54 protein-coding genes and 1 riboswitch (1 of these 55 only partly in view) are annotated in these 55,479 nt (G+C 70.8%); of the genes, 28 read left to right on the forward strand and 26 right to left on the reverse strand.

From position 1 onward, the window contains the following. The first annotated feature begins 171 nt into the window (after positions 1-171). The 3 genes from ACX28W_RS08985 to ACX28W_RS08995 are packed head-to-tail and all read left to right on the forward strand — an operon-like array spanning position 172 to position 2,251. A complete protein-coding gene (locus ACX28W_RS08985; protein WP_458998541.1) occupies positions 172-306 on the forward strand; it encodes a rhomboid-like protein in 135 nt (44 codons plus the stop codon). Between the two features lie 10 nt (positions 307-316). After that, on the forward strand, positions 317-1,726 hold the full coding sequence (locus tag ACX28W_RS08990) for an NAD(P)/FAD-dependent oxidoreductase (protein ID WP_458998232.1): 1,410 nt from the start codon (positions 317-319) through the stop codon (positions 1,724-1,726). Positions 1,727-1,777: 51 nt separating this feature from the next. Continuing rightward, complete coding sequence (locus tag ACX28W_RS08995; RefSeq protein ID WP_458998233.1) at positions 1,778-2,251, forward strand: GNAT family N-acetyltransferase; 474 nt, start codon at positions 1,778-1,780, stop codon at positions 2,249-2,251. Between the two features lie 7 nt (positions 2,252-2,258). On the opposite strand, the gene ACX28W_RS09000 is transcribed toward ACX28W_RS08995, so the two are convergent. The 3 genes from ACX28W_RS09000 to ACX28W_RS09010 form a co-directional block, all read right to left on the reverse strand. Continuing rightward, complete coding sequence (locus ACX28W_RS09000; RefSeq protein WP_458998234.1) at positions 2,259-3,827, reverse strand: MFS transporter; 1,569 nt, start codon at positions 3,825-3,827, stop codon at positions 2,259-2,261. Between the two features lie 82 nt (positions 3,828-3,909). Continuing rightward, on the reverse strand, positions 3,910-4,890 hold the full coding sequence (locus ACX28W_RS09005; protein ID WP_458998235.1) for a zinc-binding dehydrogenase: 981 nt from the start codon (positions 4,888-4,890) through the stop codon (positions 3,910-3,912). 86 nt (positions 4,891-4,976) lie between these two features. Further along, positions 4,977-6,149: an FAD-dependent oxidoreductase gene (locus ACX28W_RS09010; protein WP_458998236.1), complete on the reverse strand. Its 1,173-nt coding sequence runs from the start codon at positions 6,147-6,149 to the stop codon at positions 4,977-4,979. Positions 6,150-6,276: 127 nt separating this feature from the next. On the opposite strand from ACX28W_RS09010, the gene ACX28W_RS09015 reads away from it, so the two are divergent. After that, positions 6,277-6,984, forward strand: coding sequence for a pentapeptide repeat-containing protein (locus tag ACX28W_RS09015; protein ID WP_458998237.1), 708 nt, complete (start codon positions 6,277-6,279; stop codon positions 6,982-6,984). A 260-nt stretch (positions 6,985-7,244) separates the two neighbouring features. Here ACX28W_RS09015 and ACX28W_RS09020 read toward each other — a convergent pair whose 3' ends face one another. Continuing rightward, positions 7,245-7,745: a hypothetical protein gene (locus ACX28W_RS09020; RefSeq protein ID WP_362067183.1), complete on the reverse strand. Its 501-nt coding sequence runs from the start codon at positions 7,743-7,745 to the stop codon at positions 7,245-7,247. Positions 7,746-7,782: 37 nt separating this feature from the next. Here ACX28W_RS09020 and ACX28W_RS09025 point away from each other — a divergent pair, with 37 nt between their 5' ends. Continuing rightward, a complete protein-coding gene (locus ACX28W_RS09025; RefSeq protein WP_458998238.1) occupies positions 7,783-9,204 on the forward strand; it encodes a M1 family metallopeptidase in 1,422 nt (473 codons plus the stop codon). 21 nt (positions 9,205-9,225) lie between these two features. On the opposite strand, the gene ACX28W_RS09030 is transcribed toward ACX28W_RS09025, so the two are convergent. Beyond that, positions 9,226-10,173, reverse strand: coding sequence for a GNAT family N-acetyltransferase (locus tag ACX28W_RS09030; protein ID WP_458998239.1), 948 nt, complete (start codon positions 10,171-10,173; stop codon positions 9,226-9,228). Between the two features lie 125 nt (positions 10,174-10,298). Between ACX28W_RS09030 and ACX28W_RS09035 the strand changes: the two genes are divergently transcribed. Beyond that, positions 10,299-10,823: a cupin domain-containing protein gene (locus tag ACX28W_RS09035; protein WP_458998240.1), complete on the forward strand. Its 525-nt coding sequence runs from the start codon at positions 10,299-10,301 to the stop codon at positions 10,821-10,823. Between the two features lie 78 nt (positions 10,824-10,901). On the opposite strand, the gene ACX28W_RS09040 is transcribed toward ACX28W_RS09035, so the two are convergent. Continuing rightward, on the reverse strand, positions 10,902-11,477 hold the full coding sequence (locus ACX28W_RS09040) for a TerD family protein (protein WP_458998241.1): 576 nt from the start codon (positions 11,475-11,477) through the stop codon (positions 10,902-10,904). Between the two features lie 219 nt (positions 11,478-11,696). Between ACX28W_RS09040 and arfB the strand changes: the two genes are divergently transcribed. Both arfB and ACX28W_RS09050 read left to right on the forward strand, forming a co-directional pair. Beyond that, positions 11,697-12,125: an alternative ribosome rescue aminoacyl-tRNA hydrolase ArfB gene (arfB, locus tag ACX28W_RS09045; RefSeq protein WP_458998242.1), complete on the forward strand. Its 429-nt coding sequence runs from the start codon at positions 11,697-11,699 to the stop codon at positions 12,123-12,125. Positions 12,126-12,179: 54 nt separating this feature from the next. After that, positions 12,180-12,461 carry a hypothetical protein gene (locus ACX28W_RS09050; RefSeq protein WP_362067173.1) on the forward strand — a complete coding sequence of 94 codons (282 nt, stop codon included), beginning with the start codon at positions 12,180-12,182 and terminating at the stop codon, positions 12,459-12,461. 62 nt (positions 12,462-12,523) lie between these two features. Here ACX28W_RS09050 and ACX28W_RS09055 read toward each other — a convergent pair whose 3' ends face one another. Then, positions 12,524-13,099, reverse strand: coding sequence for a flavin reductase family protein (locus tag ACX28W_RS09055; protein WP_458998243.1), 576 nt, complete (start codon positions 13,097-13,099; stop codon positions 12,524-12,526). A gap of 378 nt (positions 13,100-13,477) precedes the next feature. Between ACX28W_RS09055 and cdgB the strand changes: the two genes are divergently transcribed. Together cdgB and ACX28W_RS09065 are read left to right on the forward strand one after the other, a co-directional pair. Beyond that, complete coding sequence (gene cdgB, locus ACX28W_RS09060) at positions 13,478-15,205, forward strand: diguanylate cyclase CdgB (RefSeq protein WP_458998244.1); 1,728 nt, start codon at positions 13,478-13,480, stop codon at positions 15,203-15,205. A 117-nt stretch (positions 15,206-15,322) separates the two neighbouring features. Continuing rightward, positions 15,323-16,297: a carbohydrate-binding protein gene (locus ACX28W_RS09065; RefSeq protein ID WP_458998245.1), complete on the forward strand. Its 975-nt coding sequence runs from the start codon at positions 15,323-15,325 to the stop codon at positions 16,295-16,297. Positions 16,298-16,313: 16 nt separating this feature from the next. Here ACX28W_RS09065 and ACX28W_RS09070 read toward each other — a convergent pair whose 3' ends face one another. From ACX28W_RS09070 to ACX28W_RS09080, 3 genes are all read right to left on the reverse strand, one after another. Further along, a complete protein-coding gene (locus tag ACX28W_RS09070; RefSeq protein WP_458998246.1) occupies positions 16,314-17,243 on the reverse strand; it encodes a 1-phosphofructokinase family hexose kinase in 930 nt (309 codons plus the stop codon). A 128-nt stretch (positions 17,244-17,371) separates the two neighbouring features. After that, positions 17,372-18,517, reverse strand: coding sequence for an N-acetylglucosamine-6-phosphate deacetylase (gene nagA, locus ACX28W_RS09075; RefSeq protein WP_458998247.1), 1,146 nt, complete (start codon positions 18,515-18,517; stop codon positions 17,372-17,374). Next, positions 18,517-19,464 carry an ROK family protein gene (locus ACX28W_RS09080; RefSeq protein WP_458998248.1) on the reverse strand — a complete coding sequence of 316 codons (948 nt, stop codon included), beginning with the start codon at positions 19,462-19,464 and terminating at the stop codon, positions 18,517-18,519. Before ACX28W_RS09080 ends, nagA begins: the two co-directional genes overlap by 1 nt. 153 nt (positions 19,465-19,617) lie before the next feature. On the opposite strand from ACX28W_RS09080, the gene ACX28W_RS09085 reads away from it, so the two are divergent. The 3 genes from ACX28W_RS09085 (at position 19,618) to otsB (ending at position 22,252) form a co-directional block, all read left to right on the forward strand. Continuing rightward, positions 19,618-20,883, forward strand: coding sequence for an ABC transporter substrate-binding protein (locus ACX28W_RS09085; RefSeq protein ID WP_458998249.1), 1,266 nt, complete (start codon positions 19,618-19,620; stop codon positions 20,881-20,883). A 32-nt stretch (positions 20,884-20,915) separates the two neighbouring features. Then, entirely contained in the window at positions 20,916-21,143 is a 228-nt protein-coding gene (locus tag ACX28W_RS09090; protein ID WP_458998250.1) for a DUF3263 domain-containing protein, read from the forward strand. Positions 21,144-21,427: 284 nt separating this feature from the next. Further along, a complete protein-coding gene (gene otsB, locus ACX28W_RS09095) occupies positions 21,428-22,252 on the forward strand; it encodes a trehalose-phosphatase (protein WP_458998251.1) in 825 nt (274 codons plus the stop codon). Between the two features lie 37 nt (positions 22,253-22,289). Here otsB and ACX28W_RS09100 read toward each other — a convergent pair whose 3' ends face one another. After that, positions 22,290-23,678, reverse strand: coding sequence for an alpha,alpha-trehalose-phosphate synthase (UDP-forming) (locus ACX28W_RS09100; protein WP_458998252.1), 1,389 nt, complete (start codon positions 23,676-23,678; stop codon positions 22,290-22,292). Between the two features lie 86 nt (positions 23,679-23,764). Then, positions 23,765-24,709 carry a glucosyl-3-phosphoglycerate synthase gene (locus ACX28W_RS09105; protein ID WP_458998253.1) on the reverse strand — a complete coding sequence of 315 codons (945 nt, stop codon included), beginning with the start codon at positions 24,707-24,709 and terminating at the stop codon, positions 23,765-23,767. 157 nt (positions 24,710-24,866) lie between these two features. Further along, positions 24,867-25,025, forward strand: a riboswitch (SAM riboswitch). Positions 25,026-25,042: 17 nt separating this feature from the next. Here ACX28W_RS09105 and thrC point away from each other — a divergent pair. From thrC to ACX28W_RS09130, 5 genes are all read left to right on the forward strand, one after another. Then, positions 25,043-26,359, forward strand: coding sequence for a threonine synthase (gene thrC / locus ACX28W_RS09110; RefSeq protein WP_458998254.1), 1,317 nt, complete (start codon positions 25,043-25,045; stop codon positions 26,357-26,359). Between the two features lie 128 nt (positions 26,360-26,487). Further along, entirely contained in the window at positions 26,488-26,763 is a 276-nt protein-coding gene (locus ACX28W_RS09115) for a MoaD/ThiS family protein (protein ID WP_458998255.1), read from the forward strand. A 453-nt stretch (positions 26,764-27,216) separates the two neighbouring features. After that, positions 27,217-27,426 (forward strand): cold-shock protein, encoded by a 210-nt coding sequence (locus ACX28W_RS09120; RefSeq protein WP_362067144.1) that lies wholly within the window; start codon positions 27,217-27,219, stop codon positions 27,424-27,426. A 341-nt stretch (positions 27,427-27,767) separates the two neighbouring features. Next, positions 27,768-29,390, forward strand: coding sequence for a chaperonin GroEL (gene groL, locus ACX28W_RS09125; protein WP_458998256.1), 1,623 nt, complete (start codon positions 27,768-27,770; stop codon positions 29,388-29,390). Between the two features lie 222 nt (positions 29,391-29,612). Beyond that, entirely contained in the window at positions 29,613-30,737 is a 1,125-nt protein-coding gene (locus ACX28W_RS09130; protein WP_458998257.1) for an NADH:flavin oxidoreductase, read from the forward strand. A gap of 49 nt (positions 30,738-30,786) precedes the next feature. Here the strand turns inward: ACX28W_RS09130 and ACX28W_RS09135 are convergent, their stop codons facing one another. The 5 genes from ACX28W_RS09135 to ACX28W_RS09155 all read right to left on the reverse strand — a co-directional run bounded on the left by ACX28W_RS09135 (position 30,787) and on the right by ACX28W_RS09155 (position 34,285). After that, entirely contained in the window at positions 30,787-31,461 is a 675-nt protein-coding gene (locus ACX28W_RS09135) for a Uma2 family endonuclease (protein ID WP_458998258.1), read from the reverse strand. A gap of 105 nt (positions 31,462-31,566) precedes the next feature. Beyond that, a complete protein-coding gene (locus tag ACX28W_RS09140) occupies positions 31,567-32,154 on the reverse strand; it encodes a Uma2 family endonuclease (protein WP_458998259.1) in 588 nt (195 codons plus the stop codon). Further along, positions 32,151-33,029 carry a hypothetical protein gene (locus ACX28W_RS09145; protein ID WP_458998260.1) on the reverse strand — a complete coding sequence of 293 codons (879 nt, stop codon included), beginning with the start codon at positions 33,027-33,029 and terminating at the stop codon, positions 32,151-32,153. Before ACX28W_RS09145 ends, ACX28W_RS09140 begins: the two co-directional genes overlap by 4 nt. A gap of 223 nt (positions 33,030-33,252) precedes the next feature. Next, positions 33,253-33,462 (reverse strand): DUF397 domain-containing protein, encoded by a 210-nt coding sequence (locus ACX28W_RS09150; RefSeq protein WP_458998261.1) that lies wholly within the window; start codon positions 33,460-33,462, stop codon positions 33,253-33,255. Next, positions 33,446-34,285, reverse strand: a complete 840-nt coding sequence (locus ACX28W_RS09155) for a helix-turn-helix domain-containing protein (protein ID WP_458998262.1) — start codon at positions 34,283-34,285, stop codon at positions 33,446-33,448. Before ACX28W_RS09155 ends, ACX28W_RS09150 begins: the two co-directional genes overlap by 17 nt. 121 nt (positions 34,286-34,406) lie before the next feature. On the opposite strand from ACX28W_RS09155, the gene ACX28W_RS09160 reads away from it, so the two are divergent. After that, positions 34,407-34,727 (forward strand): hypothetical protein, encoded by a 321-nt coding sequence (locus ACX28W_RS09160; protein WP_458998263.1) that lies wholly within the window; start codon positions 34,407-34,409, stop codon positions 34,725-34,727. Between the two features lie 303 nt (positions 34,728-35,030). Next, positions 35,031-36,548 carry a subtype B tannase gene (locus ACX28W_RS09165; RefSeq protein ID WP_458998264.1) on the forward strand — a complete coding sequence of 506 codons (1,518 nt, stop codon included), beginning with the start codon at positions 35,031-35,033 and terminating at the stop codon, positions 36,546-36,548. Positions 36,549-36,558: 10 nt separating this feature from the next. On the opposite strand, the gene ACX28W_RS09170 is transcribed toward ACX28W_RS09165, so the two are convergent. Beyond that, positions 36,559-37,146 (reverse strand): hypothetical protein, encoded by a 588-nt coding sequence (locus tag ACX28W_RS09170; RefSeq protein WP_458998265.1) that lies wholly within the window; start codon positions 37,144-37,146, stop codon positions 36,559-36,561. Positions 37,147-37,333: 187 nt separating this feature from the next. On the opposite strand from ACX28W_RS09170, the gene ACX28W_RS09175 reads away from it, so the two are divergent. Next, the gene (locus ACX28W_RS09175; protein WP_458998266.1) at positions 37,334-38,116 is read left to right on the forward strand and encodes a VOC family protein; all 783 of its coding nucleotides are present in this window, start codon (positions 37,334-37,336) and stop codon (positions 38,114-38,116) included. On the opposite strand, the gene ACX28W_RS09180 is transcribed toward ACX28W_RS09175, so the two are convergent. From ACX28W_RS09180 to ACX28W_RS09190, 3 genes are all read right to left on the reverse strand, one after another. Further along, entirely contained in the window at positions 38,104-39,477 is a 1,374-nt protein-coding gene (locus ACX28W_RS09180) for a PTS transporter subunit EIIC (RefSeq protein ID WP_458998267.1), read from the reverse strand. The two genes, ACX28W_RS09175 and ACX28W_RS09180, sit on opposite strands and share 13 nt — an antisense overlap. Positions 39,478-39,493: 16 nt before the next feature. Then, on the reverse strand, positions 39,494-40,429 hold the full coding sequence (murQ, locus tag ACX28W_RS09185; RefSeq protein WP_458998268.1) for an N-acetylmuramic acid 6-phosphate etherase: 936 nt from the start codon (positions 40,427-40,429) through the stop codon (positions 39,494-39,496). Positions 40,430-40,727: 298 nt separating this feature from the next. Next, positions 40,728-41,645: a MurR/RpiR family transcriptional regulator gene (locus ACX28W_RS09190; protein ID WP_458998269.1), complete on the reverse strand. Its 918-nt coding sequence runs from the start codon at positions 41,643-41,645 to the stop codon at positions 40,728-40,730. A 56-nt stretch (positions 41,646-41,701) separates the two neighbouring features. Between ACX28W_RS09190 and ACX28W_RS09195 the strand changes: the two genes are divergently transcribed. Further along, positions 41,702-42,106: a hypothetical protein gene (locus ACX28W_RS09195; protein WP_458998270.1), complete on the forward strand. Its 405-nt coding sequence runs from the start codon at positions 41,702-41,704 to the stop codon at positions 42,104-42,106. Then, entirely contained in the window at positions 42,106-42,372 is a 267-nt protein-coding gene (locus ACX28W_RS09200; RefSeq protein ID WP_458998271.1) for a DUF4031 domain-containing protein, read from the forward strand. Before ACX28W_RS09195 ends, ACX28W_RS09200 begins: the two co-directional genes overlap by 1 nt. A gap of 8 nt (positions 42,373-42,380) precedes the next feature. Here the strand turns inward: ACX28W_RS09200 and ACX28W_RS09205 are convergent, their stop codons facing one another. Next, positions 42,381-43,484: a GNAT family N-acetyltransferase gene (locus ACX28W_RS09205; RefSeq protein WP_458998272.1), complete on the reverse strand. Its 1,104-nt coding sequence runs from the start codon at positions 43,482-43,484 to the stop codon at positions 42,381-42,383. Positions 43,485-43,701: 217 nt separating this feature from the next. Beyond that, positions 43,702-44,370 (reverse strand): HD domain-containing protein, encoded by a 669-nt coding sequence (locus tag ACX28W_RS09210; protein WP_458998273.1) that lies wholly within the window; start codon positions 44,368-44,370, stop codon positions 43,702-43,704. 214 nt (positions 44,371-44,584) lie between these two features. On the opposite strand from ACX28W_RS09210, the gene ACX28W_RS09215 reads away from it, so the two are divergent. Together ACX28W_RS09215 and ACX28W_RS09220 are read left to right on the forward strand one after the other, a co-directional pair. Beyond that, the gene (locus ACX28W_RS09215) at positions 44,585-45,280 is read left to right on the forward strand and encodes a copper homeostasis protein CutC (protein WP_458998274.1); all 696 of its coding nucleotides are present in this window, start codon (positions 44,585-44,587) and stop codon (positions 45,278-45,280) included. 119 nt (positions 45,281-45,399) lie between these two features. Then, on the forward strand, positions 45,400-45,564 hold the full coding sequence (locus ACX28W_RS09220; protein ID WP_458998275.1) for an ArsR family transcriptional regulator: 165 nt from the start codon (positions 45,400-45,402) through the stop codon (positions 45,562-45,564). Here ACX28W_RS09220 and ACX28W_RS09225 read toward each other — a convergent pair. Continuing rightward, positions 45,561-47,609 carry a HelD family protein gene (locus tag ACX28W_RS09225; protein WP_458998276.1) on the reverse strand — a complete coding sequence of 683 codons (2,049 nt, stop codon included), beginning with the start codon at positions 47,607-47,609 and terminating at the stop codon, positions 45,561-45,563. The genes ACX28W_RS09220 and ACX28W_RS09225 overlap by 4 nt on opposite strands. Positions 47,610-48,164: 555 nt before the next feature. Here ACX28W_RS09225 and ACX28W_RS09230 point away from each other — a divergent pair. Next, positions 48,165-48,362, forward strand: a complete 198-nt coding sequence (locus ACX28W_RS09230; protein ID WP_458998277.1) for a hypothetical protein — start codon at positions 48,165-48,167, stop codon at positions 48,360-48,362. A gap of 185 nt (positions 48,363-48,547) precedes the next feature. Beyond that, on the forward strand, positions 48,548-49,636 hold the full coding sequence (locus ACX28W_RS09235) for a glycosyltransferase 87 family protein (RefSeq protein ID WP_458998543.1): 1,089 nt from the start codon (positions 48,548-48,550) through the stop codon (positions 49,634-49,636). On the opposite strand, the gene ACX28W_RS09240 is transcribed toward ACX28W_RS09235, so the two are convergent. Both ACX28W_RS09240 and ACX28W_RS09245 read right to left on the reverse strand, forming a co-directional pair. Continuing rightward, a complete protein-coding gene (locus tag ACX28W_RS09240; protein ID WP_458998278.1) occupies positions 49,602-51,245 on the reverse strand; it encodes a DNA repair helicase XPB in 1,644 nt (547 codons plus the stop codon). The genes ACX28W_RS09235 and ACX28W_RS09240 overlap by 35 nt on opposite strands. A gap of 64 nt (positions 51,246-51,309) precedes the next feature. Continuing rightward, a complete protein-coding gene (locus ACX28W_RS09245) occupies positions 51,310-53,898 on the reverse strand; it encodes a helicase-associated domain-containing protein (protein ID WP_458998279.1) in 2,589 nt (862 codons plus the stop codon). 531 nt (positions 53,899-54,429) lie between these two features. Between ACX28W_RS09245 and ACX28W_RS09250 the strand changes: the two genes are divergently transcribed. Then, positions 54,430-55,479 carry the 5' portion of a hypothetical protein gene (locus ACX28W_RS09250; RefSeq protein ID WP_458998280.1) on the forward strand. 429 nt of this gene lie beyond the right edge of the window, so only the first 1,050 of its 1,479 coding nucleotides appear in the window; its start codon is at positions 54,430-54,432; the stop codon falls past the right edge of the window.

Consider the following 55,479-nt stretch of genomic DNA (forward strand, 5'->3'; position numbering starts at 1 on the left):
GAGCCACCCCGCACCCCCGGATCAACGGTCCCGGAGTGATCCAACCACTTCGAACATCATTTCGTTAGGAGTTCTTACGTGGGGGAATCGGCTCATGCGAATTAGGGCCTGTCCGGCGGATCAGACCCCACGTCTCCGGCATGATCCGCCGGACAGGCCCTAACCCTGCCGCTGCTCACCGGCCGGACCTTCACCGACTTCGGACATTTCATCTCTGTCCTGATCGGGCTGGCCTGCTGTCCGCTGGTCAGGGGCCGCGGAAAAGCATGGAATCCGAAGGAGACACCGGCCGCTCTCAGGGGTTAACGTCCGGGCCATGAGCAGCGGCACGGGCAGTGGCACGGTCAACGGCGGGATCTCGTTCTGGTACGCGGACGACGGCTTCCCCGCGCCGCGCGAGCCCCTGCCCGGTGACGCGAACGCCGACGTCGTCATCGTCGGCGGCGGCTACACGGGCCTGTGGACCGCGTACTACCTCAAGAAGGCGGCTCCCTTCCTCCGCGTCACCGTCCTGGAGCAGAAGTTCTGCGGCTACGGCGCCTCGGGGCGCAACGGCGGCTGGCTCTACAACGGCATCGCGGGCCGTGACTACTACGCCAAGCTGCACGGCCGCGAGGCGGCGGTCCGCCTCCAGCAGGCGATGAACGAGACGGTCGACGAGGTCGTCCGGGTCGCCGCCGAGGAGGGCATCGACGCCGACATCCACCGCGGCGGCGTCCTCGAGGTGGCGTACTCCCCTGCCCAGTTGGCGCGCCTCAAGGCCTTCCACGCGCACGAGCTGTCGTACGGCGAGAAGGACCGCGAGCTGTACGGCGCCCGCGAGACCGCCGAGCGGGTCCGGGTCGCGGACGCGGTCGGCTCGACCTGGACCCCGCACGGGGCCCGGCTGCACCCGGTGAAGCTCCTCAAGGGGCTGGCGGCCGCCGTCGAGGCGCTCGGCGTCACGATCCACGAGAAGACGCCGGTCACCGAGATCCGTCCGAAGCACGCGGTGACGCCGTACGGGACCGTCCGCGCGCCGTACATTCTGCGCTGCACAGAGGGCTTCACCGCGAACCTCAAGGGCCAGAAGCGCACCTGGCTGCCGATGAACTCGTCGATGATCGCGACAGAGCCGCTGACCGGCGAGCAGTGGTCCGCGATCGGCTGGGAGGGCCGCGAGACGCTCGGCGACATGGCGCACGCGTACATGTACGCGCAGCGCACGGCCGACGACCGTATCGCGCTCGGAGGCCGCGGCGTCCCGTACCGCTTCGGCTCCCGCACGGACAACGACGGCCGCACCCAGCAGGCGACCATCGATGCCCTGTACGACATCCTGGTCCGCTTCTTCCCGTCCCTGACCGGGGTGCGGGTGGAGCACGCCTGGTCGGGTGTCCTCGGGGTGCCGCGCGACTGGTGCGCCACGGTCACCCTGGACCGCTCGACGGGCCTCGGCTGGGCCGGCGGGTACGTCGGCTCCGGCGTCGCCACCACCAACCTCGCCGCGCGCACGCTCCGCGACCTCGTCCAGCGGGACTCCGGCCAGGCGGGCCCGACGGACCTGACCGGTCTGCCCTGGGTCGACCACAAGGTCCGCAAGTGGGAGCCGGAGCCGCTGCGTTGGATCGGCGTGCAGGGCATGTACGCGACCTATCGCACGGCGGACCGGCGTGAACTCACCACGCACAGCGCTCGGTCGTCGCGGCTCGCGCGGCTGGCCGACCGGGTGGCCGGGCGGCACTGAACTGTCGGTGCGACGCCGCCCGTGTGGTGCCGCCTGTGTGACACTGCGCCCATGATTCGTACCGCGACCCCCGCCGACGTCCCCGCCATCCACGCGATGGTCCGTGAGCTGGCCGAGTACGAGAAGGCGCCGGACGAGGCCCGGGCGTCCCAGCGGCAGCTGGCCGAGGCGCTGTTCGGGGAGCACCCGGCCGCGTTCGCGCACATCGCCGAGGAGGCGGGGGAACCGGTCGGGTTCGCGCTGTGGTTCCTGAACTTCTCGACCTGGCGCGGGGTGCACGGCATCTACCTGGAGGACCTGTACGTACGGCCGGAGGCGCGCGGCGGCGGGCACGGCAAGGCGCTGCTCACCGAGTTGGCGCGGATCTGCGTCGAGCGGGGGTACGAGCGTCTGGAGTGGTCGGTGCTCGACTGGAACCGGCCCTCCATCGAGTTCTACGAGGCGTTGGGCGCGCGGCCGCAGGACGAGTGGACGGTGTACCGGCTGACGGACGAGGCGTTGGGGAAGCTGGGTTCACGGGTCTGAGTCGAGCTCATGGGTCTGAGTCGGGCGCAGGGGTCCGAGTCGACTTCGTGGAACTGAGGCGAGTTCTCGGGACTGATTCGGGCAGGGGTGTCTGCGCGGGGGCCGTGTGTTTGGGGGCCTTCGCGGTGACCATGAGGCCCGCGACCAGGCCGGCCAGGAGCGTGATGCCGGTGGCCCACCAGATGGCCACCGTGTAGCCGTGCACGATGCCCTCGCGTACCACCTGGGAGCGCTGGACGGGGTCGGTGAGGTGCGCGGTGACGTAGGCCGCGCCGCTGGTGGCGGCGATGGTGTTCAGCAGCGCCGTACCGATGGAACCGCCCACCTGCTGCGCGGTGTTGACGGTCGCGGAGGTGATGCCCGCGTCCTGCGGGGCGACCCCGGCGGTGGCGGTCGCGGAGACCGGCATGAAGGTCAGGCCCATGCCGAGGCCCATCAGGAGCAGGCCGGGCAGCAGTTGGCCCATGTAGTCGGAGTCCACGGTGAGCTGGGTGAAGATCAGCATCGCGGCGGACGCGAGGATCATGCCGGGGACCAGCAGCGCGCGCGGCGCCACGTGCGGCAGCAGCCGCGCCGATATCTGTGTCGAGCCGATGACGATAGCGACGGTCAGGGGCAGGTAGGCCAGGCCCGTCTTCACCGGCGAGTAGCCGAGGACGACCTGGAGGTAGTAGGTCATGAACAGGAACATGCCGAACATGCCGACGACCGCGAGCGACATGGTCAGGAAGCAGCCCGCGCGGTTGCGGTCCTTGACGATGTGGAGCGGGAGGAGCGGGCTGGGGGCCCCGGTCTGCCACCACACGAAGGTCGTGAGCAGCACGATTCCGGCCGCGAGGAGGGCCAGGACCAGTGGGTCCGCCCAGCCGAGCGACTCCGCCTCGCTGACGCCGTAGACGATCGTGACCAGGCCTCCGCAGCCCAGCAGTACACCGGGTACGTCGAGACGGGCGCCCCTGTTGTCCCGGCGGTCGCGCAGCAGCGTGACCGCGCCGAAGACCGTGACGACGGCGATGGGGACGTTGACGTACAGGCACCAGCGCCAGTTCAGGTATTCGGTCAGCAGTCCGCCCGCGATGAAGCCGATCGCCGCTCCGCTGCCCGCGAGGGCGCCGTAGACGCCGAAGGCCTTTCCGCGCTCCTTCGGGTCGGTGAAGGTGGTCGTGAGCAGTGACAGCGCGGAGGGGGCCAGTACGGCGGCGAAGGCGCCCTGGAGCGCACGGGCGCCGAAGAGCATGCCGGAGGAGGTCGCCGCGCCGCCGAATGCGGAGGCGACGGCGAAGCCGATGAGCCCGAAGACGAAGGTGCGTTTTCGGCCGACGAGGTCGGCGATCCGGCCGCCGAGCAGCAGTAGCCCGCCGAAGGCCAGCGTGTACGCGGTGATGACCCACTGGCGGTTGCCGTCGGAGATGGTCAGGTCTTGCTGTGCGGAGGGGAGCGCGATGTTCACGATGGTCGCGTCCAGGACGACCATCAACTGCGCGAGAGCGATGATCACCAGGCCCCACCAGCGGTGGGGGTCGGCACCTTCGGGGGCTCCGGGGGCGCCGGATTCACCTGTTCGGGTGGCGCTCACCTGCTCAGAAGACCATGAATCAGTAGGGGTCGCACCTTGACGATCTTTGCCGTTCCGCCGTCCTTCCGTATGGCGTTCCTGGTCAGGGCTCCAGCACCACCTTCCCGATCGTGCCCCGGGTTTCGAGGGCCCGGTGGGCGGCGGCGGCCAGGGCGAGCGGGAAGCGGGTCACGGCCGGGGTGAGGCGGCCGGCGGCGGCTTCGGCGAGGGCGCGCAGTTCCAGGGTGCGGACGGGGTTCGGGCCGCCCGCCTTCCGCATCATCACGGGGCCGAGGACCTGCTCCGAGACGCCCTCCACGAGCAGCGGTTCCCCGCTCTGGATGCCCTCGCCGGACCAGCCGAAGACGAGGTGCTTGCCGTCGGGGCCGAGGAGGTCGACGGCGGCGCGGGCCGTGGCGCCGCCGACGCCGTCGAGGACGACGGTGGCGTTCCGGCCGTCCAGGTGGGCGCGCACCTGCCGTGGCCAGGTGGTGTCCGTGTAGTCGACGGCCAGGTCGGCGCCGTTCTCCCGTACCCGGGCCACCTTCTCCGGGCCGCCCGCGAGGCCGATCACGGTGGCGCCCGTGTGCCGGGCGTACTGGACGAGGAGGGTGCCGATGCCGCCCGCGGCCGCGGGGATCACGACCACGGAATCGGGGCCCAGCTCGACGAACTGCAGGATCCCCATCGTCGTACGGCCCGTTCCGATCATGGCGACGGACTGGGCGAAGTCCAGGTTCTCCGGGATCTCGTGCAGGCGGTCGGTGTCGGTGACGGCCAGTTCGGCGTAGCCGCCGGGGGCGAAGCCGAGGTGGGCGACGACGCGCTTGCCGAGCCAGCGGCTGTCCGTCCCCTCGCCGAGCGACTCGACGGTACCGGCGACCTCGCGGCCGGGGATCGTGGGGAGCGGGGTGGGGGCGGGGGCCGGGCCCTGGACGCCTTCACGCAGGGCGGCGTCCAGGAGGTGTACGCCGGCCGCGGCCACGGCGATACGGACCTGGCCCGGCCCCGGTTCGGGATCCTCGGTCTTCTCGTAGGTGAGGTTCTCGGCCGGGCCGAAGGTGTGGAGACGGATGGCGTGCATGGCGGGCTCCTCAGCGTGTGGCGCCGTGTGATGCGGCGTGGCGCCGTTGATGCGGCGTGACGCCGTGTGGCGGTGAGCCCCAGCCTTCAACCTCGAGCATGCTTGAGGTCAAGGCGTTTCCGGATCCCGAAGGCCAGGGTGACCGCTTCGAGCGCGCTGTTGAAGGAGACCTCCGCGAGCACGCCGGGGGCGGCGACCTGGTCGCCCGCGAGATAGACGCCGTCGCCGCGGTCGATGGCGGGCCGGTCGCGCCAACTGGTACCCGGCAGGTCCACCGCACCCGTACGCCCCCGCGCCACGGCCTCGCGCCGCCAGGTGACGCGCTCGCGCCAGCCGGTGAAGGCGAGGTCGAGGAGATGCTCGGCGCGGGCGATGCCGTCGGCCCGGGACTCGTGCGGCGCGATGGGGATCTGCCCTTGGACGAGCTGCTCACGGGCCCGGGCGGGGGCGCGGTCTCGCGCACGGAACCACTCCAGTCGGCCCGGCGCGTCCAGGTCGGAGACGGCGAACGCGTCGCCGCGACGGGTGCGCAGGGCCAGATCGAGGAGCGCCGTACGGCCACCGGTCCAGTTCAGCGAGTCGTCCTTGAGGAGGCGACGGGCGGCGTCGAGGGAAGTGGCGACGACGACGGGACCGTGGCCTTCGGGGAGGGCGTCCACCCTGGCCAGGGTCTCCATGCGGACGCCAAGATTCCAGGCGCGGGCCGCCATCCGGTCGATGACATCCGCCCAGCCGCCGAGGGGATGACGCGCTTCCGAGAGCGGGTTGGCGGCACGCCGCAGCCGCTGCTGCACGAAGGCCGCGGAGAGCGAACCGGGGTCGTGGTGGAAGAGCGTGACGGCGGAGTAGTGCGCGGCGGCGCGGGCGCCTTCTTCGCCCGCTTGTGCCGCCGCCCAGGACATGAAATCGGTGTCGACAGGGGCCTGTCGGGAGCTGCGGCGCAGCAGCTTGAGCAGGGCGAAGGGCAGGGTGCGGCGGAGGGCGCCCTTGTGGTGCAGGCGCAGCCGGGCGGGCTCCAGGAGCGGTGCGGGGGCGAGCGGCCCGATCAGGTCCCGCTGCTGGAGCCAGGTCCAGTGCGGGCCGCCGCTGTAGAGGGCGTGCGGACCTTCGTTCGCCCGGTACGGGCCCTCGGCGGTGCGGGCCCGGCCGCCGAGGGTGTGGTGGGCCTCGTACACGGTGACCTTGGCACCTGCCTCGGCGGCGGTGATGGCCGCGGTGAGTCCGGCGAAGCCGCCGCCGATGACGGTGATGCGGTGCATGGTTGGCCTCTCCCTTGCCTCGGGGTCCTCTTGGTGAGTACGACTGATCGAGGGGCCCGGAATGTGACATCGGAGGCGAACTGGCAGGTCAGGGGCGGTTGTCGGTGGTGGGGTGCACTATGGGGGCATGGTGCGGAAAGCGGCGGGCGGGACCGGTAGGGCGGGTACGGGGAAGAAGCTGGTGGCGGGGGCGCGGCGACCGGAGGTGCGGCTGCCGTCGCTGGAGGCGTACGACGGCTTCGGGCTGGAGCCCGACGGGGACTATGACGGGCTGGAGTTCCGGGAGCTGGACTTCGTCGGGCAGGACGGCGGGGGTGCGCGCTTCATGGACTGCGCCCTGACGGGGTGTGCGCTGGACGAGACGCGGCTGCGCCACGCGCGCGTGCTGGACTCCGTCCTGACGGGCATACGGGGGGTGGGCACCGATCTCGCCGAGTCGACGTTGCGTGATGTCGAGCTGGTCGACGCGCGGCTGGGCGGCGTGCAGTTGCACGGTTCCGTCCTGGAGCGTGTCCTGATCCGGGGCGGCAAGATCGACTATCTGAATCTGCGCAAGGCCCGGCTCAAGGACGTCGTCTTCGAGGGATGTGTGCTGGTCGAGCCGGACTTCGGGGGCGCCCGGCTGGAGCGCGTGGAGTTCGTGGACTGCGTCCTGAAGGGGGCGGACCTCACCGCGGCGACCCTGGTGGACGTGGACCTGCGCCGCGCGGCGGAGCTGGACATCGCTCGGGGCGTGGACCGGCTGGCGGGGGCGGTGATCAGCCCGTCTCAGCTGCTCGATCTGGCGCCGGTGCTGGCCGCGCAGATAGGGGTGCGGGTGGAGGCGGCAGGGTAGGGGGCCGTGCGCTTTCCCGGCAGGGTGAGAGCCGTGTGCCTTCCGGCAGGGTAGGGGCCATGCGCTTTCCCGGCAGGGTAAGGGCCGTGTGCCGTCCGGCGGGGCAGGGTAGGGGCGTGCGCTTTCCGGCAGGGCAGGGTAGGGGTCGTGCGCTTTCCGGCGGGGGTAAGGGGGGTGCGCTTTCGGCGCGGACCGGCTGCACTCGGCCTGTCTGGCGTGAGGGGGCCGGGGGCGCAGCCCCAAGCGAAGCCCGCGTCGGCTCAGGGCAGCCGAGGGAAGCGGGCCTCCAGCGTCCAGATCGCCGGGTTCTCGCGGAGCGCCTCGTGCAGGTCGGTGAGGTCGGCGATCAGGTCGTGCAGGAAGTCGCGGGCCTCGCGGCGGAGTGCGGCGTGGGAGAAGGTCAGCGGCTCCTCGTCGCGCGGCATCCAGTCGGCCTCGACGTCCACCCAGCCGAAGCGGCGCTCGAAGAGCATGCGGTCGGTCGACTCGGTGAAGTCGAGTTCGGCGTGCTGGGGGCGCGAGGCCCGGCTGCCGCGCGGGTCCTGGTCGAGCTGCTCCACGATGTCGCACAGCGCCCAGGCGAAGTCGAGCACCGGCACCCATCCCCAGGCTGTGGACAGCTCCCGGTCCGCCTTGGTGTCGGCGAGGTAGACATCGCCGCAGAACAGGTCGTGCCGCAGCGCGTGGACGTCCGCGCGGCGGTAGTCGGTCTGCGGGGGGTCGGGGAAGCGGTTGGAAAGGGCGTAGCCGATGTCGAGCACGTAGCTGATGGTGTCACGCTCTCGTAGTATCAAGAGCGTGCCCCGTTCTTCCGTAACTGTCCCCTTTGTCCTGGCCCTCGCTCTGGCCCTGGCCCTCGGCCTGGCCACGTGCGGAGGAAGCGGCGTGCACGGAAAGCCCGGCGCCTCCGGCGTACGCGACCCGTACTTCCCGAAGATGGGCAACGGTGGCTACGACGTCACCCACTACGACCTGACCCTCGCCTACGACCCCCAGGCGCGCCATCTCACCGGCACGGCGGAGATCACGGCGCGCGCCACCCAGAACCTCAGTGCGTTCAACCTTGACCTCGAGGGATTGGACGTCGGAGGCGTCACGGTCGGCAGCGAGGCCGCCCGCTGGAACCGTGCCGGGCAGGAACTGACCGTGCGCCCGCGCGACGACCTCGACAAGGGCGAGACGTTCCGCACGACGGTCCGCTATTCCGGCACGCCCGAGACGATCATCGACCTGGACACCCCGGCCGAGGGCTGGCTGCCCACCGCCGACGGGGCCCTCGCCCTCGGTCAGCCCATCGGTTCGATGGCGTGGTTCCCCGGCAACCACCACCCCTCCGACAAGGCGTCGTACGACATCACGATCACCGTCCCCAAGGACGTGCGGGCGGTCACCAATGGCGAGCCGAAGAGCGAGAGGACGACCCCCGACGGCCGTACGACGTCCACCTGGCACACCGCCGAACCGATGGCGAGCTACCTCGCGACGGTCGCGATCGGCAGGTACGACATCACGCGCACCGTGATGAAGAGCGGCCTGCCCGTGTACGTCGCCGTGGACCCGACAGAGGCCGAGGCGAGCAAGCAGGTGCTGGCGCGCATCCCCGAGATGATGGACTGGGCGGTGCGCAGGTTCGGCCCGTACCCCTTCTCCTCCACCGGCGCGATCGTCGACCGCTCCGACGACGTGGACTACGCCCTGGAGACCCAGACCCGTTCCGTCTTCCCCGGCGCCCCCGGCATCGAGCTCTTCGTCCACGAGCTGGCCCACCAGTGGTACGGCAACTCCGTCACCCCCAAGTCCTGGCAGGACATGTGGCTGAACGAGGGCTTTGCCACGTACGCGGCGTGGCTCTGGGAGGAGGACCACGGGGGCGCCACGGCTCAGGAGACCTTCGACGCCCTCTACCGGGGCGACCTGGACGATGACTCCGACGCCAGCGACGGGATCTGGGCCTTCCCCCCGGCGAAACCCACCGGCGCCGCCCATGTCTCCGACGACCCCGTCTACGAACGCGGCGCCATGGTCCTCCACAAGATCCGTCAGACCGTCGGCGACGACACCTTCGACGACATCATCCAGGGCTGGGCCGCCACCCACCGCCACGCCAACGCCGACACCGCCGACTTCACGGCGTACGTCGAGAAGATGGCGCCGGGCAAGGACTTCAGCGTGGTCTGGGAGGACTGGTTGTACGGCGAGGGCAAGCCGCCGAAGCCGTGACCATGACCTTGGTCATCCACTTCACGGCGTCCCCTCCATCTCCTTCAGCAAGTCGGACAGTTGGGGCGGCCACAGCGCGTCCGGCGAGGTGGCGAGTTCCTGTCGGGTCCACCAACGCCAGTTCAGAATCCCCTCCTCGGCGTGCGCGGCACGGAGAGGGTCGCCGCCGAGCGGCTCGCGACGCGGCCCGTGCGCCACGTAGATGTGCTCGTGCTGGCGCACGGGAATCCCGGCCCGCGTGAAGTCGTGTTCCCAGGTGCACAGCAGGGGCCCGGGTTCCAGATCGGTCCACCCGGTCTCTTCCCGCAGCTCCCGCAGGGCGCCCTCCCGTGGACTCTCCCCGGGTTCGAGTCCGCCGCCGGGTGTGGCCCAGTGGACGCCCACCTCTTCGTTGTCGTACCGGAAGAGGAAGACGGCCCCACCGGGATCGAGCACGGCGATGCGGGCCGCCTCGTGCGGGGTGCGCAGCGCTTTGTGCAACACGGCGCAGGGCCGACCCAGTTGAAGGTCCTTGCGCCGTCCGATGACCTCGTACCCGAGAGCGCTCCAGAACGCGAGAGCCTCGGGATTGTTGTCGAGCACGGCGAGTCGTACGCCGGCCCGCCCGGCCTTCCGGAACCTCCCCTCGACGACCCCGGCCAACTCCCGTCCGTATTCCTTGCGTTGCTCACCCGAGTCCACGAGAAGCAACCCGAGCCACGGGTCGGGGTCGGCCGGGTCCGGGTGGTGCGCGAGGGTGATCGCGACCCCGACGAGCCGCCCGCCGACGCGGGCGAGCAGCACCTCGACGCCCGGGTGGGCCAACTCCTCGGCCAGCGCGGCGGCGACCTGCTGCGGCCGGATGTCGTCGGGGTCGGGAAAGTCCCCGCTCAGGGAGAAGAACGCGCGGTTGGAGGCGTAGAGCGCGGTGATTTCGGTGATGAGAGAGGCCTGTATGTCATCGCCCGGGGCGAGGGAGTCGAGAATCACGCGCTGCAGACTAGGGCCTGTCCGGCATGATCCGCCGGACAGGCCCTAGCCGCCATTCGTCATCGATTCGCCATCCGATCCGCCGTCCGAGGTCGGTGAAATCGGATGGCCGTGGAGGACCACACATGACCGAGACTCCCGACACCGTGCGCGCGCTGGACCTCGCTCCTCACCCCGAGGGCGGTTGGTACCGGCGCCTCTACACCTCCCCGGTGACGGTCCCGCACCCCGAGCACGGCGAACCCCGCCCGTCGGCGACCCTCATCCACTACCTGCTGGGTCCCGCCGACCGGTCGGCCTGGCACACCGTCGCCTCCGACGAGATCTGGCTCTGGCGCACCGGCGGCCCGCTCCTGCTGCGCACCAGCCCACCGGGCCCCGAACCCACGGCGGTCACCACCCACCTCCTGGGCCCGGACGCATCCGGCGGCCACGCGCTTCAGCACCTCGTCCCCGCGCACCACTGGCAGAGCGCCGTACCGGCGAGCGACGAGGAAGTCCTCGTCAGCTGCCTGGTCACTCCCGGCTTCGACTTCGCGGATTTCACCCTGTTGCACGGCCCCACCGCGAACGACGCGAACGACGCGAACGACGCGAACGACGCGAACGACGCGAACGGCACGGGCGATCCGAAGCCGACGGGACTGTAGCTCCCGTGGCGGTCCGTACACGCGCGGAGCCCTCCCCCCTGGGTGCGGGGGAGGGCTCCGGAACTGCCGCGTACGGGATCAGACGTTGACGCCGAAGTCCTGGGCGATGCCCACCAGGCCCGACGCGTAGCCCTGGCCGACCGCGCGGAACTTCCACTCGGCGCCGTTGCGGTAGAGCTCGCCGAAGACCATGGCGGTCTCGGTGGCGGCGTCCTCGCTCAGGTCGTAGCGGGCGATCTCGGTGCCGCCGGTCTGGTTGAGGATGCGGATGTAGGCGTTGCGGACCTGGCCGAAGTTCTGCGAGCGGTTCTCCGCGTCGTAGATGGAGACCGGGAAGACGATCTTGTCGACGTCGGCGGGGAGGCCCGCCAGGTTCACGTTGATCGCTTCGTCGTCGCCGGCGCCCTCACCCGTGCGGTTGTCGCCGGTGTGGACGATGGTCTGGTCCGGGGTCTGCTTGTTGTTGAAGAAGACGAAGTGGGCGTCCGAGTAGACCTTGCCCGTGGGGTTGACCGCGATGGCCGAGGCGTCGAGGTCGAAGTCGGTGCCCGTGGTGCTGCGGACGTCCCAGCCGAGGCCCACGGTGACGGCGGTCAGGCCCGGAGCCTCCTTGGTGAGCGAGACGTTGCCACCCTTGGACAGGCTTACAGCCATTGTTGGGAGTCCCTTCCCTCGTTTGCGTACGTGCGCTGTGCCCGTACGTTTGGGCTTCGTACGGGCACGAAGCTACAGCTACTCGTAAGAACGCCGATGAGGGCACCAAAGGTTCCTGCCCTCTTTACTTTCTTTACCTTCGTGGCAAGGGAGCGGCCGCGGGCACGGGGCGGCGAAAACAGGGTGACGTGGACGGGACAGACACGCGACCATGGACCCATGTCCGGTCCTTACGTCATCCGCGGCTCCGTCTCCCTTCCCGAGGCCGAGCTCATGTGGCGTTTCTCGCGCTCCAGTGGGCCCGGCGGACAGCACGTCAACACCAGTGACTCCCAGGCCGAGCTGCGGTTCGACCTCGCCAAGACCGAGGCGCTGCCCCCGGTCTGGAAGGAGCGCGCCCTCGCCAAGCTCGCCGGGCGGCTGGTCGACGGGGTCATCAGCGTCCGCGCCTCCGAGCACCGGTCGCAGTGGCGCAACCGGGAGACCGCGGCCGTACGACTCGCTTCCCTGCTCGCCGAGGCGACCGCGCCGCCACCCAAGCCGCGCCGGGCCGGCCGTATCCCCAGAGGGATCAACGAGCGGCGGCTGCGCGAGAAGAAGCAGCGCTCCGACACCAAACGGGGGCGTTCCGGGCGCGACTGGGGCTAGGACAGGTCCTGGATACGACAGGCCTTAGCGATCACTCGTGGCTACTCTCGGGGCATGGACGGATACGAGGACAGGGCGCATCTGGAGTGGTGGGCCAACCGATCGAGCTGCCTGGCGCGGATCCCTGTCCGGCTGGCCGCGGTGCCCGACTCCCGGGCGTGGGACGCCGTCGTCTCCCCGCCGCTGGACAGCGGTGCGAGTGAGGACATGCAGTTCCTGATCGAGGCCAGCCCCTACTTCACCCTTCGCTTCGACGACGACTCCGTGGCGGCGGTCGAGGTGGAGCGTGCCCCGGGGGCGGGCCGACTGCGGCTGAGCGCCGTTCCGGAGACGTGAGCGATAAGCGATGAGTGACGGCGAACTCCATCATCGACCAGTAGCCCCCCTGGGCCCCTGGATCAGCCCAACTGGCGGTACCGGCCCTTGAAGTACGTCAGCGGGCCGCCGTCCGCGCTCGGCACCGACGCCGTCAGTACGCGGCCGATGACGAGGGTGTGGTCGCCGGCGGGCACCCGCTGCTCGGTGCGGCACTCCAGGGTCGCCAGGGAGCCGCCCACCAGGAGCGCCCCGGACGCCTCACCGCGGACGTACGGGATGTCCTCGAAGAGCAGCCGGTCGCTGATGCGGCCCTTCATCGCGAAGCGGCCCGCGATGTGGCGCTGGCTCTCGGAGAGCACGGAGACGGCCCACAGGGGCTGTTCGTCGAGCAGGTCGTCCATACGGGAGCCCTCGCGCAGGCTGACGAGGACCAGCGGCGGGTCCAGGGAGACGGACATGAAGGCCGTCGCCGTCATGCCGACGTCCTCGCCGCCCGGCCCGTCCGGATCCAGCGCGGGCTCGTGCGCGGTCACCAGAACCACGCCTGCGGCCAGCCGGGACATGGCGGCGCGGAACTCGTCGTTGCTCACCCCCTCAGCATGCATGGAGGGGATGGGCACAGCGGCAGAGGAAGCGACAAGGGGAGTGTTCAGCACGCCGAAACGCTAGTCTCCGCCCCTGGCACGCCACATCGGGCCTTGGCCCGAGCCGGGACCTACCTGGGTCCTAGGACCCCAGGGGGCGCAGGACGGACACAACCGCTCACAGCGCCCGCACGGCCTCCAGGCATGCGTTCAGTAAACACACAGGGAAAATGCAGAAACCCCACTCAATTGTTCATCTTCAGCTGTGACTTGAGTCACAGGAGCCATATTTTGTTGACCCTGTGTACCGAGTGGGCAGCGCGCTGTGATTCAGTGGCTGGGAGCTATGGAAGAAGCTACCGGGTAGTACGCGTTAGGGAACCAGGTACAGACAACCAGGTACGCCGAAGACAACCCTGGAGTTGCTGCGAGGTCTCGAGGGGAGGGCGAATGGAGACCGAGTCGGAGCCCTATGTCCGTCTTGCGACCCTGCGGCAGCTGCATCAGGTGATGGCGGACATGAACACCGCGCGGAGCCTGGCGGACACGCTGCAGACCGTTGCCGACGGCGTCGTCACGGGCCTCGGCTACGAGCTGGCATGTGTCAACCTCGTGCGCCCGGACGGCGACCTCGTGGTCGCCGCCCTCGCCGGAAACTCCGCCGCCGAAGCACTCATCACCGGCCGCGTCGGCTCCCGCACCTCCTGGGACCGGCGGCTCAACATGGGCGAGGCCTGGGGCGACCTCAGGTTCATACCGCACACCGAGGGCTGGGTCCTCGACGACGACGACGTACCGCAGTGGTACACCGAGGGGCCCGCACCCCGGTTCGAGGACGAGTGGCACCCCTCCGACCGCCTCTTCGCCCCGATGTACACCCCGGGCGTCGCCGGCGTCGGCACCGGCGAGCTGATCGGCGTCCTGTCCGTGGACCGGCCGCGCAACGGCCGACGGCCGGGCGCGTGGGGGCGCGAGGCGCTCCAGATGTACGCCTTCCAGGCCGCCATCGCGATCAGCAACGCGCGTCTACGTGCGAACATGCAGCGCGCCCTGGTCCGCCTCGAGCGCGAGCAGCAGGCCCTGCGCGCCAGCGAGGAGTCCTTCCGGCAGGCCTTCGAATACGCGCCGAGCGGCATGGCGATCGCGGAGATGGGCGGCGATCAGCACGGCCGCATCCTGCGCACGAACGACGCCCTGTGCCGTCTCCTGGGCCGCCCCGCCTCCGCGATGCGCCGCTACGCCTTCTCCGACCTCGTCCACCCCGAGGACATCGGCACACTGCTGCGGACCTCGGCGGAGGGCGGGCGCGCGGAGCTGAGACTCTGCCGCCGCGACAACACGTACGTCTGGGTGTCGCTGCGCAACTCCGTCGTCGCGGACGCCGCCGACGGCCCGCGCTTCCTGCTCACGCACGTCGAGGACATCGAGGAGCGCAAGCGCCGCGAGCTCCAGCTCGCCCACCGCGCCTCGCACGACTCGCTCACCGGCCTGCCGAACTCCGCCGAGCTGCGCTCCCGTCTCGGTTCCCGCCTCTGCCAGCGCCCGCAGGCGGCGCTTCCCGGCGCGGTCGAGTCGCTGGACGCGGCGTACGGACACGGGCCGTACGCGGACCGGGCGGCCGAGCACGGCGGACAGGTCGGATACGACGGGCATGCCGGCGGGAACGATCACGTCAGCGGGAACGGCCACGGCTTCGGCTTCGGGCCCGGCTCCGAGGCGTACGACGCCTTCGACCACCATGTGCACACGGTCGCGCCCGAGGGGGAGACGGACGACGGCGCCAAGGGGCTCGCGGTGCTCTTCTGCGACCTCGACGGCTTCAAGTCGATCAACGACCGGTTCGGGCACAACGCGGGCGACGCCGTGCTCATCGAGGTCGCCAGGCGCCTGACGAACGGCGTCCGGGACGGCGACACGGTCGCCCGGCTCGGCGGTGACGAGTTCGTGGTGCTCGCCGACGGGCTCGGCAGAGCGGACGCGGCGGACCTCGCCGTACGGCTGCGGAACGCGATCATCCCGCCCATCCGCGTGGACGGCCGGGCCGTCCGGGTGGGCGCCAGCTTCGGCATCGGCTGGGCACAGTGCGGCATGACCGCGGACGAGGTGCTCAAATCCGCCGACGAACGTATGTACGTCGAGAAACGGTCTCGTCCCAAACAGCATCGGCGTGCCGGATAAGTCGCAGGTCAGTGGGTTGGTGTGGTGAAGGCCCCCCGTTTGGCCCCCTCGGAGCGGGTAGGCTCGACATTCATCCATGTACCGCGTTTGAACCGCACCTGTTGAGGAGACCAAGGGATGACGCCCGGCAACAACGGCGCGAGCACGCCCGAGGACGACGACCCGTTCGGCTATCTCTACGCCGACGGTCAGGCCAACGGCGCCACCCCGCCCAGCGGAGGCGGCGGCTATGGCTACCCCGGCTCGGTCAACCGGGTGCGGGCGGTCGGCGAACGCCAGTACGGCGGCCAGCAGGCCCCCCAAGGCCAGCAGGCCCCGACCGCGCAGTACGGCCAGGTGCCGCAGCAGCAGGCGTACGGCCAGCAGCCCGGCTACGGGCAGCCGAACGCGAACTACGCGGCGCCCGAGACGATGCCCGGCGGCGCGCCCACCACCCGGCACGCGCCCGTGGGCAATGGCAGGGGCCGTGGGCCGAACACCAAGGGTCTGCTGATCGGTGCGATCGCCGTGGTCGCCGCCGTCGTCATCGGCATCGGCGTCGCCATGATGAACGGCGACTCGGGCGACGACACCACCGGCAACGAAGCGGGCTCCAGCCCGACCGCATCCGCCAGCGCCTCGCCCAGCGAGTCCGCGTCCCAGGGCACCGCGTCTCCGAAGGAGCTGCCGAAGGCGGACGCGAAGGTGCTGAATCTGGGCACCGGCGTCACGACGGCTTCGGACGTCGCGGGCGCGAGCGCCGACGGCGGAGTCTACGTGACGGGCCTGAACGCCACGGGCGCCTCGGTCACCTGGACCGTCAACGGCATTCCCAAGGACGGTACGTACACCCTGTTCGCGCGCTACAGCACGGCCGGTGACGACCAGCAGATGACGCTCACCATCAACGGCAAGACGTTCGGCAGCAAGCTGAGCATGGAGAACTACGCGAAGGCCGCAGACGGTGACTTCGCGAAGGGTTGGACGACGACCTACGCTTGGCCCAGCCTCACCAAGGGCACCAACACCATCTCCATCTCCTGCGGGGACGGCGACAAGTGCAACGTCCTTCTCGACCAGCTGTCGCTGAAGGAAGGCCAGGTCAAGAAGTAGCCGGCGGCGACGGCGGTCACGCCGCCGTCGCGTCCGCCGTCACCGCGATCTGGTCCACCAGCGTCTCGTAGGCCGCCCGGTCGAACTCGCCCGCCACCGGCGCCATGACGGTCGCAGCGGACAGGGCGACCGCGCGGGCCAGGCGCTCCGGCCAGGGCAGGTGCTCCACCAGGCCCGACAGCAGGCCCGCGACCGCCGAGTCGCCCGCGCCGGTCGGATTGCCGTGCACGCGCCGGGGCGGGGCGGCCCGCCACAGGCCCTCCGCGGTGTGGGCGAGCAGACCCTGAGCGCCCAGCGAGGCCACGACGGAGTGCGCGCCGCGCCTGCGGGCGTCCCTCGTCGCCTGCAACGGCTCGTGGGAGCCGGTGAGTTCGGCCAGTTCCTCGGCGTTCGGCTTGACCAGGTCGGGGCGGGCGGCGACCCCGCGGCGCAGCGGTTCGCCACTGGTGTCGAGGAGGACCGGGACGGCCGCCGCGCGGGCGGTGCGCACCAGTCCGGCGTACGCGCCCACCGGCACCCCCGGTGGCAGGCTGCCGCACAGGGCCACCGCCGAGGCGGAGCGCAGCAGATCCTCGTACGCCTCCTGGAAGGCGCCCCACTCCGTGGGGGCTATCTCCGGGCCGGGTTCGTTGAGTTGAGTCGTGTCACCGGTCGTCGTGTCGACCACCGCGATCGTACGGCGGGTCGATCCGGTGACGGGGACGAGCGCGTCCACCACGCCCGGTGTGCCCGTGAGGTGGTCCTGGACGGCGCGGCCCGTCGCGCCGCCGGTGAAGCCCGTGACCGTCACCTCGTGACCGAGGGCCGCGAGCACCCGGGCCACGTTCAGGCCCTTGCCGCCGGGGCGTTCGGTCACCTCGGTCACCCGGTGCGAGGTGTGCGGGCGCAGGGCGCGTACGCGATACGTGATGTCGAGAGCGGTGTTCAGCGTGACCGTGAGGATCACTGGGGCCGACCTCCCTCGCACTTCGACTCGTTGTTTCCGGAGGCCCGATCATGCCAAAGACAACGGCGGTCGGCCCAGTCCCCCGGGCCAACCGCCGTACGTCACGCGCTCGCCAACGAGTGGGCGAATCACCCCAGTTGTGGGTCAACCACCCATTCGCCCCGCCGCATCACGCCCTTGAGCGCGAAGTCGGTGTCCAGGATCACCAGGTCGGCGTCCTTGCCCGGCTCCAGGGAGCCCACCCTGTCGTACCGGCCCAGCAGGCGGGCCGGGTTGGCGGACAGGGCCGCGACGACGTCCTCGACCGGCAGCCGGTCGACCGTCACCGCCCGCTGGAAGGCCCGGTCCAGCGTGAGCGTGGAGCCCGCGATCGAGCCGCCCTCCACCAGCCGCGCCACACCGTCGCTGACCTCGACCTCCAGCGGGCCGAGCAGATAGCGGCCGTCGCCGAAGCCGGCCGCGTCCATGGCGTCGGTGATGAACGCCACCCGGTCCGCGCCCGCATGATGGAACGCCAGCTGGAGGGCGGCGGGGTGCAGATGCGTGCCGTCGTTGATCAGCTCGACGGTGATCCGGTCGTCCTCCAGGAGGGCGGCGATCGGGCCGGGGGCGCGGTGTCCGAGCGTGGGCATCGCGTTGAACAGATGCGTCGCCACGGTCGCGCCCGCGTCGATCGCCTCCCGCGTCTGCTCGTACGTCGCGTCCGTGTGCCCGATCGCCGCGATCACCCCGTGCTCGGCCAGCAGGCGTACGGAGTCGATGCCGCCGGGCAGTTCGGTGGCGAGCGTGACCATCGTGGCCCGGCCGCGTGCCGCGTCGATCAGCTTGCGGACCTCCGCCGGGTCCGGGTCGCGCAGCAGCTCCTCGGAGTGCGCGCCCTTGCGACACGGCGAGATGAACGGGCCCTCGAAGTGGATCCCGGCGATGTCGCCCTGCTCGGCCAGCTCGCTCAGCAGCCCGGCGCGCTGGGCCAGCCCGTCCATGTCACCGGTCACGGTCGAGGCGACGAGGGTGGTGGTGCCGTGCAGCCGGTGGGTGTGGATGCCCTTCAGGACCTCGTCGACGGTCCCGGAGGTGAAGGACGCGCCGCCGCCGCCGTGGTTGTGCAGATCGACGAAGCCGGGGACCAGCCAGTGGTTTCGTACGTCGATGACCTGGGCGTTCTCGGGAGCGGTGGCGGCGATCCGCGCACCCTCGACGATCACTCGGCCGCCGTCCACGATCCCCGTGGGCAGCACCACCCGGGCACCGGCGAGAACCTTGCTAGTGGCCATCAAGTGGTTACCTCCGAGGGGTGATCGGTCGTGGTCAGGAGATCCCAGGCCAGCAGCCCGGCGCCGAGACATCCGGCGGTGTCGCCGAGGGCTGCCGGGACGATCGACGGCAGCTTCTGGAAAGTGATGCGCCGCCGGACGGCGTCCCGCAGCGGCGTGAACAAGGTTTCCCCGGCCTCGGCCAGGCCGCCGCCGATGATCAGGGTGCGCGGATCCAGCAGGGTGAGCGCGGTGACGAGCCCGTCGGCGAGCGCGTCGACGGCGTCCCGCCAGACGTCCTGTGCGCGGGGGTCCCCGGACTCGACCGCCTCCGCGCAGTCCGCCCCGTCCGCGGCCGGATCCCCGGACACCCGGGCCCAGGCCTCGCTGACGGCCGCCGCGGACGCGTACCGCTCCAGGCAGCCGTGCTGCTCGCACGGACACGGGGTGCCTCCGGGGCGTACGACGATGTGGCCGATCTCGCCCGCGAAGCCGTGCGCGCCCGCCTCGACGCCGCCGTCGATGCCGATCGCGCCCGCGATGCCGGTGCCGAGGGCGATGAAAAGGAAGCGGTCGGCGCCCTGCCCCGCGCCGACCCGGCCTTCCGCCAGTCCGCCGGTGCGCACGTCGTGCCCGAGCGCCACCGGTACCCCGCCCAGCCGGTCGCCCAGCAGTCGGCGCATCGGGACGTCGCGCCAGCCGAGGTTGGCGGAGTACACCGCGATGCCGCGGCCGGCGTCGACGATGCCGGGGACGGCGACTCCGGCCGCCGCCGCGGGCTCGCCGAGGTGCAGCTCGCCGTACCCGCGCAGCTCGGCCGCGAAGTCGAGGATCGCGTCGACCACGGCGTCGGGACCGCGCTCTCGGCCGGTGGCGCGGCGGGCCTGGTGGAGCAGCTCGCCCCCGGCCCCGACCAAGGCGGCCTTCATCCCGGTGCCGCCCACATCGAGGGCGATGACATGTCTCACGGGGGACAGTCTCGCCCCTTACCCCAGGAGAGGTCTAGTCCACTCGGGTGGTGTAGACCTTGCATCCGCATGCCGAGACAGATGCAACGGGTGCGGAAGCAAAGAGTGTGAAGCCAATGTGGAGTCAATGTGCAGGGGTTGGGAGAAAGAGCAGTGCAGCGGCGTAGGACAGGACTGATCGCGGTGGCGTCCGCCTTGGGTATGACGGCGGCCCTCGCGGGCTGCGGCGGATCCGGCGATTCCGGGGACGTGACTCTCAAGCTCGTGGCCGCCGACTACGGCGACTCCAAGGCCAACAGCTCCCAGAAGTACTGGGACGAACTGGTCAAGGAGTACGAGGCCGACCACCCGGGGGTCAAGGTCGAGGTCAGCGTCTACTCCTGGACCGACGTCGACCGCAAGGTCAAGGAGATGGTCGCGGCGGGCAAGGCCCCCGACATGGCGCAGATCGGCGCGTACGCCGACTACGCGGCCAAGGGCCAGCTCTACAGGGTCGACGACGTGCTCTCCATACCCGTCCAGGCCGACTTCATGTCGCAGCTCACCGAGGCCGGGCAGATGAACCGGGTGCAGTACGGCATGCCGTTCGCCGCCTCCACGCGGCTGCTCTTCTACAACAAGAAGCTCTTCTCGCAGGCCGGCCTCACCCCGCCGCAGAGCTGGAGCGAGCTCGCCGCCGACGCCGAAACGCTCAAGGCCGAGGGCGTCGAGATCCCGTACGCGCTGCCCTTGGGGCCCGAGGAGGCGCAGGCGGAGACCATGCAGTGGCTGCTGAGCGGCGGCGACGGCTACACCGACGACGTCGGCACCTACAGCCTCGACTCCGACCGGAACGTCAGCACCCTCACCTGGATCAAGGACGAACTGGTCGACAAGGGCCTCACCGGACCCGTCGCGCCTGCGAAGCTCAATCGCGCCGCCGCGTTCGCCGCGTTCACGCGCGGCGAGGTCGGGATGCTGAACGGGCACCCCACGCTGATGAAGACGGCCGCCGAGAAGGGCGTGAAGTTCGGCATGGTGCCGATGCCCGGCGCCAACGGCAGTACCGGCGCCACGCTGGGTGTCGCCGACTGGATGATGGCCTTCAAGAAGAACGGCCACGGTGAGCAGATCGGCGACTTCCTCGACTTCGTCTACTCCGAGAAGAACGTGCTCGCCTTCTCCCACGAGTACGACCTGCTGCCGGTCACCAATTCGGCGTCCGAGGCCATGGCCGCCGACGAGGACGACAAGGACTTGGCCCCGTTCCTCGAAGAGCTCCCCTCCTCCCAGTTCTACCCGGTCGGCAAGACCTCCTGGGCGTCCGTCAGCGCCGACATCAAGAATCAGATCGGCAAGGCGGTCTCCTCGGGCGGCAGTCCGTCCAGCGTCCTCGGCAGCCTTCAGCGCGCGGCGACGATCCGGGACGCCTCGGAGTAGCACTGTCGGTGGCGGCAGTTACGGTGCTGTCCATGGACGAGCTGAGCGCGCGGGAGCAGGGGATCCTGGCCCTGGAGCGCCGGGGCTTTGCCGGCCCCGGTGCCAAGGAGCGGGCGATACGGGAGCAGCTGGGGCTGGCTCCCGTGCGCTACTACCAGCTGCTCAACGCCCTCCTCGACGATCCGCGGGCCCTCGTCCATGATCCGGTGACGGTGAATCGGCTGCGGCGGGTGCGGGAGGCCCGGCGGGGCGAGCGGTGACGGGTGCCGCAGCCGAGGGGTTTTCGCCCCCGCCGCCCCTACCCGTCCCATCTCTGGGGGCTGCCGCCCCCAGACCCCCGCTTCGGCCTGGACGGCCTCGTCCTCAAACTCCCCCAAGCTCTCGGCTTCGCTCGAGAGCTTGGGGGAGGGTAGGGGCGGCGGGGGCGGACCACGTATGGCTCGATGAGCCGTGGGTGCGCCTGCCCTCGGCCGGATAAGGTCGCCGTATGGGCAGCCATTCGGAACCCCCGGAAGTCACGGACTCCTCCACGGACTCATTGCCGATGCCTACGCCGGCGACGGCCGCCGGGCGTGACGGTCTCGACGCCATTCTCGCGCGGCCCGACCGCGCAGTGATCGCCCTCGACTTCGACGGAACGCTCGCCCCGATCGTCCCCGACCCGGAGCAGGCCCGCGCCCACCCCGACGCGGTCCCCGCCCTCGCGGCCCTCGCCCCGAAGGTCGCCTCCGTCGCCGTCGTCACCGGCCGCCCGGCCGGCGTCGCGGTCCGCCACGGCGGCTTCGCGGGCGTGCCGGGGCTGGAGCACCTCGTCGTCCTCGGCCATTACGGCGCCGAACGCTGGGACGCGGTGAGCAGCACCGTCAACGCCCCCGCCCCACACCCCGGCGTCTCCGCCGTCCGCGCCGAGCTGCCCGGGTTCCTGGACCGGATCGGCGCCTGGCAGGGCACCTGGATCGAGGAGAAGGGGCGCGCGGTCGCCGTCCACACGCGCCGCGCGACGGATCCGCAGGCCGCGTTCGAGGCCCTGCGCGAGCCGCTCACCGACCTCGCCACCCGACACGGCCTGATCGTCGAACCCGGTCGGATGGTCCTCGAACTCCGTCCCCCGGGCATGGACAAGGGCGTCGCCCTCTTGGAGTACGTCCGCGAGGTCGGCGCCGAAGCCGTCCTCTACGCCGGCGACGACCTCGGCGATCTCCCCGCCTTCGCCGCCGTCGACAAACTCCGCTCCGACGGCGTCCCGGGCCTCCTGGTATGCAGCGGCAGCTCCGAGGTCGCCGAGCTGGCAGACCGAGCGGACCTGGTGGTCGACGGCCCGGCAGGAGTCGTACGCCTACTCAGCGCACTGGCGACAAGGCTGGAGTGACAAGCCCCCACCGGCCCGCACCCGACAGCCGGCCCTCTCAGCCCTCCAACTCCCGCAACTGCTCAAGAAACCACTGCGCCGGAGGCAACGCCGTAGCCGCGGCGGCAAGCCGTTTCGTGCGCTCGGCCCGCTCCTCCGCCGACATCGTCAGCGCCGCGTGCAGCGCGGCCGCCGTGCCGACCACGTCGTACGGGTTCACCCCGATCGCGTCCTCGCCCAGCTCCTCGTACGCCCCCGCCTCCCGGGACAGCACCAGCACGCACCCCTCGTCGGAGACGACCGGCATCTCCTTGGCGACGAGGTTCATGCCGTCCCGGATGGGGTTGACGAGGGCGACGTCGGCCAGCCGGTACGCGGCCAGGGAGCGGGCGAAGTCATCCTTGACGTGGAGCACGACGGGGGTCCAGTCCGGTGTTCCGTACCGGGAGTTGATCTCGGTCGCCAGACGCTGCACCTCGGCCGTGTAGTCCCGGTACACGGCGAGATCCTGGCGGGACGGGTATGCGAAGGCCACGTGGACGACGCGCTCGCGCCAGGTCGGCTGGTCGTCGAGCAGCTGTCGGTACGCCAGCAGGCCCCGCACGATGTTCTTCGACAGCTCGGTCCGGTCGACCCGCACGATCGTCTTCCGGCCCGCCCCGATCTGCTCACGCAGCGTGACCATCCGTTCGGCGACGTCCGCCTCGTGCGACCGCTTCCGCAGGAAGTCCGCGTCCGCGCCGAGCCCGTGCACGCCGATCCGGGTGTCACCGAGGCCGCCGACGAGCTCGGTGGCGCACGCCGTGAACGCGTCCGCCCAGCGGTGCGTCAGGAAGCCCAGCCGGTCCGCGCCGAGCATGCCGCGCAGCACCTGCTCGGCGATGTCGTCGGGCAGCATCCGGAAGTAGTCGACCGGCGCCCAGGGGGTGTGGGAGAAATGGCCGATCCGCAGGTCGGGGCGGAGTTCGCGGAGCATTCCGGGGACGAGGGTCAGGTGGTAGTCCTGTACGACCACCACGGCCCCGTCGACCGCCGCGTCGGCCAGCGCCTCGGCGAACGCCCGGTTGTACGCCTCGTACGCCGCCCACTGGCGCCGGAACTCCACGTCGAAGACCGGCTCCAGCGGCGTCTGGTAGAGCATGTGGTGGACGAACCACAGCACGGAGTTCGCGATGCCGTTGTACGCGTCCGCGTGCACGCCGGCGTCGATGTCCAGCATCCGCACACCGACCTCGCCGATCCCACGCCGGACCGCCTCGCGGTCGCCGTCGCCGAGCGCGGAGCACACCCACAGGGCGCCCGCGTCCGGCCCGATCGCCGACAGGCCCGAGACCAGCCCGCCCCCGCCGCGCCGGGCGTGGAGCGAGCCGTCCTCTCGCACCTCGTACGAGACCGGGCCGCGGTTGGAGGCGACGAGGATTCGATGGGTGCCGTGCGTTGAGGCCATGCCACCAAACCTAGCCCGGCACGGAAACGCTCAAACGTTCCTTTTGGCCGTATGCGATCTGCGGGGCGGTGCCCAAGGGGGCGCTTTTACGCGGCCCGCCTTTTTACGTACTCGGAGATTTCCGCCATCGGAGGCCTTTCCTCCGTGTCCACCGAGTGCGTGCGCGGCTCGAAACCGTCCTCGCCCCGTTCGAACTGGGTGAGGGCCGGTCGGATGAGGTGTCCGCGGGCCAGCCGGAGCTGTGCCGTGCGGTAGATCGCGGCGGACATGCGGCCCAGCGCCTGCCCGTCCTGGTGCCGGTGCTTGCGCACTCCCACGTCGACCTGGGCGAGCGCGTCCAGGCCCACCAGGTGCAGTGCGTCGATGAGCATGCCCAGCTCGACGCCGTACCCGACGGGGAAGGGGAGCTGTTCGAGGAGGGAGCGGCGGGCCGCGTACTCCCCGCCGAGCGGCTGGACGAAGCCGGCCAGTTGCGGCCAGTGCATGTTGAGCAGGGGGCGGGCCATGAGTTCCGTGACGCGGCCGCCCTGACCGGCGGCGGAGCCCAGCGGTCTGTCGTACATCGCCTTGACGAGGTCCACGCCGGGCTCGGTGAGCAGCGGCCCCACGATCCCGGAGACGAAGTCCGACGAGAACTCCTTCAGATCGGCGTCGATGAAGCAGACGATGTCCCCGCTGGTCACCAGGAGTGACCGCCAGAGGACCTCGCCCTTGCCGGGCGCGGTCGGGATGCGCGGCAGGATCTCGTCCCGGTGCACGACTCGCGCGCCCGCCGCGGCGGCCACCTCCGAGGTGCGATCCGTCGAGCCCGAGTCGATGACGACGATCTCGTCGACGAGGGGCACCTGCTGCATCAGGTCGTGGCGGATGACGGCGACGATCTCGCCGACCGTCTCCTCCTCGTTGAGCGCGGGCAGTACGACACTGACCGTCGACCCTGTGGTGCGTTTCGCGGCCATGAGCTGGTGGAGCGGGCGATCGGTTACGGACCAGGAGCGTGTGCTCAGCCAGCGCTCGACTTCCTTCAGCACAGTCTGCGGCTCCTCACTGTCTGATCACCCGGTGTCTCACGGTGTGATCCATCTCGCGGTTCGGACGACTATCTCAACTGTCCTGGCCTTCGGTTACAGTCTTGAACAACGCGGATGACCATCGCATTGCGTAGATCGTCCGCACACAACCGAATACCGCTCATCCAGAGGGGCAGAGGGATACGGCCCGTTGAAGCCCCGGCAACCCTCCAGCCGGTCTCGTACGACCACCGACTACGTCGTCGTCGCGAGGCTCCCGGCTCGGGAAGGTGCCAAATCCGTCTCACGGCGAAGTGCGTCGTGAGGAAGATGAGGAGAAAGGGCCTCGCCTCCATGGCTGCGCAGACCGTCGCAAGCACCACCGCAAGCGCCACCGAAAGCACTACGAACAGCGTAGACGGTGTCGATCTCGGACCCGCCGCCGCGCTTTCCTGCCGCGAGTGCGGTCACCGTGTGCCGCTCGGCCCGGTTTTCGCCTGCGAGGAGTGTTTCGGCCCGCTCGAGATCGCGTACGACTTCTCGGCCTACGACACCGAGGAGCTCCGCAAGCGCATCGAAGCGGGCCCCGCGAACATCTGGCGCTACGCGCCGCTGCTGCCCGTCCCCGCGGACGTCGCCGAGAAGCCGAACATCAACCCGGGCTGGACCAAGCTCGTCAAGGCCGACAACCTGGCCCGCGAGTTGGGCGTCGACCCCGGCAAGCTCTTCGTCAAGGACGACTCCGGCAACCCGACGCACTCCTTCAAGGACCGCGTCGTCGCCCAGGCCATCGAGGCCGCCCGCGCGTTCCACTTCACCACTCTCTCCTGCTCCTCCACCGGCAACCTCGCCGGTGCGGTGGGCGCCGCCGCCGCCCGGGCCGGCTTCCGCTCCTGCGTGTTCATCCCGCACGACCTGGAGCAGGGCAAGGTCGTCATGGCCGCGATCTACGGCGGTGAGCTCGTCGGCATCGAGGGCAACTACGACGACGTGAACCGTTTCTGCTCCGAGCTGATCGGCGACCCGGCCGGCGAGGGCTGGGGCTTCGTCAACGTCAACCTGCGGCCGTACTACGCGGAGGGGTCGAAGACGCTCGCGTACGAGATCTGCGAGCAGCTCGGCTGGCAGCTCCCCGACCAGCTGGTGATCCCCATCGCCTCCGGGTCGCAGCTGACGAAGATCGACAAGGGCTTGCAGGAGCTGATCAAGCTCGGGCTGGTCGCGGACAAGCCGTACAAGATCTTCGGTGCGCAGGCCGAGGGCTGCTCGCCGGTGTCCGTCGCCTACAAGGCCGGCCACGACGTCGTACGCCCGCAGAAGCCCCACACCATCGCCAAGTCGCTCGCCATCGGCAACCCGGCCGACGGGCCGTACGTGCTCGACATCGCGCGACGGACGGGCGGGGCCGTGGAGGACGTCAACGACGAGCAGGTCGTCGACGCGATCAAGCTGCTGGCCCGGACCGAGGGCATCTTCGCGGAGACCGCCGGTGGAGTGACGGTGGGTGTGGCGAAGAAGCTGATCGAGAACGGTCTTCTCGACCCGACGCTGACGACCGTCGTCCTCAACACCGGGGACGGGCTCAAGACGCTGGACGCGGTGGCGGGGACGGGGTTGACGGCGACCATTCGTCCCAGCCTGGAGTCGTTCCGTGAGGCTGGGCTCGCGTAAGGCTCCGCCAGGAGGGTTCTTTTCGCGCTGCGGGCCGTGAGGGCTGGTCGCGCCCACGCGGCGGAGCCGCACATGTCACCGCCCCGCGCCCCTTACGAGGCGCTGTACTCGACCGGAGGTCATCACCCATGAGCGTCAACGTCCGCATCCCCACCATCCTGCGCACCTACACCGACGGCAAAGCCGAGGTGAAGGCCGAGGGTGGGACCCTCGGCGAGGTCATCGCGGATCTGGAGAAGAACCACACGGGCATCTCCGCACGCGTGCTGGACGACCAGGGCAAGCTGCGCCGGTTCGTCAACGTGTACGTGAACGACGACGACGTCCGTTTCGAGCAGGGCCTGGAGACGGCGACGCCGGACGGCGCGGGCGTCTCGATCATCCCGGCGGTCGCCGGAGGCTGATCGCCGGCCCGGATCGTTACCCTCGGTAACTCCGAACACGCAGAGTTCATCGAATTGCCCCCTCCGTGAGAGAAACGGAGGGGGCAATTCTGTATGGTTGAGCGCGGTACAGTTGGGGAAGCCGCTTCGCTTTCCATGCCGGATGCATATGAGCTTCAGTGATTTCCCGGCCGGTGCCCGATAAGAAGTAGCCAAAGTGCCCCACCTCTTTGAGCCGTTTATGGCATTTATGGGGCCCGACTTGCCCTGAATCCTTGCTAATTCTCCGCATATTTCCGATCAGGCGCGCCCGGAATTCTCGTCCGATTGACCTGTTGCAGAGGGCAGTTGGACAGATACATTCAGCCGCGGTCGACGCGTTCCGGCGCACACCCCCAACCGTTGGGGGGTGAGGTCTGACCCGGGCCCGCGAAGTGCGGTCCTGTGCAAGGGCCAGTAATAGGGGAGTTAGGCATGGCTCAGGGCACCGTCAAGTGGTTCAACGCGGAGAAGGGGTACGGCTTCATCGCGGTCGACGGTGGTGCGGATGTTTTCGTCCACTACAGCGCGATTCAGATGGACGGCTACCGCACCCTGGAAGAGGGTCAGCGGGTCGATTTCGAGATCTCGCAGGGCCAGAAAGGGCCGCAGGCGGACATGGTCCGACTGGCGGCCACCGGCTGAAGCACGCGCCGACTGACTGTTCGACGTGACGAAGGGCCCGCATCCCCACCAGGGGGTGCGGGCCCTTCGGTCTGTCCGTCTGCCTGCCCCTCTGCCCGTCCGGCCGGCCGACCGTGCACACCCCCGTGTTCACCTGCGGATCGGTCGGAGCCGCTTGCACTCGGCAGGGGCGAGTGCTAATCATTGGCGTTAGCACTCTGAAGGTGAGAGTGACAACGAGGACCGGGTGGGTGAGGCCCGCAGGCCAAGTGGGGCAAGGAACCACGAGGTATGCAGGCCGTCCGTCGCGGGCGCCAGCGCGGTCCGGAGCAATCCACCCCAGTCCGGGAGGACCACTTCACATGGCCAAGATCATCGCGTTCAACGAGGAGGCGCGGCGAGGCCTCGAGCGCGGCATGAACCAGCTCGCGGACGCCGTCAAGGTCACCCTTGGCCCCAAGGGCCGCAACGTCGTCCTCGAGAAGAAGTGGGGCGCCCCCACGATCACCAACGATGGTGTTTCCATCGCCAAGGAGATCGAGCTCGAGGACCCGTACGAGAAGATCGGCGCCGAGCTGGTCAAGGAAGTCGCCAAGAAGACGGACGACGTCGCCGGTGACGGTACGACCACCGCGACCGTTCTCGCGCAGGCGCTGGTCCGCGAGGGCCTGCGCAACGTAGCCGCGGGTGCCAACCCGATGGCCCTCAAGCGCGGTATCGAGAAGGCCGTCGAGGCCGTCTCCGGTGCCCTGCTCGAGCAGGCCAAGGATGTCGAGACCAAGGAGCAGATCGCTTCCACGGCCTCCATCTCCGCCGCCGACACCCAGATCGGCGAGCTCATCGCCGAGGCGATGGACAAGGTCGGCAAGGAAGGCGTCATCACCGTCGAGGAGTCCCAGACCTTCGGTCTGGAGCTGGAGCTCACCGAGGGTATGCGCTTCGACAAGGGCTACATCTCGGCGTACTTCGCCACCGACATGGAGCGTATGGAGGCCGTCCTCGACGACCCGTACATCCTGATTGCCAACTCGAAGATCGCCAACGTCAAGGACCTGCTCCCGCTCCTCGAGAAGGTCATGCAGTCGGGTAAGCCGCTGCTGATCATCGCCGAGGACGTCGAGGGCGAGGCTCTGTCGACGCTGGTCGTCAACAAGATCCGTGGCACCTTCAAGTCCGTCGCCGTCAAGGCCCCGGGCTTCGGTGACCGCCGCAAGGCCATGCTCGGCGACATCGCCATCCTCACGGGCGGCGAGGTCATCTCCGAGGAGGTCGGCCTCAAGCTGGAGAACGCGGGTCTGGACCTGCTGGGCCGCGCCCGCAAGGTTGTCATCACCAAGGACGAGACCACGATCGTCGACGGCTCCGGCTCCGCCGACCAGGTCGCCGGTCGCGTCAACCAGATCCGTGCCGAGATCGAGAACTCGGACTCGGACTACGACCGCGAGAAGCTCCAGGAGCGCCTGGCGAAGCTGGCCGGCGGCGTGGCCGTCATCAAGGCCGGTGCCGCCACCGAGGTCGAGCTCAAGGAGCGCAAGCACCGCATCGAGGACGCCGTTCGCAACGCGAAGGCGGCCGTCGAGGAGGGCATCGTCGCCGGTGGTGGCGTGGCCCTCATCCAGGCTTCCTCGGTCTTCGAGAAGCTGGAGCTGACGGGTGACGAGGCGACCGGTGCCAACGCCGTGAAGCTCGCGCTGGAGGCCCCGCTCAAGCAGATCGCCGTCAACGGTGGTCTCGAGGGTGGCGTCATCGTCGAGAAGGTGCGCAACCTGCCCGTCGGCCACGGCCTGAACGCCGCGACCGGTGAGTACGTCGACATGATCGCCGAAGGCATCATCGACCCGGCGAAGGTCACGCGCTCTGCCCTGCAGAACGCCGCGTCCATCGCCGCGCTGTTCCTCACCACCGAGGCCGTCATCGCCGACAAGCCGGAGAAGGCCGCCGCGGCCGCTCCGGGCGGCATGCCGGGCGGTGACATGGACTTCTGATCCCTTCCGGATCAGCTCTGTCCTTACGTTTCGAGGGCGGCATCCCCACTCCAGGGGGTGCCGCCCTCGGGCGTGTCCGGGGTCACAGAAGGAGGTGGAGAGCGGCGGAATGTCATGGCCGACGGGTCGGTTGTCGTTGTAAGTGCAGTTAATGCACGTGCACGTACCTGTGCGCGATTGCGCCAGTTCGATGTCCACCCGACCTCTCCGAGGAGCCCCCACGTGACGCTCGACGCCTCCGTCTCCCGTGCCGCCGAGATACTGTCCCGCCCTGTCTCGCTGAACGGCCTGACCGTCCCGAACCGGATCGCGATGGCGCCGATGACCAGGCAGTTCTCGCCGGGCGGCGTCCCCGGCGAGGACGTGGTCGGGTACTACGCCCGCCGCGCCGCCGCGGGCGTCGGCCTCATCGTCACCGAAGGCACGTACGTCGGCCACGACTCGGCCGGGCAGAGCGACAGGATCCCGCGCTTCCACGGCGCGGAGCAGCTCGCGGGCTGGACGAAGGTCGCCGACGCCGTGCACGCGGCGGGCGGCACGATCGTGCCGCAGCTGTGGCACATCGGCATGGTGCGCGAGGCGGGCCAGCCGCCGTTCGCGGACGCGCCCGCGGTCGGCCCCTCGGGCATCCGCCTCGACGGCACGTCCGGTGCGGGCAAGGCGATGACCCAGTCCGACCTGGACGATGTCATCGCCGCGTTCGCCGAGGCCGCGGCCACCGCCGAGCGCATCGGCTTCGACGGGGTCGAACTGCACGGCGCGCACGGCTACTTGATCGACCAGTTCCTGTGGTCGGGCACCAACCGGCGCACGGACGCGTACGGTGGTGACCCGGTCGCCCGTACGAAGTTCGGCGCCGAGATCGTCGCCGCGGTACGTGACTCGGTCTCGGCCGACTTCCCCATCCTCTTCCGCTACTCGCAGTGGAAGTCCGACAACTACGACGCCCGGCTCGCGGAGACCCCCGAGGAGCTGGAGGCCATCCTGACCCCGCTCGCCGCGGCCGGCGTGGACGCCTTCCACGCCTCCACCCGCCGTTACTGGCAGCCGGAGTTCGACGGCTCGGACCTGAACCTGGCGGGCTGGACGAAGAAGCTGACGGGCAAGGCCACCGTCACCGTCGGCTCGGTCGGCCTCGACGGCGACTTCATCAAGGCCTTCCAGGGCGAGGGCGCCCCGGCGGCGGCCCTCGACAACCTCCTGGACCGTATGGAGCGCGACGAGTTCGACCTCGTCGCCGTGGGCCGCGCCCTGCTCCAGGACCCGGAGTGGGCGGCGAAGGTGCTGGACGGACGGTTCGGTGAGCTGGGGGCGTACGACCCGAAGGCGCTGAGCACGCTCAGCTGAGTGGGTGGGGCGCTCCCTTTCGGGGGCGCCCCGTGCGTTGTGCCGTGGCTCAGTCCGCGTAGTCCTTGAGCTTCTCGGTTTCCAGGGTGATGTTCACGGGGGCGGGGAGCTCGACCACGGCTCCGAACGGGTACGAGGGCCGCTGCTGGTACGTCCCGTTCCTCAGGTCGTTGTGCACCACGAGGGTGTCGATGTCCCGGTCGATGAGCAGGTAGATCGGGATGCCTGCCTCCGCATAACCGCGGACCTTGTCGATGCGGTCGCGTCGGTCGGTGTCACGGTCGCGGGAGGTGACTTCGACGACCATGAGGACGCCCTCCGGAGCGGCCCAGTCGCCGTCCTGCGCAATGAAGTGGTCCAACGGCGCCAACGCGCCGTCCGCATTGGCGTGCCCTTTGCGATAGGTGCCGATCTTGAGGCCTTGCTCGGGATACAGGGCCAGCTCGGGCCGCAGTTGCATGAACAGCCGAATGAGCCACATGACGATGGCCCTGTGACGATTGTCCGGCAACGGCTTGACCTCTAGCTTTCCGTCGATGAGTTCGAGCTTGACGCCCTCAGGGGCCCTGCGGGCGAGTTCCTCGAAGTCCTCGACCTCGATGTGGTCGCCCTTGACGTACAGCCGCCCATCGAGGAATTCGAGCTGCACGTTCGTCGGGGCCTTGCCGGCCAGCTCTTCGAAGTCCTCCTGGGACATCTGCGGGCGCCTGGTGCCAAAGGTCATGGTGGGCTCGCCTCCTTCCCACCATGGTGCCCCGGCTGTGTGCTTCCGGACCGTTGGAGCGGTCATATGTGGTGTTGCCTTTCTCGTCGCTGGTCGGCCACCCGGTCAGGGCGTGGTGCTCCGCACCACGTAGTTCTTGAGCCGCTCGGTGTTCAGAGCGACGTTCACCGGGGAGGGGAGCTTCACCGTCGTTCCCCAGGGGTGGGAGAAAGCCTGCTGGTAGCGGCCGTCCTTCGGCTCGCTGAAGACGGTGAGGGTGTTGTCGTCGCGGGTGATGAGGAGGCAGACGGGGATGCCGACGGCTGCATAGCCAGCGCGTTTGGCGTCGTGGTCCCGGTGGTCCTTGCCCGAGGCGTGGAAGATGATCTCCACGACCGCCGAGACGCGGTCCGGGCGCGCCCAGTGGCGGCGCCCCAGACGTTGGTCTCTCCGCACGAACATGGCATCGGGCAGATATCGGCCTTGCATCGAGGCTTCCGCACACAGCCCGGCGTACGGATACAGGTCCCACATCCTGTCTTTCGAGGCGAACTGCCTCAGCAGCGACACCAGGATTTCGCTGTGGTTGCCGTCCGACGGCGGTTTCACCTCCACCTTCCCTCGGATGAACTCCAGCCAGACGGTTTCGGGTGCCCCGCGGGCCAGGTCTTCGAAGTCATCGAGTGGCATTTGGGGAACGCGTGGCTGGGTCATGTACGGCTTCCTTGTCTGCGATTGGTCATTGCGGCACGGATGTCGGCCGCGTGGGTGCGGACTGCTGAGGACGCCAGAGGCGTGGCGGGGCGGGAGGGTCCGGGCTCGCCCCGGCAGGGGCCGCAGACGCCGCCCGGCAGGGCCTCGGGACGGCCCGGGACTCCGCACTTCGCGCACTCCAGTACGCGGAGGGGTGGGCGTGGGGTGTCTCGCACGGGTTCAGGTGGGAGCTTCGTCGTCAGGCGGTTGCGGATGAGGGCGGCCGGGCTGTGGACGGGGGTCGGGAGGCCTCCGGTCAGGGACTGGAGTACCTGTTCGTCGGTGGCGCCTCTCGCGAACCACTCCGTGAGCAGGGGCGCGAGTTCCGCGCAGTCCCTCTCGGACAGGGAGAGGGCAGGAGTTGTGCGGCCCAGCGCCGCCAGCAGGATGTGGGCGCGGGAGCGGGTGGGCCTGGGCGGGGGCTCCGGCGACTCCTGCGGTACGGCGCCCCGCGTGAACGCCGCCCACCAGTCGTCGTCCCGTGCCGTCCGGGTGAACCACGTTCGAGTGATCCAGCGTTGACTTCCCGACTCGGCCAGGTGTTCGCGGCCCCGGCGTAAGTGGCCCGCACTGGTGAGGTTGTTGAGGGCCGTACGCAGAGCGCACTGGCCGTACGGGAGCTCCTTGGCCAGCGTTTTCACGGAGATGTCGGCGCCGTCGGGGAGGCGGTCGATGTACGCGGCGATCGCTGCTTCGCGGGGCGGGAAGTGCGCGAAGTCGTGGTTGGTGCGGGGGAGTTGGTCCGGTGCGCTGCGTTTTCCGTATCCCGGATTGGCCATCGGGTGGGGGAGGACGTGCGCAGGGCGGGGCGTAGCACTAAAGTTGGCTTCAGCCATGGGATCGAGGCTCGATTCGATCTCGTAGGTCAAACCCCCGCAGGTGCTCCAACACCTAGCGGGGGTTGTTCGTTATGCGGGCACGCTAGGCCCTTGTGACTGTCCGTGGCAAGTCGGTTGCGTCAAGTCAACACGCGGGGTGGGAGGGCGGGTTGAGGCCCTCCTCCCGTTCCTTGCAAAGAGGGCTCGGAGCTTGGGGCTTGAGCTCCGGGGCGTCTGCGAGTCAGTTGTGCTTGAGGTTTTCGACGAAGGCCGTCCAGGCCTCGGCCCGGAACCCGAGCTTCGGACCGTGGGGGTTCTTGGAGTCGCGGACGGGGACGAGGGTGCCGGGGAAGTCGGGGGCGAACTCCAGGCAGTTGCCGCCCTCGCCGCCGCTGTAGGTGGACTTGTGCCACGTGGCCGCGCTCAGGTCGTACTCAGGGCTGATCTTCATGCGCGTAATCCTCTGCCACTGATTCGATCAGGGCCAGGGATTCTTGCGGCGCCAGTGCGCTGGCCCTGAGCAAATCGTAGGTGAGTTGGTGGCGGGTGACTGTGGCTGGGGCGTCCTCCAGCCGTCCCATACTGGGACCTTCGATGAAGGCGAGCGCTGGGGCATCTTCGAAGTCCAGGAGCGTCAGGGCCCCGGTCATGGACGCATGAGCCTCCGCGTCGAACGGCAACACCTGAACGATGATCCGGTGCCGCCGGGCCAGTGCCGCCACGTGTCGTAAGGCCTCCGCCATCACCCCCGCACCGCCGACCTTCCGCCGCAGCACCGCTTCATCCAGGACCGCCCACAACAACGGTGTTGTTGGATCGTCGAGGCGGTGCGCGCGCTCCAGCCGGGCCGCCACCAGCTCGTCGATCACATCCTCCGGCGCGGTCGGCTGGTACGCGCGGAACACCGCCCTCGCGTACGCCTCCGTCTGCAACAGACCTGGGATCAACAGGGCTGCGTACTCCCTGATCGTCGTAGCGACCGCCTCCGCCTCCGCCGCCTCCGCGAAGTGATCCGGGTACTTGGACTTGGCCAAGGCCATGCAGTTGCGCTCGAAGAAGCCGTTCGTGCCGAGGATGTCGTCTATCTGGCGGGCGTATTCGAGGTGCATGCGCCGCGTGCCGGCCTCCAGCTGGCCGATGAACGAGCCGCTGACGAAGAGGGGCTGGCCCAGCTCGTCCTGGCTGAGGCCGACTCTCTCGCGGGCGTGGCGGAGTTCGGCGCCCATCATGGCGCGCGGCGAGGCGGACGGATCGAGATCCTTCGGACCTGGCATGGCAACTCCCTGTTACGCAGACGGGGTTGTTGGGCAACCGTCTCTGGCCAGGTTAGAGGGGTGTCGGCCACTCTGTGTGGTGAACGGTGACACTCAGAGTGGAGGTTCGGGAGCCATGGGAATGACGCCGAGTGAGCGGGTGGGGTCGACCGAGGACGTGGTGGCGCGACTGAAGGCGGCCCTGGAGGGCGTCGGGGTCGTGCTGCCGTCGTTGCGGGTCGATCCGGTGACCGGTGCGAGCGACGAGCCGTTCGCGCTGGTCGCGTTGGGGCGCTGCAACGTGCGTACGGCGGTGCGGTTGGCGGAGGTGCTGCGGGCGTGCGGGGGCGGGTTGGAGCGGGAGCGTCCGCCGGAGGCGCCGCCGGGTGAGGTGCTGCTGGCGCGGGTCAGGGAGGTCAATCAGGACGGGAGGTTGCACAGAGGGGCGCTGGGGCGCGGCTGAGAAGCGGCTGAGACCTGGAAACGGCCCTCCGTGGCCGACCGTCACCCCGCGTGCCAGATCGCGCCAAAATTGCTGACAATTTTGTGGGCGATTGGCTCGGTTTGCAGACGGGTGGGGCGGGACGCCCGTGGTCGCGCCTGGTCAGGGCGGTGGCCGGTTCCCGGTGCTGTCACTGAAGACACAAAGGAGGTCTTAAGAAACGGCTGTTGCACTTGGGGCCGTGCCCGCGTCCCACTGTGGATGGGCGAAGGGTCGTTGTGCGAAGTCGTTGAATGAACGAGCCGCGAAGACAGGAGACGTGAAGTGAAGCGTAGGGCAGTAGTCATAGGGCTCACCGCGGCCGCCGCGGTGCCGGCGGTCGGGTTCGCCTCCAGCGCGCGGGCGGCGAGCCGCACCTCCTCGGCGTCGTCCTCGGCGTCGTCCTCGGCGTCCAAGGACTCCTCCCTGGTCTTCGACCCGGACGCCTACACGGAACTGACCATCAGCGTCACGGACACCGCGGGCACCGCCCACGAGGTCGTCTACCACTTCTACAAAGTGGCCTCCTACGTGGCCAACCCGGTGAACGCCACCTATCAGTCCCTGAACGTCAGCGTCCCCGTGAAGATCGACGGCACGGCCGTCGACGCCTCGGGCGCCCCCATCCTCTTCGCCAACCAGGTCGGCGGCTACATGCCGTCGTCCGTGGCGAACGCCACCGGAGTCGGCGGCGCCATGGGCCCCGCCGGCACGCTCAGCCGTCAGCAGCTGGCGCTCGCCGCCGGGTACGTCGTCGTGGAGCCGGGCGCCCGCGGCCGTTCGCTGGTCGACTCCAGCGGTACGTACTACGGCACCGCCCCGGCCGCCATCGTGGACCTGAAGGCCGCGGTGCGGTACGTGAAGTCCAACAAGGGGCGCATCCCGGGCAACGTGAACCGGATCGTCTCCTCGGGAGTCAGCGCCGGCGGCGCCCTGTCCTCGCTGCTCGGCGCGTCCGGCGACAGCCCGGTCTACGACTCCTATCTGAAGGAGCTGGGCGCGGCCGACGCGAGCGACGCGATCTTCGCCGCCGGTGCCTGGTGCCCGATCACCGACCTCGAGCACGCCGACATGGCGTACGAGTGGAACTGGGGCGCCAACGCGCTGAGCAGCGGCTCGCTGGTCGACCAGACCGTCTCCAAGGAGCTGAGCACCGCCTACGGCGACTACCTGGCTTCCCTCAAGCTGTCGGCGAAGGGCTTCGGCACCCTCACGGCGCGCAACCTCGACGAGTACCTGGTGACGACCCACCTGGAGCCGTCGGCCACCGAGTACCTCGCGGCGCTGTCGGACGCGGACCGGGCGACCTACCTGGCCACGAACACGTTCATCACGTGGTCCGGCGGCAGGGCGACCTTCTCCTGGGCCGACTTCCTCACCCACGTGGGCGCCCGGAAGAAGAACACCCCGGCGTTCGACGCCTTCGACCTGTCCGCCGGTGAGAACAACGAGTTCGGTACGGGGACCACCGCGAAGCGGCACTTCACGCTGTACAGCCTGCGCCACGAGGAGGGCGCCAGTGCGCGCCTCGACAGCGACATCCCCGAGAAGCTCAACCTGATGAACCCGATGTACCACCTCGTGGACAAGGTCAACGGGAACCGTTCGAAGCACTGGTGGATCCGCCTCGGCACCAAGGACAGCGACACCGCGCTCACGGTCGCGGGCAACCTCGGCGCCCGTCTGAAGAGCCTGGGCGACGACGTCAACACCTCGTACTACTGGGACGCCGGTCACGGCGCGGACCAGGACCCGGGCGACTTCATCAAGTGGATCGCCACGGTGTCGGGCTACAAGGGCTAGGGGGCTGGGGCTACAGGTTCCCCATCGGTTCGATGTCGACCTTTACCGGGGTGCCCCAGATGCGCAGGACCTCGTAGTCCGTGAACTCGTGGACCAGGCGGTAGGCCATGCCGGGGCGGGGGGTGCGGCGCTCGGCGGTGAGGTAGCGCTCGGCCTCGAGGCGGTCGCGGCGGGGGGTGCCGCAGAGCTGCCAGGTCTGGCCGGTCCACACCTCGGGGAGCCAGCGCTGCTGGGGCTGGGGGCGGTCGCCGCGCACGCCGTAGCGGGACATCGTGCGCTCGGGGGCCTCGTCCGGGCCGGTCGGGCGGCCTCCCGGGTACGCGTCGTTGACCTGGGTGCGGCGTGCGGCGCGGCGGCGGGTCTCGCAGAGCAGGCAGAGGTCGGCGGCGCCCTCGTCGACCGGGCCGTTCGGATGCTCGGCGCAGCGCGTCGTCGGGACCGCCGTGGTGACCGTCTCCTCCAGCAGGTCCAGCGCCCGCTTCAGGTCCGCCTTCACCTCGTGCAGCTTCGCGTCGGGCGTCTCGGCGTTCAGTGCGTCACCGTGCTCGCCGAGGACGCGCAGGGCTCGGCCGAGGTGGGTGAGCTGTGCGTGGTTCACGGGGGATGGTCCCTTCTCCGGGCCGTGCGACGGGCGGTGCGACGAGCGGTGTGGTGTTCGTCCCCTACCGTCGCATACGCCACTGACAATCGTTCTTGTCGCCGGGTTCTCCGTCCGGTTGCGGGGTGTCCCCGCGGGCGCAAGGCTCGCGGGGGGAGTCAATCGAGAGAGAGGCAGGCTCGTCACGATGCTCAGCACGGACTTCGTCACCGGCTCACCCAGCTGGCTTGACCTCGGCAGCCCCGACACCGAGGCGGCCGCGGCCTTCTACGGGGCGGTCTTCGGCTGGAACCTGCAGTCCGCGGGGCCCGACGCGGGTGGATACGGCTTCTTCCAGAAGGGCGGCAGGACGGTCGCCGCACTGGGCCCGCTCACCGAGGAGGGCGCGAGCTCGGCCTGGACGGTGTACTTCCAGACACCGGACGCCGACAGCACCGCCAAGGCGGTCGCACAGGGCGGCGGGACGGTACGGGCCGAGCCCTCCGACGTCATGGACGCCGGGCGGATGGCGGCCTGCACCGACCCCGGCGGCGCCGAGTTCTCGGTCTGGCAGCCCAGCTCCGTCCAGGGCCTGGAGACGGCCTCGGACGACAACACGCTGTGCTGGGTCGAGGTCCACGCCCCGGACGCGTCGGCGACCCTCGCCTTCTACCGCTCCCTGTTCGGCTGGCGGTCGCAGGAGATGACCATGCCCGGCATGACCTACACCGTGCTGTCCACCGCCGAGGGTGACCTGGAGGACGCCTCGTTCGGCGGGCTCGCCGAGCTCCAGGAAGGCATGGCGCCGCGCTGGATCCCCTACTTCGCGGTGGCGGACGCCGACGCCACCGTCTCCGTGGCCCAGGGCAGCGGCGGCGCCGTCCTCATGCCCGCCGCCGACGTGCCGGACGTCGGGCGCATCGCCTGGCTCGCCGACCCGTTCGGCGCCCCCTTCGCCCTTCTCAAGCCCGAACCGCCTCAGACTTCCTGAGACCGCCTGAGACCGAAGGCGTACGTGGCCAGGAACCCCACCGCGTAACCCGTCAGCAGGCCGCCCCCGTAGATCGCCGCCGTCAGGGCCAGGCCCCTGTTCCCGGAGAGCAGCGGGAACAGGGCCCAGCCCGACGGGCCGATCGCGGTCGACCCGACCCGGTCGCCGAGCATCGAGAAGAGGCCGACGAACGCGCCGCCCGCCGCGCCGCCCGCGCAGGCGGTGATGAACGGGCGACCGAGGGGGAGTGAGACGCCGTAGATCAGGGGTTCGCCGACGCCGAGCAGGCCGGCCGGGAGCGCCGACTTGATCGTCGTACGGAGGGGCTGGTCGTGGTGGAGGCGGACGTAGACCGCCAGGGCCGCGCCGACCTGGCCCGCGCCCGCCATGGCCAGCATGGGGAGCAGCACCGTGTAGCCCTGTTGTTCGATGAGCGTGGTGTGGATGGGGATCAGTGCCTGATGTAGGCCCAGCATCACCAGGGGGAGGAACAGGCCGCCCAGGACCAGGCCCGCGAAGGCGCCGGTGTGGTCGAGGAGCCAGTTCGCGGCCGTGCCGATGGCCGTGGAGAGCTCGCCCGCCGCGTACATGAGGGCGTACAGGGTCACCAGGCCGGTCAGGAGCACGGTGAGGGTGGGGGTGACCAGGACGTCCAGGGCGTCCGGGACCCGGCCGCGGCACCATTTCTCCACGTACGTCCCCAGGAGCGCGGCGCCCAGCGCGCCGAGCACCCCGCCCTGCCCCGGCGCCAGCGTCATGCCGAACGCCGTCACCTTCGCGACCCCCGCGTACACGATGACCGCCGCCACCGCCCCGCCCAGGATCGGGGTGCCGCCGAACTCCTTCGCCGTGTTGTGGCCGACGAAGACGGCGATCAGGGCCATGAAGCCGGAGGCGATGGCGGCGAGGGCAGGGGTGAGGGACGGGAGCCACCCGAGGTTGACCAGCAGGCCGTTCAGGCCCGCGATGACTCCGCAGCCGATCAGGGCGGGGATCAGGGGGACGAAGATGTTCGCGATACGGCGGAGGAGGAGTTTGAGGGGGGTCGCGTTGCGGTGGCGCCGGGCGTCCTTCAACTCGGCTCCGCGTGCGGCCAGTTCACCTGCGGTGGTCGTGATGAGTGCCTCGAAGGCCGGTGTCACGCGCGCGACCGTCCCGGGCCCCAGCACGATCTGATACGTGTCGTCGTCCACGACACCCAGCACGGCCGGCAGTGCCTTGAGGGCGTCCTCCTGTACGAGGGTCCGGTCCCGCAGGCCCAGGCGGAGGCGGGTCATGCAGTGGGCCACGGAGGTGACGTTCGCGGCTCCGCCGACCAGGGGGAGGATCGCGGCGGCGGTGGAGTCGTTCGTAGTGCGCACTCCCCGAGAGTGCTGGTCAGCCGGTCGATGCCGCGAGTGCCGCGCGCAGATGGCCGTCGCTCTCCTCCAGAAGGCGGGCCGCCGTGGGCCCGTCCACCCCGCCGAGGATGGTGAGGATGGCGTTCTTCACCTCGCCGTCGGTGGCCGCGAGGGCTTCCTCGATCTCCTCGTCCGAGGCGCCTGTGGCCAGGGCGACGATGCGGCGGGAGCGGGCGCGCAGCTTCTCGTTCGAGGCGCGTACGTCGACCATCAGATTCCCGTAGGTCTTGCCGAGGCGGATCATCGTGATCGTCGAGAGCATGTTCAGGACGAGCTTCTGGGCCGTGCCCGCCTTCAGCCGGGTGGAGCCGGTGAGCAGCTCCGGGCCGACGACGATCTCGATGCCGTGCTCGGCGGCCGCCGCGAGGGGGCTGTGCGCGTTGCAGGACAGGCCGATCGTCAACGCGCCGCGCGCGCGGGCGTGTTCTACGGCGCCGACGGCGTACGGGGTGCGGCCGGAGGCGGAGACGCCGACCACCGTGTCGTCGGGGGTCAGGGAGAGCGCGGCCAGGTCGGCCGCCGCCAGTTCCGCGGAGTCCTCGGCGCCCTCGACCGAGGTGACCATGGCGCTCGGGCCGCCCGCGATCAGGCCCACCACCTCGGACGGGTCGGTGTTGAAGGTGGGCGGGCACTCGGAGGCGTCCAGGACGCCCAGGCGGCCCGCGGTGCCCGCGCCCGCGTAGATCAGCCTGCCGCCGCGGGACATTCGCTCAGCGATGGCGTCGATCGCGGCGGCGATGAGGGGGAGCCGGTCCGCGACGGCCGTCGGTACGGTCGTGTCCTCGGCGTTCATGATCTTCGCGATCTCCAGCGTCGGCAGCCGGTCGATCTCGGAGAGCTCGGGGCGGAACGCCTCGGTGGTCAGGGTCTCCAACTCGGCGCGCAGGCCGCGGTAACGGGATGTGGAGGTCATGCGGGTCGGCTCTTTCCGGTGTGGTGTGGTGTCGTGCGGCCCTAAGGGCGTGGGGCTGCGGCATGTGCGGTTCCGCCGCGTGGGTGCGACCAGCCACGAACGGCCCGCGGGGTTCCCGCTACAGCAAGTTTCCCGCCTTAGACCGACCGGCAATTGGAGGGCGGCGTCGCGGGGTCCGGCACGCACATCTGCCGCGTTGTCGTCGGTCGCGATGGCTCCGCCATCACTCCCTCCTCCGCCTTGCAGCTGCACGCACCAGACCCCGCTCCTTCTCCCACCCTCCAATTGCCGGTCGGTCTTACCGCGGAGCGCGCCGGTGCCGGTGCGCCAGTGCCTCGTACGACGCGGACAGCGCGGGCGCCGCCGTCTCGTACGTCCGCTGGGCGACCCCCACGAACAGACAGTCCACCACCAGCAGCTGGCTGGTGCGCGACGACATCGCCGCCGGGCGCAGCTCGCTCTCACGGGCCGTGGAGGTGGTGAGGATGTGGTCCGCGTACTGCGTGACGGGTCCGGTCGGGCGGCCGGTGATCGCGATCGTCGTCGCCCCGTGGTCGAAGGCGACCCGGAGCGGCTCGATGACGTCACCCGTCGATCCGGAGTGCGTGATCGCGATCGCCACGTCCTTGGCGCGCAGCTGCACCGCGTTGGTGACGGCGAGGTGCGGGTCGCTGTGCGGGTGGGCTATCAGGCCGATGCGCAGCAGCTTCTGGGCCAGGTCCTGGGCGACCAGGCCGGAAGCGCCGACGCCGTAGATGTCGATACGGCGGGCGGTGGCGAGCGCGCTGACGGCCGCCCCGAGCTGGACGGTGTCGAGTCCGGCGGCGGTGTCGGCGAGGGTCTGCTGCTCGTCGTACGCCAGTTTCGCGACCACGTCCGCGATGGGGTCGTCGACCGCGATGTCCGCGGTGACGGCGGGGGCGCGGCCCGACTGCTGCTGGGCGGCGAGCCCGGCGAGCGCGAGGCGCAGATCGCGATACCCGGGGTAGCCGAGGAGGCGGGAGGTGCGGACGACCGTCGCCTCGCTGGTGCCGGTGAGCTCGGCCAGGCCGGTGACGGTGAGGGCCGCGCAGCCGGCCGGGTCACCGGCGACGGCCTCGGCGACGCGCTGCATGGAGCGGGTCATCGACGGGGCGAGCGTCCGCACCTTGGCCGCGAGGGCGGCGGGAGCGGGCGGAGCCTCTCCCGCGAAAATTTCCTTCACGTCATGGGTCACGCCTTGAAAGATATTTTCTGCTGGGGTAAGTGGTCAAGGGTGCGCACAATGGGTGCATGACCCCCTCCGACGACCCCACCGGTAACCCCATCAGCCCCCTGGAGCAGGCGTTGCACGCGGCCCGCGCTCTGGTGCTCGCCGACCTGATCACGGGCGAGGTCGCCCAGGCGGACGTCGTCTCGCTCGTCGAGGAGTCGGTGGCGCAGCGCCGCTGGTGGGTCGAGCAGTGGCCGGAGGGTGCGGACTACGTCGCCGGGCTCGTCGCCCAGGACGTACAGGACGCGCTCCTCGAGCGGTACGGGCGGTGGCCGTTGTGTCCGGTCTGTGGTTCCGGGGACCCGCACGCCCTCGACGTCGAACCCGAACTGGGGCCCGATCCGCACTGGGTCTGCCACAAGGCGGGCGTGCAGGTCGCCTCGGTGGGGACGCTGGGCTCGGCGACCGGCGGAGCCTCGTCCTAGTGACCGTCTACATCGACCCGCCGACCTGGCCGGGCCACGGTCGCGTCTGGTCCCACCTGATCAGCGATGTGTCGTACGACGAACTGCACACGTTCGCCGCCGAGTTGGGCGCACCGCGGCGCGCCTTCGAGCGCGACCACTACGACATTCCCTCGCACCGGTACGCGGACGCCGTGCGTGCCGGCGCGGTGCAGGTCAGCAGCCGTGAGGTGGTGCGGCTGCTGCACGGGGCGGGGCTGCGGCGGCGCAAACACGTCGGTCGATGAGGGCCGCGTCAGTCCTTGCGGGCGTACAGCCGCAGTGACTCGTCCATCCCGCGCAGTTCGTACGCGTACTGCTCCACGTCCTCGCTCACCCGGGTGAACCCGGCCCGCGCGATGACGCGTTGGGAGGGGGCGTTCGTCCGGTCTATGGCCGCGAAGAGGAGTTCTACGTCGTCGCGGGCCAGGGCCCAGGCGGACAGGGCGTGCAGGGCCTCGGTGGCGTAGCCGTTGCCGCGGGCGTTCTCGGCGAGGTCGTAGCCGACCTCGGCGCGGCCCTCCTCGTCGGGGACGCCGTGGAAGCCCATGGCGCCGACCGCGCGGCCGTCCTCGGTCCGCACCAGCACGTACATGCCCCACTCCGGGCGGTGCACCCCGTCCTCGTACGCCGTCACCACCATGTCGGCGGCGTCCCGGGTGCCCTCGAAGGGGCCGCCCTCGATCCACGCGAAGCCGCCGGTGCCGCCCGCGCGCAGGTCGGCGGCCGCAGCCGGGGTGACCCCCTGGAGCGTGAGCCGTTCGGCCTCGATGACCAGGTTGTTGTTCCAGTGCCACTCGGTGAGCGGGGCGCGGCCCGGCAGCTCGCCGCGGCCGGTCGCCCACAGGAGGGTGGGCCAGGGGGCGGGGCCGGGGCGGACGTGCGGGAAGATCCGGGTCAGGACGTCCTCGCAGAGCGCGGCCGGGGGTTCGTGGGCGAGGCCGAGCCCCTCGGCGATGTCATGCGTGTGCAGCAGTACCTCGGTGACGCCCATCGCGGCGAAGCCCTCGCGGTTCGCGCTGCGGAACGGGTACGGGTGGAAGGCGCGCACCTCGCGCGGCGCCGTGCGGACGGCGGCGGCGAGCAGGGCACCGGTCGTCTCGATCACGTCGACGACACCGGCGTTGTCGGTGCCGTCCTCCATCACGATCTCGAACGGGACATACGCGTCGGTCGGCTGCCCCGCCAACTGGCCCGCGTACGCGATGAGAGCGGACGCGATGTGCTCGGCCGTCTTCCGGCAACTCCACTCCAGCCGACCCGCCTTGACGCCGTCCCAGTCCCGTCCGGTCGCCGTCCGCAGCAGCGCGACGCATTCCGCGACGGCTTCCGTCACCTGATCCCCACCCATGTCTCGCATGCCGGTGAGGATAGATGCGGTCAGGCGTCCGTACGTACGGGATTCTCCGCCGTCTTCGCGGTCTTGGACGCCACCACGTGGGACGCCTGGGTACCGAGGGCGAAGACGGAGAGGCCGAGGATGTGGACGGCGAGGGGCATGCGTGGGTGGTGAGCGGCGGGGGCGGGCATGTTCGGGGTCAACGGCCGGAAGCTTGAGGGCATTCCTGAGCCCACAGTCATGTGCCCGGCCGAGAGAGTTCTCCCCGGATGTTCTCCCGCGCCCGTTGCTCCCACTCCCGCTCCCCGTGCGGTGTCCTGAACAACCGTGGCAGATCGAGAAGTTGGCGCAGCACGGCCGCCCGGCCCGTGCGGAAGGCGTCGTCCGGGACGAAGGCGTACTCCTCGCGGACGGCGGCCACGTATGCGGCGTACGACGATGGCGGCGACGCCAGCACGGCCAGGTCGGCGTCGCAGAGGACGATGCCGTTGGTGTCGTCGGGCGCGGGGGCATGGGTGACGGTGAGGCGGACCAGGCGGGCGACCTCGTTCGTGCGGGTCTCGTCGATGTCCAGCTCGGGGAGGGCGCGTTCGGCGAGGCGGGCGGAGCGCTCCTCGTTCTCCGAGCGGTCGGGCAGGTACACCGCGTCGTGGAACCAGGCCGCCAGGCGTACCGCCGCCGGGTCCCGCGCGTACTCCTCCAGTACGTCGATGTGGTCGAGGACCGCGATGAGGTGCTCGGTGGTGTGGTAGCGGCGCTGAGGTTCCGCCCAGCGCGTCAGGAGGTTCGCCGCGTAGGGGGAGGGCGAGGGCCCGGAACCACCACTGTCGCGGGCCGCCTCGACCGTGGCCGCCCAGCGCTTCTCCAGGTCTTCGTGGGCGGGGTGCCGGTGTCTGTCTGCTGCCATGCCGTCATTGTCCTCGCTGCCCGGTCCCTGGGCGGGGGCCGGGGGCGGCAGCCCCCGGGGCGGGGGTCCAGGGGGCGCAGCGCCCCTGGCGGGGGGCTGGGGGCGGAGCCCCCAGGGATGGGACGGGTAGGGGCGGCGGGGGCGAAATCCCACCCGCCCCCGGCGTACGCTGGGATTGGACTAGACCTGTAGCCGCCCCGAGGGAAGAGGTCCCATGAGTGAGCCCAAGCGTGCCGTCCTGGAGGTGATCGCCCTCGGCGTGGAGGACGCGGTCGCCGCCCGGGCGGGAGGTGCGGACCGACTGGAGCTGGTCAGCGACATGGCCGCCGACGGGCTCACCCCGGCGAGGGAGACCTTCGCCGGGATCCGCGCCGCCGTCGACATCCCGCTGCGCGTGATGCTGAGGTTGGCGGACGGCTTCGCGGCGGGAGACGTCGCCACGCTCGTACGCACGGCGAGGGAGATGCGGACCGCGGGGGCGGACGAATTCGTGCTCGGCTTCCTCGACGAGCACGGCGGCCCGGACCTGGACGCCGTGGAGCGGGTCGTCGCCGAACTGGACGGCTGCCGCTGGACGTTCCACCGTGCGATCGACCGCGCCACCGATCGCGACTCCCTGCGCAAGCAGCTTTCGGACCTGCCGGGCCTGGACGCGTATCTCACGGCGGGTTCGCGGGCCGGTGTGGACGACGGGCTGCCCACGCTCCTCACCGAGGCCGCGCGCCGGGGCGAGCCCGGCTACGAGCCGCGGCTCATGGTCGGGGGCGGACTGCGCCTCGACCACGTTCCCCCGCTGCGGGCCGCGGGTGTCGACGCCTTCCACATCGGCGGCGCGGCCCGGCCGGGCGGATGGACCGCGCCGGTCTCGGCGGAGGCGGTACGCGAGTGGCGGGAGGCGCTGGACGCGTAGGGGCGGCCGTTGCGCGAGGTACGACGTCCGGTCCGGGGCGCCGCCCGGCGCTCGTGTCGGCGAGCGACGCCCCGGGTGCACGTTCAAGCAACCGGGGTCGTACGACCGCCTCGCACCCCATGCGGATCACGCGAGAGGCCGGGCTCACCTCGCGAGAGGCCGCGCTCACCTCGACCCGGGCCGTCGGCCGCAACCGTTTCGTACGACGGCGCCGCGACGACCTCGACGCCAGGTTTCCCGGGCTCCTGGACGCGCTGCCGACATCCGCCCCGGACAGGCCCTAGCCCAGTTGGGCGGGCAGCGGGGCCGTGTGGGTCACGATCAGGCCCGAGACCGCGCGGGTCAGCGCCACGTACAGGCGGCGCAGGCCGGTCCGCTCGTCCGGTTCGCCGTCGACCACGGCCTGCGGCTCGTCCAGGACCACGTAGTCGTACTCGAGGCCCTTGGCGAGCGAGGCGGGGACGACGGTGAGGCGGGTGTCGGGGGTGGTCTCCTCGCCCGGGCCCAGGTACGTCAGACCGGACGCCGTCAACGCCTCCGTGAGGCCCGGGATCCGGGCGTCGGCCGCGATGAGCCCGACCGAGCCCTCGTGGCGCAGCAACTCCTCGCAGGCACGGACCACTTCGGTGTCGGCCTCCGTCGGCCGCACCTCGAAGAAGCCCGGGTTCTCACGGACCGACTCCACCGGCGTCAGCCCCGGCGCGATGTGCGTCAGCAGCCGGGACGCATACGTGATGACGTCCGTGGGGACACGGAAACCGGCCGTCAGCTCCTCGATCACCGCCTCGCCCTTGCCGAGGTGACCGAGCGCCTCGCCCCAACTCCGCGTCGCCCAGGGGGTCGTGCCCTGCGCGAGATCCCCGAGCACGGTCGCCGATCCCGTCGTGCAGCGGCGGCCGACGGCCCGGTACTGCATCGGGGAGAGGTCCTGCGCCTCGTCGAGCACGACATGTCCGAGGGAGTGCGTGCGCTGGACCAGATCGGTCGCCTCGTCGATCAGCACGGCGTCCGCCGCGGACCACTTGGCGGACTTCGCCGACCGTGCGGGCTTCGCCCAGAGGATCTCCTTCCGCTCGTTCTCGTCGAGGATTCCGTCCGCGTGCACGGCGAGGAAGTCGGCGTCGCAGAGGAGGCGCAGGACGAGTTTGGCGGGGTCGACCGGCGGCCACATCGCCTTGACGGCCGCCTTCACGGCGGCGTTGCGGGCCACGGCATCCTGCACCCGGTCGTCCGGTGCCTCGCCGGACCGCTCCATCTGGACCAGCACGGCGTGCGCGATCCGCTGCGGCAGGGCCTCGCGGGCGGCGCCGTACCGGATGTCCCGGTCCAGCAGCTCCCGGACGATCTGCTCCAGTTCGTACGCCGGTACCCGCCAGCGCCGCGAACCGCGCACCACCATGACGGGCTCGGTCGGCAGGTTCACGTGTGAACGGACCGCCCGGCGCAGTACCTCGGCCATCCGGGCGTCGCCCTTGATGACGGCGGCGGCCGCGTCGTCCGTGCCGCGCACCTCGACGTGCGCGACGAGATCGTCGACCGTCGCCTGCTTGACCTCCAACTCGCCGAGGGCGGGCAGCACTTGCTCGATGTAGTGCAGGAAGGACCTGTTCGGCCCGATGACCAGCGTGCCGGTGCGGGCGAGCCGCTCCCGGTGGGCGTAGAGCAGATACGCGACGCGGTGCAGGCCGACAGCCGTCTTCCCGGTGCCGGGACCGCCCTGCACACAGACCGAGCCGGACAGCCCCGACCGTACGATCTCGTCCTGTTCGGGCTGGATCGTCGCCACGATGTCGCGCATCGGGCCGACACGCGGGCGTTCGATCTCCTGCTGCAGCAGCTTGCTGGTGCCCGCGGCCTCGGAGGGGTCGGAAAGGTGCTCGTCCTCGTACGCCGTGAGGTCGCCGCCGGTGTACCCGAAACGGCGGCGCAGCCCGACATCCATCGGATCCTTCTTCGAGGCCCGGTAGAACGGCTGCGACACCGGCGCACGCCAGTCGATCACCATCGGGTCGCCCTCGGCGTCGTGCACATGCCGCCGCCCGATGTAGAAGCGCTCGCCCTCCGCGCCCTCGGCCTTGTCCGCGCCCGGCGCGTGCAGGTAGTCCAGCCGCCCGAAGAACAGCGGGGTGTGGCTGAGATCGGCGAGGGCCTTGATCCGCTCGTCGATCTGATGCTGGAGCACCGCGGCGTTCACCCAGTTCGCGGTGACGTCTTGGATGTCGAGGTTCTCCACGTCCTCGCGCATCGCACGCAGGGCGGCGCGGGACTCGCCGAGGTGGGCCCGCTCGCGGGAGAGCGGATCGTGGGCGTCGTCGGGACCTTCGGGCATGCGGGACACGGGTGTTGCCTCCGGGAGCGGGCTGCTGGCTGCGTCGTGGTGGCGTTCTGCCGCCCGGTTTCCGTCCGGGTGGCGGCACTCCGTGAAGGGAGGCGGGCAAGAGCGGAGATTCTAGGGCAGGGCGGTTGTCCGGGCCAACCGTTTTTCGCGGCACCGCCGGTGGTCGCGGGGAGTGCGAGGGCGGACTGCCCCTGGGGGTTCCCTAGGGCCTGTCCGGCGGATCATGCCGGAGACGCGGGGTCTGGCACGCCGATCTGCGGCGTTGTCGTCGGTTGCCGACTCCCCCAAGTTCTCGGCTTCGCTCGAACAGGGGGGACCCCCATCGCGTCGACGCCCTCCTCCGCCTTGCAGCTCGACGCACCAGACCCCGCTCACCTGCGCCGACAAGGCACCGCTGCTTCCCTCCGACCTGATCCGCCGGACAGGCCCTAGGGGGCGGTGTCCGTCGTGGGGTGTAGGCGGAGCGGCCCGCAGGCGTACGAGGGGCTGCCGAGGTTCGGTCCGAAGACCGACGCCATTCGAGGTCCCGCGTTCCATCATGGATACATGAGCGCAGCAACCTTCACCCCAGGCCCGGCCCACTCCGGCCCCGCCGCCGCCCGCGGCGCGACCGGCCTCTCCTCCAGCCACCACCGCCACCGCCTCGGCGACGCCCTGCGCGCCGTCAAGGTGTTCGCGGGCGCGGTACTCGATGTCGTGATCCTCGGTGAGTACGGCGAGGAAGCGGGCGTACGACGGCGGTGAGCCGTACGCCCGGCCGGGTCGCCCGGCACTAGGGTCACCTCGTGCCACAGCGGAACGTGACCGACGACCCACCCACCGAAGTCGCGCTGCCCGCCCCCGCCTTACTTCCCGCCCTCGCCCTCGCCCTCTCGCTCGCTCTCTCCGTCGCCGTCTTCTGCGCGCTGTGTGTCGCCCTCCGCGCCCCCATGGCCGACGCGCTGGTCTACCGGGCCGAGGGCTCTGCCGTACGGAACGGCACGGATCTCTACGGGTTCACCGTCACCGAGTGGCACCTGCCCGCCACGTACCCACCCTTCGCGGCGCTCCTCTTCGTACCGACGGCCTGGCTCCCGCCGGACGCCCTCAAGGTGGCCTTCGTCGTCGCAAACGTGGCCCTGCTGGCCCTGCTGGTCCGGCTCTCCTGCCGTCTCGCGGGCCTTCCGGCACGGCTCCCCGTCCTCTGCGCCGCCACCGCCCTCGCCCTGTGGCTCGAACCCGTCTTTCAGACGGTCCTCTTCGGCCAGATCAACCTCGCCGTCGCCTGCCTGATCCTCTGGGATCTGACGCGTCCGCCCGGCGCCCCCGGCAAGGGCATCGCGCTCGGCATCGCGGCCGGGGTGAAACTGACACCCGCCGTCTTCATCGTGTACCTGCTGCTCAGGCGTCGGCACAGGGAAGCGGCCGTGGCCGCCTCGGCCTTCGCCGGGACCGTCCTGCTGGGGGCGCTCGCCCTTCCGGTCGCGAGCGTCGACTTCTGGACCCGGCGGCTGTACGAGACCGAGCGCGTCGGCAAGGTGTGGATCGTCGACAACCAGTCGCTGCAGGGGCTCGTCGCCCGCGCGCTGGGGGAACCGTCGCCGGGTCTGGCCTGGGCGCTGCCGGCGGTGGCCGTCGCCTGCTGCGGCCTCTGGCTGGCCCGCCGTATGCCGGACGACCGCCGGGGCGTCCTGGTCACCGCCCTCACGGCCCTTCTCATCTCCCCCATCAGCTGGTCGCACCACTGGGTGTGGTGCGTACCGCTGATCGCCGTGCTGTACGCCGAGGGCCGCCTCCGCCTCGCCGCCGTGGTGACGGTGCTCTTCACCGCCCGCACGCAGTGGCTGATCCCGCACCAGGGCGACCTGGACCTGCAACTGCCTTGGTGGCAGCAGGTGTTGGCCTCGCCCTACCCCTTGCTGGGGCTGGCGTTGCTCGGCTGGACGGCGCGGCGGGAGCCGGTCGGCCCTCTTCGGGCCCTTGCCGTGCCGCGCCGCCGTCGGCTCAGTCGTTCGCCAGCAGCTCGTCCGCGTCCATGATCCGGTACGCGTACCCCTGCTCCGCCAGGAAGCGCTGGCGGTGGGCGGCGAAGTCCTGGTCGATGGTGTCGCGGGCGACGACGGAGTAGAAGTGGGCCTGGTGGCCGTCGGCCTTGGGCCGCAGGACACGCCCCAGCCGCTGGGCCTCCTCCTGCCGCGACCCGAAGGTTCCCGACACCTGGATCGCGACGGTCGCCTCCGGCAGGTCGATGGAGAAGTTGGCCACCTTCGACACGACCAGCACGCTGATCTCGCCCTCCCGGAACGCGTCGAACAGCTTCTCCCGCTGGGCGTTGCTGGTCTCCCCCTTGATGACGGGCGCGTTCAAGTGCTCGCCCAGCTCGTCGAGCTGGTCGATGTACTGGCCGATCACCAGGATCTGCTGGCCCGCGAACCTCCGTACCAGCGCCTCCGTCACCTTCCGCTTGGTCGCGGTCGTCGCGCAGAAGCGGTACTTCTCCTCGGTCTCCGCGGTCGCGTACGCGAGCCGCTCGGAGTCGGTGAGATTGACCCGGACCTCGACACAGTCGGCCGGCGCGATGTACCCCTGCGCCTCGATCTCCTTCCACGGCGCGTCGAACCGCTTCGGCCCGATGAGCGAGAAGACGTCCGACTCCCGCCCGTCCTCACGGACCAGGGTGGCGGTCAGGCCCAGCCGCCGCCGCGCCTGAAGGTCGGCGGTGAACTTGAAGACCGGCGCGGGCAGCAGATGCACCTCGTCGTAGACGATGAGGCCCCAGTCACGGGAGTCGAAGAGCTCGAGGTGCTGGTAGACGCCCTTCCGCTTCGTCGTCAGCACCTGGTACGTCGCGATGGTGACGGGCCGGATCTCCTTCCTCGTCCCGCTGTACTCGCCGATCTCGTCCTCGGTGAGACTGGTGCGCTTGACCAGCTCGTGCTTCCACTGCCGGGCGGAGACGGTGTTGGTGACGAGGATGAGGGTGGTGGCCTTCGCCTGCGCCATGGCCCCGGCGCCGACGAGGGTCTTGCCCGCGCCGCAGGGCAGCACGACCACTCCGCTTCCGCCGTGCCAGAAGTTCTCCACGGCCTGCTTCTGATACGGCCGCAGCGCCCACCCGTCCTCCGCCAGCTCGATCGAGTGCGCCTCCCCGTCGACGTACCCGGCGAGGTCCTCGGCCGGCCAGCCCAGCTTCAGCAGCGTCTGCTTGATCTGCCCGCGCTCGGACGGGTGCACGGCCACGGTGTCGGGGTCGATCCGGGCGCCGACGAGCGGGATGACCCGCTTCGACCGCAGGATCTCCTCGAGGATGGGCCGGTCGGTGGTGGTGAGCACGAGCCCGTGCGCCGGGTCCTTGCTCAGCGTGAGCCGGCCGTAGCGGTCCATCGTCTCGGCGATGTCGACGAGCAGCGCGTGCGGCACGGGATAGCGGCTGTACTCCACGAGGGCGTCCACGACCTGCTCGGCGTCGTGGCCCGCGGCGCGCGCGTTCCACAGCCCGAGCGGCGTCAGACGGTAGGTGTGGATGTGCTCGGGCGCCCGCTCCAGCTCCGCGAACGGTGCGATGGCCCGACGGCATGCGTCGGCCTGCTCGTGGTCGACCTCGAGCAGGAGTGTCTTGTCGCTCTGGACGATGAGTGGACCATTCACGCGCGGCACCCTTTCAACATGGCTCTGCACGGCCAAACGTCCAGTGTGCCTCAACCGCGGATGATCACGCCTGGTCGTCCGCCAGTTCCGCGACCCCCGTGACGCGGTGCAGCGGGTAGGTACGGACCTCGTCCGCCGTGTGGTCGTACGCCGTCACGAAGCCGCCCTCGACGCGGATCGGGGCGATCACGCGCTGGCTGGCGGCGCCCTCGGCGTTGACGTACCCGATCCACACGGCCTCGCCGGTGAGGACGGCGGCCTGCATGGTGGCGAGGGTCTCGGCGGAGCTGGTGCGGGGGAGCTCGCCGTTGCCCGGCCCGTCGGCCGGGGTCGGCTTGCGCGGGGTCGTGGACGCCAGGTCTCCGGCGCGGATGGCGCGGATCGCGGCGCCCAGGAGGGTGGCGTCGGGGATCGGCGGGCCGTCCGGGACGGGCTCGGGGGCGGTGCGCGGCGGGGTACGGCGGGCGTGCGCGCGGGTGATCAGGACGTCGCCCTCGGCCGACTCGGCGGCGGGCGCGAAGCCCATCGAGCGGAGGCCTTCGAGGAGGGTCCCCGGGTCGGCCTGGGCGGCCAGGACGGTGGGGGCCAGGCGGCGGAGCCTGAGGCCGTGGGAGCGCTTGTCGGCGAGGATCTCGCTCAGCAGCGCGTCGTCGTCGCAGCGGACGTACGCCGAAGCCGCGCCGATCCGCAGATGGCCGTGCCTGCGGGCCACGTCGTCGATCAGATACGCGAGCGGCTGCGGCACCGGCGTGCGGGAGTGGGCGGCCAGGAACGCGTGCAGGTCCGACGCCGAGCGGCCCGCGTCCAGCGCGCGGCGTACCGAACCCGGTGTGAAGCGGTAGACCGTCGCCCCGCCCTTCGACTCGACGTCCGCGAGCACGCCCAGCGTGTCGGCCAGGGGACGCTTCAGGGGGCCCGGCGCGACAGCGGTCAGGTCCGCCTGGAGGAGGACGTGGTCCAGGGGCTCGGGGAGGAGGGGGGCGAGCAGCCGGGCGGCCTGGGCGGCGGCAGCGGCGTGCTCGGCGGGGGAACGGGGGAGCGGGGCGGGGGCGGGAGGGGCTTCGGCGGCGGGGCGGTGGTGCTTGTGGGCGGGGAGCTTGTCGCCGGGGCCGGAGGGCGGCTCGGCGGTCCGCGGGGCCGCCGGCGGCAGCCCCAGCAGCGCCCGCCCCTGCGCCGACAGCGCGCCTCGGCCCGTGACCCCCAGCAGCTCCGCCTCCGACAGCGCCCAGCGGGCGAGACGGGTGCGCAGATCGTCGGCCGGGGGCTGGGCGCCCCGCGGGGGGCGTTCCCAGTGCAGACGGGCGAGGAGGGAGTCCGGGGTGGCGGAGGCGCCCTCGGGAAGGCCGGCGAGGAGAGTCAGGACGCGGAGGCGGACCTCGGGGGCCGCGGAGCGGTCCAGACCGGGCCCCAGCGCCGACAACGTCCGTTCCTTCGTGTCCCGCCCGCCGACCAGGCCCGCCGTGCGGGTCGCGGTGAGCCAGGCGCCGGCGAGCCGGGTCCAGCGTTCGGCGGCGGGCAGCTCCAGCCACTCGTCGTACCCGGGCGTCGCGGCGTACTGCTCGTCCGCCTCGCCGTCGGAGGCCAACAGGCCTGCCGCGTAGGCGAGTTCCACCCAGAACGCGGCCACCGGCTCGGAGACGTCCAGCGCCACCGCCGTCCGCTTCAGGTCCCGCACGCTCAGCCCGCCCGCGCGCAGCACCGCCGGCCCGCCCTCGTGCCAGTCCTTGAGCAGCTCCTCGACCGTGGCGAGCGCGGTGTACGCCTGGCCCGCCGCGGCACTGTCCACAACCTGTGGACGGTGCGTCGCCGCGGGCTCGACGGCCGGCGGCACCGGCTCCGTCACCCGGTGCGCGCGGCCCGCCCGCAGATGCAGGGCGACCTCCCGGGGCAGTACGACCGTGCCGGGGGCCGTGGGCAGCAGCAGCCCGCGGTCGATCAGCCAGCGCAGATGGCGTGCCGGGTCGGCCGTCACCTGGCCGTACGGCGGCCCCCACACCAGCCGGGACAGCACCTGCAGCGACTCGGTCGGGGAGGTGTCGAGGAGCGCCGACATCCGTACGCGGTCCGTGAACAGGTCGGTGAGCGAGCCCACGGCGGACACCGAGTCGTGGGTGGTCGGCAGTCCGGCGGTGGCCACGATCTCCTGGATGCGCCCCGGTGACATGCCCGCCGTGGCTTCGGCGACCGTCGGGCCGAGGCCGGTCGGGGACGGGTGCTGCGGGGAGGGCGCGAGGAGCTCACGGGCCGTGCGGACGAGTCGGAGCCGGTCGTCCGGGCCCCACACCAGGGCCTGCTCGCGCAGGGCCTCGAGGGCGCGCGGGAACGCCGCCGTGACCGCCGGGTCCTCGTCGTCGCCCGCCATCAGCCCGAGCAGTTCGTCGTGCGTCGCCGGTTCCGGCGCCACCGCCAGCGCCTCCGCGGCCTGCAGGGTGAAACGGTCGAGGCGTTCCAGTGCGCGGACGACCGAGGCGCGGGTGCCTGCGCGGGTGGCGAGCTGGGTGAGGTCCGTGGGGACGGGGGTGATGAGGTCGGGGCGGGTGCGCAGGAGGGCGGACAGTGAAGTGTCGTCCCGTGTGCGGAGGGCTTCCGCCAGGGAACGCGGAGCGGTTCCCGCGGGGGCGGGGTCCGGGGTGGGGTGCTCCTCTGTGCTCATCCGGTCAACGGTAGTGGGTTCTCGCCCCCGCCGCCCCTACCCGTCCCGTCCCCTGGGGGCTGCCGCCCCCAGACCCCCGCTTCGGCCTGGACGGCCTCGTCCTCAAACGCCGGACGGGCTGGATATCCCCGGCCGGGGCTGAATGCTTTCGGCCCCGGGCGGCAATCTTCAGCCCGTCCGGCGTTTGAGGACGAGCCCTTCGGGCGAAGCGGGGTCCAGAGGGGCGCAGCGCCCCTGGCGGGGGTCTGGGGGCGGAGCCCCCAGGAACGGATGGGACGGGTAGGGGCGGCGGGGGCGAAAACCCGTTCGGGATCAGGCCCGACCAGACCAGTCGAAAGGGAACCGAACAGATACCGATCGCGTATTCATGGTCAGGACGCGCGGAGCGCTCCGCGCGGTATTCGGCACAAGATCCAGTCAAGACCTGTTCGGATGTCAGTCCCGGCGGCGATACTTGCGGCCGTGCACCTCTCCATCGTGCTCCCGCGCACGCGGGCGAGGTGACCGAAAGACGACCATGGGGGAGGTCAAGTGACACACACGCCGAAGGGCAACGCCGCACCACCGGGGCGGTCCGGCACACCCGCGCCCACGCCCACGATGCCGGCCGTGCCACCGCAGTCCGGGCCTCCCGCACCGCAGGGCCCGCAGGGCCCGCAGGGCAGACCACCCGCACCCGACACCCCGCCCACCCGCCGCACGGCATGGTCGGAGGGCGTGGACCAACTGCGCGCCGCGGCGACGACGGAACCGGGCCGGCTAAGGATCATCGGCGCCGTCCTCGCCCTGCTGGTCGTCGCGTTCGGCGCGGTCACCGCCTGGCAGATGACGGACCGTTCGACCGCCGCGGACGACGTGCTGCACAGCAGCCAGCCGTTGAGCGCGGGCGCCGCGGACATCTACCGCTCACTCGCCGACGCCAACACCGCGGCCTCCAGCGGCTTCCTCGCGGGCGGCCAGGAGACCGCGGCCTCCCGCGACCGGTACGAGGGCAACATCCGGGCGGCCGCCCAGGGGTTGATCACCGCCGCGGCCAACTCCGACCCCGGTTCCCCCTCCGCGGACACCATCGCCAAGCTCAACAAACTGCTGCCGGAGTACAAGGGCCTGATCGAGCGGGCCCGCGCCAACAACCGGCAGGGCTACCCCCTCGGCGGCGCGTATCTGCGGTACGCGAACGACACGATGCAAAAGGAGATGCTCCCCGCGGCGGAGGACCTCTACAAGCGGGAGAACCAGCGGCTGAGCGCGGACTACGCGGACGCGAAGCCCTACCCGTGGGCCGCGATCGCGCTGGGCGTGCTCGCCCTCGGCGGCCTCGCCTGGGCCCAGCGGCGCCACTACCGTCGGACGAACCGGGTGCTGAACCAGGGTCTGGTCGCCGCCACGGCCGCCGCCACGGTCGTCCTGCTCTGGCTCGTCGTCGGACACAGCGTGGCCCGGGCGGGCCTCAACGCGTCGTACGAACACGGGGTCCGCTCGCTGAACGTGCTGCACGACGCCCGGATCGCGTCCCTGAAGGCGCGGGGCAACGAGAACCTGACGCTGGTCAACCGTGGCGCGGAGACCAAGAAGGTGTCC

This window comes from Streptomyces sp. SD15 (assembly GCF_054462255.1).

Bases quoted from the DNA above. Each gene is read 5' to 3' on its own strand.
- ACX28W_RS08990 (WP_458998232.1), top strand. From the start codon at position 317: ATGAGCAGCGGCACGGGCAGTGGCACGGTCAACGGCGGGATCTCGTTC.
- ACX28W_RS08995 (WP_458998233.1), top strand. From the start codon at position 1,778: ATGATTCGTACCGCGACCCCCGCCGACGTCCCCGCCATCCACGCGATG.
- ACX28W_RS09005 (WP_458998235.1), bottom strand. From the start codon at position 4,890: ATGCACGCCATCCGTCTCCACACCTTCGGCCCGGCCGAGAACCTCACC.
- ACX28W_RS09010 (WP_458998236.1), bottom strand. From the start codon at position 6,149: ATGCACCGCATCACCGTCATCGGCGGCGGCTTCGCCGGACTCACCGCG.
- ACX28W_RS09015 (WP_458998237.1), top strand. From the start codon at position 6,277: ATGGTGCGGAAAGCGGCGGGCGGGACCGGTAGGGCGGGTACGGGGAAG.
- ACX28W_RS09035 (WP_458998240.1), top strand. From the start codon at position 10,299: ATGACCGAGACTCCCGACACCGTGCGCGCGCTGGACCTCGCTCCTCAC.
- ACX28W_RS09040 (WP_458998241.1), bottom strand. From the start codon at position 11,477: ATGGCTGTAAGCCTGTCCAAGGGTGGCAACGTCTCGCTCACCAAGGAG.
- arfB (WP_458998242.1), top strand. From the start codon at position 11,697: ATGTCCGGTCCTTACGTCATCCGCGGCTCCGTCTCCCTTCCCGAGGCC.
- ACX28W_RS09050 (WP_362067173.1), top strand. From the start codon at position 12,180: ATGGACGGATACGAGGACAGGGCGCATCTGGAGTGGTGGGCCAACCGA.
- cdgB (WP_458998244.1), top strand. From the start codon at position 13,478: ATGGAGACCGAGTCGGAGCCCTATGTCCGTCTTGCGACCCTGCGGCAG.
- ACX28W_RS09065 (WP_458998245.1), top strand. From the start codon at position 15,323: ATGACGCCCGGCAACAACGGCGCGAGCACGCCCGAGGACGACGACCCG.
- nagA (WP_458998247.1), bottom strand. From the start codon at position 18,517: ATGGCCACTAGCAAGGTTCTCGCCGGTGCCCGGGTGGTGCTGCCCACG.
- ACX28W_RS09090 (WP_458998250.1), top strand. From the start codon at position 20,916: ATGGACGAGCTGAGCGCGCGGGAGCAGGGGATCCTGGCCCTGGAGCGC.
- otsB (WP_458998251.1), top strand. From the start codon at position 21,428: ATGCCTACGCCGGCGACGGCCGCCGGGCGTGACGGTCTCGACGCCATT.
- ACX28W_RS09100 (WP_458998252.1), bottom strand. From the start codon at position 23,678: ATGGCCTCAACGCACGGCACCCATCGAATCCTCGTCGCCTCCAACCGC.
- thrC (WP_458998254.1), top strand. From the start codon at position 25,043: ATGGCTGCGCAGACCGTCGCAAGCACCACCGCAAGCGCCACCGAAAGC.
- ACX28W_RS09115 (WP_458998255.1), top strand. From the start codon at position 26,488: ATGAGCGTCAACGTCCGCATCCCCACCATCCTGCGCACCTACACCGAC.
- ACX28W_RS09120 (WP_362067144.1), top strand. From the start codon at position 27,217: ATGGCTCAGGGCACCGTCAAGTGGTTCAACGCGGAGAAGGGGTACGGC.
- groL (WP_458998256.1), top strand. From the start codon at position 27,768: ATGGCCAAGATCATCGCGTTCAACGAGGAGGCGCGGCGAGGCCTCGAG.
- ACX28W_RS09135 (WP_458998258.1), bottom strand. From the start codon at position 31,461: ATGACCTTTGGCACCAGGCGCCCGCAGATGTCCCAGGAGGACTTCGAA.
- ACX28W_RS09140 (WP_458998259.1), bottom strand. From the start codon at position 32,154: ATGACCCAGCCACGCGTTCCCCAAATGCCACTCGATGACTTCGAAGAC.
- ACX28W_RS09145 (WP_458998260.1), bottom strand. From the start codon at position 33,029: ATGGCTGAAGCCAACTTTAGTGCTACGCCCCGCCCTGCGCACGTCCTC.
- ACX28W_RS09150 (WP_458998261.1), bottom strand. From the start codon at position 33,462: ATGAAGATCAGCCCTGAGTACGACCTGAGCGCGGCCACGTGGCACAAG.
- ACX28W_RS09155 (WP_458998262.1), bottom strand. From the start codon at position 34,285: ATGCCAGGTCCGAAGGATCTCGATCCGTCCGCCTCGCCGCGCGCCATG.
- ACX28W_RS09160 (WP_458998263.1), top strand. From the start codon at position 34,407: ATGACGCCGAGTGAGCGGGTGGGGTCGACCGAGGACGTGGTGGCGCGA.
- ACX28W_RS09175 (WP_458998266.1), top strand. From the start codon at position 37,334: ATGCTCAGCACGGACTTCGTCACCGGCTCACCCAGCTGGCTTGACCTC.
- murQ (WP_458998268.1), bottom strand. From the start codon at position 40,429: ATGACCTCCACATCCCGTTACCGCGGCCTGCGCGCCGAGTTGGAGACC.
- ACX28W_RS09195 (WP_458998270.1), top strand. From the start codon at position 41,702: ATGACCCCCTCCGACGACCCCACCGGTAACCCCATCAGCCCCCTGGAG.
- ACX28W_RS09205 (WP_458998272.1), bottom strand. From the start codon at position 43,484: ATGCGAGACATGGGTGGGGATCAGGTGACGGAAGCCGTCGCGGAATGC.
- ACX28W_RS09210 (WP_458998273.1), bottom strand. From the start codon at position 44,370: ATGGCAGCAGACAGACACCGGCACCCCGCCCACGAAGACCTGGAGAAG.
- ACX28W_RS09215 (WP_458998274.1), top strand. From the start codon at position 44,585: ATGAGTGAGCCCAAGCGTGCCGTCCTGGAGGTGATCGCCCTCGGCGTG.
- ACX28W_RS09220 (WP_458998275.1), top strand. From the start codon at position 45,400: ATGCGGATCACGCGAGAGGCCGGGCTCACCTCGCGAGAGGCCGCGCTC.
- ACX28W_RS09225 (WP_458998276.1), bottom strand. From the start codon at position 47,609: ATGCCCGAAGGTCCCGACGACGCCCACGATCCGCTCTCCCGCGAGCGG.
- ACX28W_RS09230 (WP_458998277.1), top strand. From the start codon at position 48,165: ATGAGCGCAGCAACCTTCACCCCAGGCCCGGCCCACTCCGGCCCCGCC.
- ACX28W_RS09235 (WP_458998543.1), top strand. From the start codon at position 48,548: ATGGCCGACGCGCTGGTCTACCGGGCCGAGGGCTCTGCCGTACGGAAC.
- ACX28W_RS09245 (WP_458998279.1), bottom strand. From the start codon at position 53,898: ATGAGCACAGAGGAGCACCCCACCCCGGACCCCGCCCCCGCGGGAACC.